The sequence below is a fragment of the Rhizobium bangladeshense genome (assembly GCF_017357245.1).
GTDB lineage: Bacteria > Pseudomonadota > Alphaproteobacteria > Rhizobiales > Rhizobiaceae > Rhizobium > Rhizobium bangladeshense.
This window is the reverse complement of record NZ_CP071615.1, coordinates 288,077-345,747: the sequence shown is the minus strand read 5'-3', so window position 1 is coordinate 345,747 and position 57,671 is coordinate 288,077. Positions and strand designations below refer to the sequence as shown.

The 57,671-nt window shown below is 57.1% G+C and carries 43 protein-coding genes, 17 pseudogenes and 1 riboswitch; of the genes and pseudogenes, 27 read left to right on the top strand and 33 right to left on the bottom strand.

Going from position 1 to position 57,671, the window contains the following annotated elements; all coding sequences use genetic code 11:
- Positions 1-572 precede the first annotated feature (572 nt).
- Positions 573-776, top strand: coding sequence for a transposase (locus tag J2J98_RS30795; protein ID WP_336246184.1), 204 nt, complete (start codon positions 573-575; stop codon positions 774-776).
- 53 nt (positions 777-829) lie between these two features.
- On the opposite strand, the gene J2J98_RS27600 is transcribed toward J2J98_RS30795, so the two are convergent.
- Genes J2J98_RS27600 through J2J98_RS27585 form a run of 4 tightly spaced genes read right to left on the bottom strand, consistent with a single transcriptional unit; the run spans position 830 to position 5,124 of the window.
- Positions 830-1,126, bottom strand: coding sequence for a hypothetical protein (locus tag J2J98_RS27600; RefSeq protein WP_138396828.1), 297 nt, complete (start codon positions 1,124-1,126; stop codon positions 830-832).
- Complete coding sequence (gene tnpC / locus J2J98_RS27595; protein ID WP_207603990.1) at positions 1,126-2,748, bottom strand: IS66 family transposase; 1,623 nt, start codon at positions 2,746-2,748, stop codon at positions 1,126-1,128. Before tnpC ends, J2J98_RS27600 begins: the two co-directional genes overlap by 1 nt.
- Positions 2,749-2,807: 59 nt before the next feature.
- The gene (tnpB, locus tag J2J98_RS27590; RefSeq protein WP_246569482.1) at positions 2,808-3,026 is read right to left on the bottom strand and encodes an IS66 family insertion sequence element accessory protein TnpB; all 219 of its coding nucleotides are present in this window, start codon (positions 3,024-3,026) and stop codon (positions 2,808-2,810) included.
- 7 nt (positions 3,027-3,033) lie between these two features.
- The gene (locus J2J98_RS27585; protein WP_207603883.1) at positions 3,034-5,124 is read right to left on the bottom strand and encodes a recombinase family protein; all 2,091 of its coding nucleotides are present in this window, start codon (positions 5,122-5,124) and stop codon (positions 3,034-3,036) included.
- Between J2J98_RS27585 and J2J98_RS27580 the strand changes: the two genes are divergently transcribed.
- Entirely contained in the window at positions 5,108-5,380 is a 273-nt protein-coding gene (locus tag J2J98_RS27580; RefSeq protein WP_207603882.1) for a hypothetical protein, read from the top strand. The genes J2J98_RS27585 and J2J98_RS27580 overlap by 17 nt on opposite strands.
- A 224-nt stretch (positions 5,381-5,604) precedes the next feature.
- Here J2J98_RS27580 and tnpB (J2J98_RS30580) read toward each other — a convergent pair.
- The 6 genes and pseudogenes from tnpB (J2J98_RS30580) to J2J98_RS27550 all read right to left on the bottom strand — a co-directional run.
- Positions 5,605-5,763, bottom strand: a pseudogene (tnpB, locus tag J2J98_RS30580) (IS66 family insertion sequence element accessory protein TnpB); the annotation flags it as partial.
- Positions 5,760-6,128, bottom strand: coding sequence for a transposase (locus J2J98_RS27570; protein ID WP_207603880.1), 369 nt, complete (start codon positions 6,126-6,128; stop codon positions 5,760-5,762). The pseudogene tnpB (J2J98_RS30580) and the gene J2J98_RS27570, both read right to left, overlap by 4 nt.
- Positions 6,129-6,376: 248 nt before the next feature.
- Positions 6,377-7,126, bottom strand: a complete 750-nt coding sequence (locus J2J98_RS27565) for an aspartate/glutamate racemase family protein (protein ID WP_207603879.1) — start codon at positions 7,124-7,126, stop codon at positions 6,377-6,379.
- Between the two features lie 348 nt (positions 7,127-7,474).
- Positions 7,475-7,596, bottom strand: a pseudogene (locus J2J98_RS27560) (IS481 family transposase); the annotation flags it as partial.
- Positions 7,583-7,991 (bottom strand): annotated as a pseudogene (locus J2J98_RS27555) (transposase); the annotation flags it as partial. The pseudogenes J2J98_RS27560 and J2J98_RS27555, both read right to left, overlap by 14 nt.
- A gap of 147 nt (positions 7,992-8,138) precedes the next feature.
- Positions 8,139-8,328 (bottom strand): annotated as a pseudogene (locus J2J98_RS27550) (IS5/IS1182 family transposase); the annotation flags it as partial.
- Between the two features lie 943 nt (positions 8,329-9,271).
- Between J2J98_RS27550 and J2J98_RS27540 the strand changes: the two are divergent.
- The 8 genes and pseudogenes from J2J98_RS27540 to J2J98_RS27505 all read left to right on the top strand — a co-directional run bounded on the left by J2J98_RS27540 (position 9,272) and on the right by J2J98_RS27505 (position 16,436).
- Positions 9,272-9,982, top strand: a complete 711-nt coding sequence (locus J2J98_RS27540; RefSeq protein WP_207603988.1) for a hypothetical protein — start codon at positions 9,272-9,274, stop codon at positions 9,980-9,982.
- Between the two features lie 213 nt (positions 9,983-10,195).
- Positions 10,196-10,327: riboswitch (TPP riboswitch) on the top strand.
- A 92-nt stretch (positions 10,328-10,419) separates the two neighbouring features.
- Complete coding sequence (thiC, locus tag J2J98_RS27535) at positions 10,420-12,246, top strand: phosphomethylpyrimidine synthase ThiC (protein ID WP_207603878.1); 1,827 nt, start codon at positions 10,420-10,422, stop codon at positions 12,244-12,246.
- A 1-nt stretch (position 12,247) separates the two neighbouring features.
- Positions 12,248-13,219 carry a glycine oxidase ThiO gene (gene thiO / locus J2J98_RS27530; protein ID WP_207603877.1) on the top strand — a complete coding sequence of 324 codons (972 nt, stop codon included), beginning with the start codon at positions 12,248-12,250 and terminating at the stop codon, positions 13,217-13,219.
- Positions 13,216-13,413 (top strand): sulfur carrier protein ThiS, encoded by a 198-nt coding sequence (thiS, locus tag J2J98_RS27525; protein ID WP_207603876.1) that lies wholly within the window; start codon positions 13,216-13,218, stop codon positions 13,411-13,413. The genes thiO and thiS overlap by 4 nt, the downstream gene beginning before the upstream one ends.
- Positions 13,414-13,416: 3 nt before the next feature.
- Positions 13,417-14,190 carry a thiazole synthase gene (locus J2J98_RS27520; RefSeq protein WP_207603875.1) on the top strand — a complete coding sequence of 258 codons (774 nt, stop codon included), beginning with the start codon at positions 13,417-13,419 and terminating at the stop codon, positions 14,188-14,190.
- Positions 14,187-14,600, top strand: a pseudogene (locus J2J98_RS27515) (thiamine phosphate synthase); the annotation flags it as partial. The gene J2J98_RS27520 and the pseudogene J2J98_RS27515, both read left to right, overlap by 4 nt.
- A 203-nt stretch (positions 14,601-14,803) precedes the next feature.
- Positions 14,804-15,083: pseudogene (locus tag J2J98_RS27510) on the top strand (IS3 family transposase); the annotation flags it as partial.
- Between the two features lie 388 nt (positions 15,084-15,471).
- Positions 15,472-16,436: pseudogene (locus tag J2J98_RS27505) on the top strand (IS481 family transposase).
- Between the two features lie 171 nt (positions 16,437-16,607).
- On the opposite strand, the gene J2J98_RS30575 reads toward J2J98_RS27505, so the two are convergent.
- From J2J98_RS30575 to J2J98_RS27495, 3 genes and pseudogenes are all read right to left on the bottom strand, one after another.
- On the bottom strand, positions 16,608-16,862 hold the full coding sequence (locus tag J2J98_RS30575; protein ID WP_222041772.1) for a CrpP-related protein: 255 nt from the start codon (positions 16,860-16,862) through the stop codon (positions 16,608-16,610).
- Positions 16,859-17,599 (bottom strand): Rossmann-fold NAD(P)-binding domain-containing protein, encoded by a 741-nt coding sequence (locus tag J2J98_RS27500; protein ID WP_246569465.1) that lies wholly within the window; start codon positions 17,597-17,599, stop codon positions 16,859-16,861. Before J2J98_RS27500 ends, J2J98_RS30575 begins: the two co-directional genes overlap by 4 nt.
- 434 nt (positions 17,600-18,033) lie before the next feature.
- Positions 18,034-18,606 (bottom strand): annotated as a pseudogene (locus J2J98_RS27495) (cytochrome P450); the annotation flags it as partial.
- 218 nt (positions 18,607-18,824) lie between these two features.
- On the opposite strand from J2J98_RS27495, the gene J2J98_RS30915 reads away from it, so the two are divergent.
- On the top strand, positions 18,825-19,112 hold the full coding sequence (locus J2J98_RS30915) for an aspartate/glutamate racemase family protein (protein ID WP_207603987.1): 288 nt from the start codon (positions 18,825-18,827) through the stop codon (positions 19,110-19,112).
- A gap of 168 nt (positions 19,113-19,280) precedes the next feature.
- Positions 19,281-20,297: pseudogene (locus J2J98_RS27480) on the top strand (IS3 family transposase); the annotation flags it as partial.
- 23 nt (positions 20,298-20,320) lie between these two features.
- Here the strand turns inward: J2J98_RS27480 and J2J98_RS27475 are convergent.
- Complete coding sequence (locus J2J98_RS27475; protein ID WP_207603873.1) at positions 20,321-22,384, bottom strand: recombinase family protein; 2,064 nt, start codon at positions 22,382-22,384, stop codon at positions 20,321-20,323.
- On the bottom strand, positions 22,374-22,571 hold the full coding sequence (locus J2J98_RS27470; RefSeq protein WP_041936667.1) for a hypothetical protein: 198 nt from the start codon (positions 22,569-22,571) through the stop codon (positions 22,374-22,376). The genes J2J98_RS27475 and J2J98_RS27470 overlap by 11 nt, the downstream gene beginning before the upstream one ends.
- Positions 22,572-22,913: 342 nt before the next feature.
- Between J2J98_RS27470 and J2J98_RS27465 the strand changes: the two are divergent.
- Positions 22,914-23,093: pseudogene (locus J2J98_RS27465) on the top strand (IS3 family transposase); the annotation flags it as partial.
- 263 nt (positions 23,094-23,356) lie between these two features.
- Here the strand turns inward: J2J98_RS27465 and J2J98_RS27460 are convergent.
- Complete coding sequence (locus tag J2J98_RS27460; protein ID WP_207603971.1) at positions 23,357-24,382, bottom strand: IS110 family RNA-guided transposase; 1,026 nt, start codon at positions 24,380-24,382, stop codon at positions 23,357-23,359.
- A gap of 295 nt (positions 24,383-24,677) precedes the next feature.
- Here J2J98_RS27460 and J2J98_RS27455 point away from each other — a divergent pair.
- Positions 24,678-24,791: pseudogene (locus tag J2J98_RS27455) on the top strand (transposase); the annotation flags it as partial.
- A gap of 522 nt (positions 24,792-25,313) precedes the next feature.
- On the opposite strand, the gene J2J98_RS27450 reads toward J2J98_RS27455, so the two are convergent.
- Positions 25,314-26,009, bottom strand: a complete 696-nt coding sequence (locus J2J98_RS27450; RefSeq protein ID WP_207603872.1) for a response regulator transcription factor — start codon at positions 26,007-26,009, stop codon at positions 25,314-25,316.
- Between the two features lie 278 nt (positions 26,010-26,287).
- Positions 26,288-26,758, bottom strand: coding sequence for a TlpA family protein disulfide reductase (locus J2J98_RS27445; RefSeq protein WP_207603871.1), 471 nt, complete (start codon positions 26,756-26,758; stop codon positions 26,288-26,290).
- Between the two features lie 1,105 nt (positions 26,759-27,863).
- Between J2J98_RS27445 and vapB the strand changes: the two genes are divergently transcribed.
- Together vapB and J2J98_RS27435 are read left to right on the top strand one after the other, a co-directional pair.
- On the top strand, positions 27,864-28,100 hold the full coding sequence (gene vapB, locus J2J98_RS27440; protein WP_127431704.1) for a type II toxin-antitoxin system VapB family antitoxin: 237 nt from the start codon (positions 27,864-27,866) through the stop codon (positions 28,098-28,100).
- On the top strand, positions 28,100-28,519 hold the full coding sequence (locus tag J2J98_RS27435) for a type II toxin-antitoxin system VapC family toxin (protein ID WP_207603870.1): 420 nt from the start codon (positions 28,100-28,102) through the stop codon (positions 28,517-28,519). Before vapB ends, J2J98_RS27435 begins: the two co-directional genes overlap by 1 nt.
- 147 nt (positions 28,520-28,666) lie before the next feature.
- On the opposite strand, the pseudogene J2J98_RS27430 reads toward J2J98_RS27435, so the two are convergent.
- Positions 28,667-28,984 (bottom strand): annotated as a pseudogene (locus tag J2J98_RS27430) (DDE-type integrase/transposase/recombinase); the annotation flags it as partial.
- On the opposite strand from J2J98_RS27430, the pseudogene J2J98_RS27425 reads away from it, so the two are divergent.
- Positions 28,979-29,481 (top strand): annotated as a pseudogene (locus tag J2J98_RS27425) (ABC transporter permease); the annotation flags it as partial. The pseudogenes J2J98_RS27430 and J2J98_RS27425 overlap by 6 nt on opposite strands.
- 305 nt (positions 29,482-29,786) lie before the next feature.
- Positions 29,787-30,221 carry an ACT domain-containing protein gene (locus J2J98_RS27420; protein ID WP_207603986.1) on the top strand — a complete coding sequence of 145 codons (435 nt, stop codon included), beginning with the start codon at positions 29,787-29,789 and terminating at the stop codon, positions 30,219-30,221.
- Positions 30,222-30,811: 590 nt separating this feature from the next.
- Here the strand turns inward: J2J98_RS27420 and J2J98_RS27415 are convergent.
- The 3 genes and pseudogenes from J2J98_RS27415 to J2J98_RS27405 all read right to left on the bottom strand — a co-directional run.
- A complete protein-coding gene (locus J2J98_RS27415; protein WP_207603869.1) occupies positions 30,812-31,762 on the bottom strand; it encodes a PLP-dependent cysteine synthase family protein in 951 nt (316 codons plus the stop codon).
- A gap of 372 nt (positions 31,763-32,134) precedes the next feature.
- Entirely contained in the window at positions 32,135-32,377 is a 243-nt protein-coding gene (locus tag J2J98_RS27410; RefSeq protein ID WP_207603868.1) for a helix-turn-helix domain-containing protein, read from the bottom strand.
- A 564-nt stretch (positions 32,378-32,941) separates the two neighbouring features.
- A pseudogene (locus J2J98_RS27405) lies at positions 32,942-33,688 on the bottom strand (substrate-binding domain-containing protein); the annotation flags it as partial.
- A 267-nt stretch (positions 33,689-33,955) separates the two neighbouring features.
- Between J2J98_RS27405 and repA the strand changes: the two are divergent.
- The 3 genes and pseudogenes from repA to J2J98_RS30570 form a co-directional block, all read left to right on the top strand.
- On the top strand, positions 33,956-35,221 hold the full coding sequence (gene repA, locus J2J98_RS27400) for a plasmid partitioning protein RepA (protein WP_207603867.1): 1,266 nt from the start codon (positions 33,956-33,958) through the stop codon (positions 35,219-35,221).
- 224 nt (positions 35,222-35,445) lie between these two features.
- Positions 35,446-35,853 (top strand): iron-containing alcohol dehydrogenase, encoded by a 408-nt coding sequence (locus J2J98_RS27395; RefSeq protein ID WP_375337115.1) that lies wholly within the window; start codon positions 35,446-35,448, stop codon positions 35,851-35,853.
- Between the two features lie 71 nt (positions 35,854-35,924).
- A pseudogene (locus J2J98_RS30570) lies at positions 35,925-36,188 on the top strand (IS6 family transposase); the annotation flags it as partial.
- A 191-nt stretch (positions 36,189-36,379) separates the two neighbouring features.
- Here J2J98_RS30570 and J2J98_RS30910 read toward each other — a convergent pair.
- From J2J98_RS30910 to J2J98_RS27345, 10 genes are all read right to left on the bottom strand, one after another.
- Positions 36,380-36,439, bottom strand: a complete 60-nt coding sequence (locus J2J98_RS30910) for a hypothetical protein (protein ID WP_168257840.1) — start codon at positions 36,437-36,439, stop codon at positions 36,380-36,382.
- Positions 36,440-36,596: 157 nt separating this feature from the next.
- Positions 36,597-36,707 (bottom strand): autoinducer binding domain-containing protein, encoded by a 111-nt coding sequence (locus J2J98_RS30905; protein WP_207603985.1) that lies wholly within the window; start codon positions 36,705-36,707, stop codon positions 36,597-36,599.
- 15 nt (positions 36,708-36,722) lie between these two features.
- A complete protein-coding gene (locus J2J98_RS27380) occupies positions 36,723-37,652 on the bottom strand; it encodes a DMT family transporter (RefSeq protein ID WP_207603866.1) in 930 nt (309 codons plus the stop codon).
- Positions 37,649-38,425, bottom strand: coding sequence for a gamma-glutamyl-gamma-aminobutyrate hydrolase family protein (locus tag J2J98_RS27375; RefSeq protein WP_207603865.1), 777 nt, complete (start codon positions 38,423-38,425; stop codon positions 37,649-37,651). Before J2J98_RS27375 ends, J2J98_RS27380 begins: the two co-directional genes overlap by 4 nt.
- Positions 38,426-38,438: 13 nt before the next feature.
- Positions 38,439-39,785, bottom strand: coding sequence for an O-acetylhomoserine aminocarboxypropyltransferase/cysteine synthase family protein (locus J2J98_RS27370; protein WP_131702515.1), 1,347 nt, complete (start codon positions 39,783-39,785; stop codon positions 38,439-38,441).
- A 40-nt stretch (positions 39,786-39,825) separates the two neighbouring features.
- Positions 39,826-40,944, bottom strand: coding sequence for a fatty acid desaturase family protein (locus tag J2J98_RS27365; protein WP_207603864.1), 1,119 nt, complete (start codon positions 40,942-40,944; stop codon positions 39,826-39,828).
- Between the two features lie 604 nt (positions 40,945-41,548).
- Entirely contained in the window at positions 41,549-43,078 is a 1,530-nt protein-coding gene (locus J2J98_RS27360) for a class I adenylate-forming enzyme family protein (protein ID WP_207603984.1), read from the bottom strand.
- Positions 43,079-43,134: 56 nt separating this feature from the next.
- Positions 43,135-44,742 carry an acyl-CoA carboxylase subunit beta gene (locus J2J98_RS27355; protein ID WP_207603863.1) on the bottom strand — a complete coding sequence of 536 codons (1,608 nt, stop codon included), beginning with the start codon at positions 44,740-44,742 and terminating at the stop codon, positions 43,135-43,137.
- Between the two features lies 1 nt (position 44,743).
- Complete coding sequence (locus J2J98_RS30565; RefSeq protein WP_221109365.1) at positions 44,744-45,247, bottom strand: acyl-CoA carboxylase biotin carboxyl carrier protein subunit; 504 nt, start codon at positions 45,245-45,247, stop codon at positions 44,744-44,746.
- Positions 45,244-46,722: an acetyl-CoA carboxylase biotin carboxylase subunit gene (locus J2J98_RS27345; protein WP_207603862.1), complete on the bottom strand. Its 1,479-nt coding sequence runs from the start codon at positions 46,720-46,722 to the stop codon at positions 45,244-45,246. Before J2J98_RS27345 ends, J2J98_RS30565 begins: the two co-directional genes overlap by 4 nt.
- A 705-nt stretch (positions 46,723-47,427) precedes the next feature.
- Between J2J98_RS27345 and J2J98_RS27340 the strand changes: the two are divergent.
- A pseudogene (locus J2J98_RS27340) lies at positions 47,428-47,612 on the top strand (IS6 family transposase); the annotation flags it as partial.
- 5 nt (positions 47,613-47,617) lie between these two features.
- On the opposite strand, the gene J2J98_RS27335 reads toward J2J98_RS27340, so the two are convergent.
- Positions 47,618-48,643, bottom strand: a complete 1,026-nt coding sequence (locus tag J2J98_RS27335) for an LLM class flavin-dependent oxidoreductase (RefSeq protein WP_207603861.1) — start codon at positions 48,641-48,643, stop codon at positions 47,618-47,620.
- 633 nt (positions 48,644-49,276) lie between these two features.
- Between J2J98_RS27335 and J2J98_RS30560 the strand changes: the two are divergent.
- The 5 genes and pseudogenes from J2J98_RS30560 to J2J98_RS27315 all read left to right on the top strand — a co-directional run.
- A pseudogene (locus J2J98_RS30560) lies at positions 49,277-49,413 on the top strand (IS6 family transposase); the annotation flags it as partial.
- A gap of 466 nt (positions 49,414-49,879) precedes the next feature.
- A complete protein-coding gene (locus tag J2J98_RS27330; RefSeq protein ID WP_207603860.1) occupies positions 49,880-50,473 on the top strand; it encodes a DUF6088 family protein in 594 nt (197 codons plus the stop codon).
- Positions 50,466-51,479 carry a nucleotidyl transferase AbiEii/AbiGii toxin family protein gene (locus J2J98_RS27325; protein ID WP_207603859.1) on the top strand — a complete coding sequence of 338 codons (1,014 nt, stop codon included), beginning with the start codon at positions 50,466-50,468 and terminating at the stop codon, positions 51,477-51,479. The genes J2J98_RS27330 and J2J98_RS27325 overlap by 8 nt, the downstream gene beginning before the upstream one ends.
- Before the next feature lie 60 nt (positions 51,480-51,539).
- Positions 51,540-54,284 (top strand): UvrD-helicase domain-containing protein, encoded by a 2,745-nt coding sequence (locus tag J2J98_RS27320; protein ID WP_207603858.1) that lies wholly within the window; start codon positions 51,540-51,542, stop codon positions 54,282-54,284.
- Between the two features lie 394 nt (positions 54,285-54,678).
- Positions 54,679-57,654, top strand: coding sequence for a Tn3 family transposase (locus J2J98_RS27315; RefSeq protein ID WP_207603857.1), 2,976 nt, complete (start codon positions 54,679-54,681; stop codon positions 57,652-57,654).
- Positions 57,655-57,671: the final 17 nt, after the last annotated feature.

The following is a 57,671-nucleotide window of genomic DNA, read 5'->3' as shown; positions in this document are numbered from 1 at the left end:
ATCCGCATCAGTGTCTCCTCAACAAGGTCTATCTCTCGCGTACGGGTGGAGATTCCGTGGAGGCTGCATGGAGTTTTCATGCATGCAGAGCAAATTACGGTCACTTGAAACGGATCGTCGCAGATCTGACGCCGGACCGCGAGATGATGCAGGACGGCATTTGCGGAAGCTCTAAGACCTGCTTGGAAGCGGGAGGTATCCGTCAGCCGCTTTGTGGCCGGTACCGACCGACGCCGGTAGTAAGATAGGAACAGCCCCGGACGCATTATCGGGAATGCGTATCCAACCCGCGCATCAGAGCTTGCTCACCGACGTCCTTGAGTTCCGCCTCCATCCATACGCGATCATCCTGGCTGGACGTTCTTTGGAGCGTGGGATTCCTCGTGGCCGAAACCTTGACATAGGACATCAGAGACGCTGTCCTGATCCACCTTCCGGATCATCGCTTGATCATTGATGTTCAACCTCGAAAGACGGCTTGGACATATGTCGATTTCAGAGCTTACACTTAAATCGAAGGATGAGCCGGTACGCCGGTTTGAGGTGTTCACTGGCAATGGCCGCCGTAGCGAATGGAGCGACGATCAGAAGGCGCGGATCATTGCGGAGAGTTGCGAACCTCGGTGTGCTCTGTGGCGCGGCGGCATGGGTTGACGCCGCAGCAATTGTTCACGTGGCGACGGCTCGCCCGAAAGCGAGCTGAGGTTCTTTCTGTACTCGGGGAAGATCCGATGTTTGCACCAGCAGTCGTCGTGTCGCCCTTTAAAGGCGTCTGACCGAGCAATTTTGAGAAGTCGCTAGTTGCCGCAAAATCGTAACCGCCCGATTGCTACCGCCGAGATTTTGCTTTGATGCGAGCGACGAGCAGCTCGTCGTCAACAAAGCTGTCGAGGAAGTCGTTCCATTCTTGGGGTGAGCGGCGGGCATCTTTGAGCGTCTGCTCCAATTCGTCCATGCCGTCGTCTGTCAGTGCGGTCACCGATTCGTCGTCTCCGGTGTACACGGAGATGATGCTGCCGTAGCTCAGATTATCATCGTTGGAGACAATTGCCTGAAGAAGCTCCGGGTCCTCTTCGAGGATTTCGGCAACAAATTTGATCGTACGGACGTAGGTGACTGTCGCCATCAGGCTGCCTTCGCGTCGATTGTGGTGATCGCCGACCAGTTCCACGGAAGCAATTCGTCTAACCGATTGATCTTGTGATCGTGGATGCGATCGAGCACGTCTGCCAGATAGGCCTGCGGATCAAGACCATTCATCTTTGCCGTCTCGATGATCGTCATGGCGCGTGCCAAGGTCTCCGCTCCCGTATCGGCTCCCGCGAAGAGCCAGTTCCGTCTTCCCACGCCTATCGGACGCAGTGCCCGCTCGGCGGAATTGTTGTCGATCGCGACGCGGCCGTCGTCGAGGAACAGACAGAGTGAAGACCATCGGCTCAATCCGTAGCGGAAAGCTGTCGCCAGATCGCTTTTGCCCGGAATGCGCGTTAGTTGAGCTTCAGCCCAGTGGCGGAATGCATCGACCTTAGGCTTGCTCTGGGTCTGACGCGCGGCAAGCCGGATCTCAGGAGGCTGGCCGTTGATGCCTCGCTCGATGTCGTAAAGCGCTCCGATGCGATCGAGAGCCTCTCGCGCGATCTCGGACTTGTTTGATGTCCAGATATCGTGGAAGTCTCGTCGCCAATGAGCCCAGCAGGCGGCTTCCTTGAAGCGAGATTCTCCCTTTTCTCCAGGCGCGTATAGCTTGCCATATCCTTTGTAGCCGTCAGCCTGAAGGATGCCGCTTGATTGCTTGAGGTGGCGGTGGACGTGCTCTTCTTTCCAGTCAGGAGCAAAATAGTAGACTGCACCGGGCGGGGAACTGCCTGCCCATGGACGCTGATCGCGGACATACGTCCAGATCCTGCCCTTCTTCACACCCTTGCCCAACCCCTTGTCTCGCAGCGAGCGATCCAGCACCCTGATCGGGGTGTCGTCCGCATGAAGCAGGTCACTTGCCATGACCGCCGTTTCGATCCGCTCGATGAGAGGCTGAAGCACCTGCATGGCGCGACCACACCAATCAACCATCGTGCTGTCGGGAATGTCGGCGCCCATGCGGGCGAAGATCTCGTTCAGACGGTACAGTGGCAAATGGTCGTCGAACTTCGAGACCAGAATGTACGCCAAGAGGCCAGCGCCGGCCATGCTGCCCGGTATCGGGCGGCTGGGTGCTGCCACCTGCACCATTTTCTCGCAGCAGCGGCAGGACTTCTTCAGTCGAGCAACTTCGATGACTTTCATCTGCGCGGCGATCATGTCGAGGATTTCGCTGACGTCCTCACCGACAAGACGCAATTCACCTCCGCATTCCGGGCAGCAGGAACCAGGATCGAGCTCTCGGCGCTCGCGAACCGCCTTGTCCGAGACGCGTGGGCGCCGGCGCATGATCTTTTCAGAGGTATCCGCCAAGGGAACAACAGACGCCGCCTCATCAGGTTCATCGATTGGCGCCGTACTGCCTTCAGCGGCGGCGATCAACAGATCCTCAAGCGCCAGTTCCAACTGCTCGATTTCACGCTCAATCTTTTCAGACGACTTGCCGAAGACCTGTTTCTTCAGCTTGGCAATGCGCAGCCGCAGCGTTTGGATTAACTGATCATGCGCCTGCAATGTGGCCGACATCTTCGCATTTTCCGCCTGCAAAGCGGCAATCATTGCCTTGAGAAAGGCTGGATCGTCCGGAAGATTTGTCGTCGCTCTAGACATGATCCTGACTACCACGAGCCAGGATAAATTTCCATAAAAACCAGTGGTGTGGGATAAAATCACCCGACACGGGCCGGTGGCGCACCCCAATCAGGACGACGCCAATCGATCCCTTCCCACAACATCGCCAGTTGGGCCGACGTCAGCCGGGCAGTCCCGTCGGATGCCGAAGGCCAAGGAAACCGCCCCTTCGGCAAGATCTTGTAATACAGGCAGAAGCCCTGGCCATCAAAATACAGCAGCTTCAAACGATCGGCACAGTGCGCTTCATAATGCATCCCTCCATCAGATTCCGGGCAGCCGGACGACTTTATCATATTGATAATCCTCATAAAACTTGGGGCGTCGATCGACGACACCCTGCACCCCTATCCGGGCGGCTTCTGAGGATAATGCTTCGACGGGAACCATCCATGGCGAGCCGGGAAGGATTTGCGTTGCAGGTAAAATTCCTCTCTGCACCAAGCTTTTGGCCGATCCGACGCAAATACCGAGTTTCTCCGCCGCTTTCATCAAGCTGATCATCGGTACGTCCACTTTGGTGGCATCATATTCGGGAATTCCCAGGCGCTCGCGCAAGTCACGAACCCGCACGGTAGTCCAGCTCTCTCCATCACCTGTCTTGCAAAGCATCCTATTGAGGGACACCGCGAGTTCCCGATCTGGCCAATGTCCGCCCAGTTTGCGCAGGGCCTCGACGGCCGATGGTGCGAGTTCGGCAGGATATCGTCCGGTCTTGACGCGCGCCACACGCACCTCTGTGTGCCGACCGCCGGTCCAATGGATCAAGAGCACCGCCTCGTTGGTCGCATCATCGAGATCGCAAATAATCTCCTGAATCAGGATGTGGATGAGCCGTTGCTTCGTTCGCGTCTCCGTAGAGGGCGCATTCCATACGGTCGGTAAATCCTGGGCAAGTTGCAGGAGTCGGCCACGATCGATGACGGGGCGTGCTGCTGACAACGCGGATAGATCTTTGATCTTGCGCTCAAGCACGCCTACTCGCTCCAGGGCATCATTCCATCGGGCCTCCAGTTCGCGTGCAACATGCCGCTTGGCCGGGTCCACAAGCTCATACCTGCGACTGGCTAACAGCGCTTCGTAGCGTGCGCCTTCGAGGTCCCGCTCGATTGCGGCAATGACATCTCTCCGGGACCGCTCGACTTGATCCAAGGCGAAGATTGCCGCTTCGACAGCTCGGTCCGATACCGCTTCTAAAATCTGCATCGCAACGGCGCGGTCGACCCTGACGCCGCCAATGCCGATACAAAGGCCGACACCCACGTGAGCATCGTCGCCGCGGCACTGATAGCGATGGGCATTGCCTTTTGCGCTGCCGTAGAAGACGCGCATCATTCGGCCACAGCGACCGCATCGCATCAGTCCCGTCAAAAGGGCACGGCCGCCACGCGCTGACTTGCGATCGCAATTCTTCTTCATGTGCGCGTTCTCGGTCAGAAGCTTGTGGTTTTCCTCATACTCCCCCCAACTGATGTAACCTTGATGATTGTCGCGCAACAGCACGCTCCATTCGTCCCTCGGCTTGCGCACCCCGGTAGCCTTGCGAGCGCGGCCATCGACGATCCGCGTTCGCTGCGCACGTCTTCCGAAGGCATAGGCGCCCGCGTAGAGTGGATTGTGGAGAATCTGCATGACGCTGTGGTAGGCCGGCGCCTTCCAGGCAAGCTTACAGACGTCGACATTGCGCAGGACGACCGGCATCTTGATATCGGCCGACCGCAGCCACAAAAAGACCTGTCGTCCACTTCCCAGTTCCCGGAATTTGGCGAAGACGAGCCTGATCGTTTCGGCCACGTGTTCGTCCGGATCAATCTCGATCTTGCCCGCCTCGCTCCAGCAAAAGCCTGGTGGCAGCATGAACCGCAGTTCCCCGCGTCCTGCCTTGGAATCACGTGCGGCGATGCCACGTTGACGCATCAAGCTAAGCTCATACTCCGACATCGTGCCTTTCAACCCAAGCAGCAGACGATCGTTGACGAGCCGCGGATCATAGGCGCCATCCGGATCGATGACCAGCGTACCCGCAAGCGCGCAAAGGTCGATCAGATGATGCCAGTCCCTGCCGTTGCGCGCCAGCCGAGACGCCTCGATACAATAGACCGCTCCTACATTGCCGGAGCAAACCTGTGCCACAAGCCGTTCGAATCCAGGCCGTTCCGTGCTGCCTGAACCTGAGCGGCCGAGATCGTCATCGATTACGCTCACCGATGCAAAGCCAGTCGACGCGGCAGCTCCAGCCAGGTCATATTGCCAGCGCTGACTTTCCAGATTGCCGGTGACCTGAGTCATTGTGGACTGGCGGACATAGACCACAGCGGCGCGGCAAAGATGGTCAGGCGTGATCTTCGTGTTCATCAACGCCTCCCGTCTTCGTCATTCTGTTTGCTTCCAAAGCTTCCAGCAGAAGATCCGCCAGCGCTTCCACCAACTCTTTGACGTTCTTGACCGCTGGAACCTGAAGATTTTGGCGCTCCAACTCCAGAACGAGTTGATCGCGATTTTGATGTCGCCTGCTTCGCATCATCCTTCTCCTTCTTCCTCGAAGGACGGGATTTTGCGCCTCGTAAGCGAGTCGCGTCGAACGATGCCAGCGCCGCTGCCAATTCGTTGAGGCCGGCGATGCTGATCTCAGGCAGCCCTAGCGCCATGGTGGTGCAATAACTTTGATCGAACATCCAATTCGGCAATTCGCGGCAGAGATCTGGACGCTCATCCGTGTAGATGCAGGTTAAACCCTTGCCACGCCTGAACGGCGAGACCTGCACCTTCTTCCCGAACAGCGGGTGCCAAGGATAGGCAATCGTCGAAAAGCGAGAAACGTATGCAGAATGTCGGTAGTTGGCCACGCTTGCCGCGAAAGGCGAAGACCGCGCCGCCAGTCGGCTTCTGACGCAAAACATCCTGCGCAAGCGCGGCAAGGCCTTCTACTCCCTTGCGCATGTCCGTGATCCCGCACGCAAGATACACCCGAACGCCGGTCCCAGGCCCAATCATGCTGCTTCCACTGCCCGGATAATCTGCGTCAGGACATCGGGAGCCATAGAACTCTCGAAACGAAGCGTGCGGCCGCAGATCAATCGTAGCTCAATCATCCCGGAGCAGCTCTCCCTCAATTCAGGGGCATCGTTCTGCACGGCATTCAGATCGACGGGAATGAACAATGCATTCGAAGACACCGGGAGCAGCCCCTTCTTCTTGAGCTCGCTACGCCAGGCGTATATCTGCTGCCGCGTTACATCATGACGATGAGCAATCTCTGTGATCGTGGCTCCAGAAACCCCAACCGACATGACAATCGCAAGCTTGTCTTCTTCGCGCCACCGCAGTCGACGTTCCTGCCCAAGAATTTCAACGCGCATCGCAATCCTCGCCTAAGACACGTCGCTAACGACGTCGTTAAACACGTGTCTTAGGCCATCAGGGCGCTAGGCGGCAGGCGGTGCCAATCGGGCGGTTACGCAAAATCCTGCTCTGAGATTGGGGAGGGCCGATTGTGACACGCTGGTCCGAAAGCATGTGAACTGACGGCGCCATTGAGTGATCCGATATACCAGGTAGAAGTTTCGACCTTTGCTACCCTTTCTATCGCTCCTAAGCTTGTTGATGCCTATGTTTCGCGAAACCATGAAATGCACGCATCCACAAGAATATCTACCGGATCTATAACATCTGAACCTTTGAAAATATCTCTGGATGCGAGAGAAAGCTCACTGCACCCAAGTATAATAGCGTCCGGTTTGAAGCTCCGTGTTCGTGCTACCAGTAACGCCATTTTAAATCTCGCACGACCTATATTCCCCCTCTTGACTTCATCAATGACACTTACTGCATCTTGTTGAATTACCTCGAAACCAGGGTCGACGCCACCCCAGCCTGCCGTTGAATTTCCATACAATTTTTCTTGAATACTTGCCTTCATTCCCAGGACAATTGTTCGTAGGTTATCTAGATCCGTTCCGTTATTCTGACGTATGAAGTCGCGGGTAACCTCAACTATACTAATGAATTTTATTGTTAGTGCGTTTGCAATTTCAGAAGACCAAAAATGCGCGGTATTGCAGGGGATGGCTATAGCTCCACATCCAACGTTTTCGAGCCATTTTGCGCGTTCCAGAAGTTGTCCCAAAGGCGCATTGCTACCGATCGATATTGCGTGTGATTGATCAGAAATGTTTGGAAGTGACAGAGTAATAAATGGGACGTGGTCTTGATCTCTGTCCGCGCCACTTTTTTGAGCCAAAGCCTGCAGAAATTTCGCAGTTGCTAGACTTCCCATTCCCCCTACCACTCCAAGCGGCTTTTTTAACCCAATTATGTGGGGAGGACGGGCATCTGCTTGCGGCTTTATGTCAGACATCAGAACATCTCATCTTGCTGCAGAGCAGATTTGGTACGACATGAGGGCACCCCGGGCGACTGCAATCGAAGTTTTTCTTTACCACTCCAGTCACCACGGAACTTCTCTTAGTTGATCTCGGCAGCTCAAGGCCATGTGAGTCATCATCGTTGTCTCCTTGTTCCGTCTGTATGTACTTAGTGAGTTCAAGCCCCGTGGAAGTTTGATGGAGCGATCATGGACGAGCGGTCCGAGGGCGGGCGCGTCCCGAGGCGAGCGCCTGCACGTTTTATAGCCCTGCGGCAGGTGACAGGCTTCGGGGGCGGCCATCAATCGAGCGTGCCGGCGTTCTGACGATCAGCCGCGGTGGCCGGTGGGAAGATCCGCAACCGAGGACCGCTTCCGCCACTTGGCGACGGTCTCTGATTGATCCCGTAACGCTTCGAAAGCGCTCTCAGAGCCTGACTCGACGAGGTTTCAACGATATCCATATCTTGCCAAACGTCGTGTCAGGACGCGGATGTGGGCGATAGTGATCCATGCTTCGGCTGAAGCGAGGGACTTTTCCCAATCCTTCGACGGCATCTGCCAAGCCACGCGAAGGTGCGCTCCACGACCCAGCGACGCGGCAGAACCTCGACGCCTTTTGCCTTGTCGGTCCGCTTGTCGATCTGGAGAGTGAACTTTGCGATCTTTTGCAGTGCGCCCTTCAGCTTCGGTCCGGCATAACCACGGTCGGCGAAGATATGTCTCAGCCACGGCCAGCGCTTGAGAGTGGTTTGAGGGCGGCAGGTGCACCATCGCGATCCTGAATCTCGGCGCTGTGAACCACGAGGCCGACCATCAGTCCAAGCGTGTCGACGACGATATGACGTTGCGTCCCTTGCTAGCGCATCGGATCAAGCGCAGCCTGAGCTCAAGGGCGCTTCCTCGTCTTGGCACCTTAAGCGTTTTGTGGAGCTTCGAGCGTCGCCGACGACGACGAGCTGTCCTTGCGAATCTTTGAAACGGCTGATCGTGCCGTGTGTGCCGTGCGGCGAATGGATTTCGGGCGCGCAGCCAAGGATGCTTGAGAAAGGCGCAGTCGATCGCGACTTCGGTCTGCTGACTAGGGGCGACCTGGCCCGCAGACGCCGCCCGATGATAGCCTTGCATCGTCCGATTGCCATTTCGACCAGCGGGCGTTTGCCGCGGCCTTTAAAGACCTGCCATTCCATCCAGCCACCCAAAGCTGTGAAATCAATATATGTAGGTATATATGAAATAATATTTCCTATCACTCACGAACTTTTCACACGGATATTTGCGATGTCTCGAACGAAAAAAGATATAATATAAGATATATCCGTCTCATCTGTTGCGTTGCTGACGTATTTCATGAATTGTCCTGGATAGGAGCTACGATAGCACACCGCAGGAATATTGCTTCCTATGAATGCTGAAATCTTGCCGGCAACATCATGGTCGGGAGGCTTGCACAAGGAGCACGATGACATGCATCAGAAAAAGCAATCAGACAAGCGCCTTGGCTACTCGCATCTGCAGTTGGCAACCATCGACGGCGTGTCGCTGCCTGGTCTGCAATTGTCACTCGAGAGGCAGGAGAGCTCCGGGTCGACGAAGAAGACCTTTTTCCAACAATGGCTCCTAGATTTTGCTTTCGGTTGCGAGCTATTTTATCCGATCCAGCTTTATGAACATCTCGCAACAAGCGAGGGCGAAGACAAAGGCGCTGAACCTTTAAGTGAGAGGCACGAGTATAGAATTGGGAGAATTCGGACCGGCCGCCACGTTCCTCATTTGAAATCCACGTCTCTCGGGTTTCCAAATCCCCAAATGGAAGCGCCGGCTCAGTCGCCAACGCTTTCAAACTCCAACAAAAGGTCGGCGAGCGGATGGAGGTTATTATGGACGACATGGATGCGACACAAGCAAAGGACGGCTCGGGCACACAAGTTTCAACAGGTGCGAACCAGCACGGTTGGAACATCGAAAGATGGTAAGAAAGTCTTTTGGAAACTGACCATTGTGCGGTACACGCGAGCCGCAGTTCAAATCCTGCTGCCGCTATCATATACACTGACAACGCTCGCTCATCGGCAAAAATCAAGGATATTTGGCCCGCAAGGCTTGCCCAATTATACTGCAGAAAGGATTTCATTCTCCATGTCATTATGTCCTGCGAAATGCATTCGTATCGCCGCATTTGCAGCGGCCGCCATCGTGCTGGGCACCCAGGTCGCAATCGCGCAAGAACCGTCTATAGGGTCTCAGTGGCTGAACACGCCGGCATCTCGAGTGGAAGCGCTTGCGGTCCTTCAGACCTTGAATACCAATCTCCTGAGTAATGCCAGTGCTACGTTGACCCTTGACCGCTGGTGCGCCGCGCACAAGCTCGCACCGGAAGGTTCTAAGATTGTAGCTCAGCGTGTGGGCGGGCAAGACAAGCCGGCCGATGAGCACATCCGTGACCTTCTGACCGTCGGACCCGGTGAGCTGATCGCTTATCGCCGCGTCCGCCTGGTCTGCGGCGACCGCGTCTTGTCGGAAGCCGAAAATTGGTATGTACCCGCAAAATTAACTGCAGAGATGAATCAGGCTTTGAAGACCAGCGATATCGCGTTTGGCAGAGCCGTTCAGGCTCTTAATTTCACTCGCACAAACCTGTCTGCCAAGTTGCTCTGGTCCCCTCTATCCGAAGGCTGGGACATGGACGGCTTAACAGCGCATGAAACAAGTTCCCTCAGCCTGCCGCCGTTCCTGCTCGAACATCGTGCCGTACTGAAACTTCGAGACGGCACGCCGTTTAGCGCCTTGGTCGAAAGCTACACGGACAAAGTACTAGACTTTCCAGTTCCGCGCCTGCTTTCTCAATAGCGCTTCTGTATCTCGGTAGATTTGGCGAACTACTCAGAATAAATCGACTGCCTATGCGACAAGGGCGCTTGTCTTGCGGAAGCGTGCCGACCGGACGATTGCCCTTGTCCATCGCTTAATCGCGGCGACACGCACGATAGCCTGTGTGTAACCTGACCCCGAGCCATCGCAGATTGTCGCTTGACAGTCCCCTCGGCAAGCCTCTACCCTTTTCGCATTCACCAGGGGGGTCCCGGCAAGGGGCTGAGATACTGCTGGACAATACGGCTTTGCCGATTGTGGCGCAGTGACCCGTTGAACCTGATCCAGTTCATACTGGCGTAGGGACGGTGCAAGCGCTCGAAGGCAGTGGATTCACGCGTCGAATCCGTGCCGGCGTCTTTTCATCATTCCGGCTGAGGACTGGGTCTCCAATCGAAAACTTGGAGCCTCAAACCATGAATATCGCCGCAAAGAATATCACCCCATCCGTCACCATCGGCCCCTTGCCGGCATCCAGGAAGATCTACATTCGGGGGGACGTCCATCCCGAAATTTGCGTGCCGATGCGCGAAATCAGCCTGCATCCGACATCGGGCGAGCCGCCCGTTGTCGTCTACGACTCGTCCGGCCCCTATACGATCGAGGGCACCGAGATCCGCATCGAACAAGGGCTGCCCTCACTGCGACGTGACTGGGTTCTCGCCCGCGGCGACGTCGAGGCCTATCAGGGCCGTCATGTCCGTCCCGAAGACAACGGCTTTGCCAGCGGCGAAAGGCTGACGCCCGAATTCCCCGCGCTACGCCAGCCGCTGCGCGCAAAGGACGGCAAGGCCGTCACCCAGTTCGCCTATGCGCGCGCCGGTATCATCACGCCGGAAATGGAGTTCATCGCCATCCGCGAAAATCTCGGCCGCAAAGCGAGGGCCGAAGCCATGGTCCGCAGCGGCGAAAGTTTCGGCGCCCAAATTCCGAACCATGTGACGGCGGAATTCGTCCGGCAGGAAGTGGCGGCGGGTCGGGCGATCATCCCCGCCAACATCAACCATCCGGAAGCCGAACCGATGATCATCGGCCGCAATTTTCTGGTGAAGATCAACGCCAATATCGGCAACTCGGCCGTCACCTCATCGATGGCGGAGGAGGTCGAGAAAATGGTCTGGGCGGCCCGCTGGGGCGCCGATACCGTCATGGATCTCTCCACCGGCCGTAACATCCACAACATCCGCGAATGGATCATCCGCAATTCGCCGGTGCCGATCGGTACCGTGCCGCTCTATCAGGCGCTGGAGAAGGTCGAGGGCATTGCCGAGAACCTGACCTGGGAGGTGTATCGCGACACGCTGATCGAACAGGCCGAACAGGGCGTCGACTATTTCACCATCCATGCCGGCGTGCGGCTTCACTACATCCCGCTCACCGCCAACCGCGTGACCGGCATTGTCTCGCGCGGCGGTTCGATCATGGCGAAGTGGTGTCTCCATCATCACCGCGAAAGCTTCCTCTACGAGCATTTCGAGGAGATCTGCGACATCTGCCGCGCCTATGACGTCTCCTTCTCGCTCGGCGATGGCCTGCGCCCCGGCTCGATCGCTGACGCGAATGATGCGGCGCAGTTCGCCGAACTGGAAACACTGGGAGAGCTGACCAAGATCGCCTGGACGAAAGACTGCCAGGTGATGATCGAGGGCCCCGGCCATGTGCCGATGCACAAGATCAAGGAGAACATGGACAAGCAGCTCGAAGTCTGCGGCGAGGCGCCTTTCTACACGCTCGGGCCGCTGACGACCGATATCGCGCCGGGCTACGATCACATCACCTCTGGGATAGGCGCAGCCATGATCGGCTGGTTCGGCACGGCGATGCTCTGCTACGTCACGCCCAAGGAGCATCTGGGGCTTCCCGACCGCAACGACGTGAAGGTAGGCGTCATCACCTACAAGGTCGCCGCCCACGCCGCCGATCTCGCCAAGGGGCATCCGGCCGCGCAACTGCGCGACGACGCGCTCTCCCGCGCCCGTTTCGAATTCCGCTGGGAGGATCAGTTCAACCTCTCGCTGGACCCCGAAACCGCCCGCAGCTTCCACGACGAGACGCTGCCGAAGGAAGCCCATAAGGTGGCGCATTTCTGCTCCATGTGCGGTCCGAAATTCTGCTCCATGCGCATCTCGCACGATATCCGCGCCGAAGCACAGAAGGAAGGTCTGGATGCGATGGCAGCGCGTTATCGCGAGGGCGGAGACCTCTACATGCCGGTAGAAATCCTGCAGCAATCGAGCGAATGAGATGCGTGTTCTTGTCAAAGGGGCCGGCGTTGCCGGCCTGACGATGGCGCATGAGCTGCGCGCTAGAGATGCCGAGGTCACCGTGCTCGATCCATATGACGGCTTCCTGCGTGCTGCTTCGTGGCTCGCGGGCGGAATGCTGGCGCCGTGGTGCGAGCGGGAGAGTGCTGATGACGCCGTGCTGATGCGTGGTCTCACCGCGGCCGACAAATGGGAGGCAATGGTGCCGGGAGAGGTGCGACGAAACGGAACGCTCGTGGTCGCCTCGGCTCGCGATCTTGGTGAACTGCGACGCTTTGCCTGCCGCACGACGGGCTATGAATGGCTGGAAGAGCCGGCGATCGCGACGCTGGAACCCTCTCTTGCCGGGCGGTTCCGGCAAGGGCTGTTCTTTCGCCGCGAAGCCCATCTCGATCCCCGGCGAGTTTTGTGTCTGCTGCGCACCAAGCTGACGGATCAGGGGGTCACCTTCGTGAGCGAGAGCCCGCACGAGAGCTTCGACAGTGTCGTCGATTGCACGGGCGCTACGCGCATCGGCGAGGTCAAGGAATTGCGCGGCGTCCGCGGCGAAATGCTTTACCTTAGAAGCTTTGACGTGGATCTCTCCCGGCCGGTCCGCCTGCTCCATCCGCGGTTCCCCGTCTACATCGTCCCGCGTGGAGACGGTCTGTTCATGGTCGGCGCGACGATGATCGAGACGGAATTCGACGGGCCTATTGTCGCCCGTTCACTGATGGAACTGCTCAACGCTGCATACACGCTATTTCCGGCCTTTGCCGATGCAACCATAATCGAAACGGGTGTCGGAATCCGCCCAGCCTTTCCGGACAATCTTCCACGTGCAAGCCATCAGGGAACGGTGATCTCGCTCAACGGCCTCTACCGCCACGGCTTTCTGCTCGCGCCAGCCATGGCGGCCGAGGCGGCTGAACTTGTCTTCAACCAACATGCCACGGGAAGGAATGTCCCATGAAATTGATCGTTAACGGCGAGGCTCTGAATGTCGCGGCTGAGACGCTGTCGGAACTTTTAGTCCTGATGGAATACGAGGGTGACTGGCTGGCGACAGCCGTCAACGGTGAGCTGGTCCATCGCGAAGACCGGTTCGATCGTTCGCTCAACGACAATGACAGGATCGAAATCCTATCGCCGATGCAGGGAGGCTGACGGATGCTGACGCTTTATGGGGCCGAAATTACCTCCCGTCTGTTGCTTGGCACAGCGCGATACCCCTCTCCTGCCGTCCTCGCCGAGGCTGTAAGGCAATCGGCGACGGAAGTCGTCACCGTCTCGCTTCGTCGTGAAATGTCTGGCGGCCGCAGTGGGGGCACCTTCTTCGAAATGGTCCGCGCGCTCGGCGTTCGTATCCTACCCAACACCGCAGGTTGCCACAGCGTCGCGGAAGCGGTGCTGACGGCAAGGATGGCACGCGAGCTGTTCTCCACCGACTGGATCAAGCTCGAGGTTATCGGCAACCATGATACGTTACAGCCGGATGTCTTCGGTCTCGTCGAGGCGGCTCGCATTCTCGTCGGTGAAGGTTTTGAAGTCTTCCCGTACACGACGGACGATCTGGTTGTGGCCGAACGACTGCTGGACGCCGGCTGCAAGGTGCTCATGCCTTGGTGCGCACCGATCGGCAGTGCCGCCGGGCCGCTCAATCCCACGGCGCTCAGAGCAATGCGGGCCCATTTCCCTGACGTGTCGCTGATCGTCGATGCCGGCATCGGTCGGCCGTCGCACGCAACTGCGGTCATGGAGCTCGGATTCGATGCGGTTCTGCTCAACACCGCCGTTGCCGGCGCGGCAGATCCCGCCGCGATGGCAGCCGCCTTTGCCGCGGCAATCGCCGCCGGCAATCAAGCCTTTAACGCCGGACTGATGGAGCCGCGCGACATGGCCGTACCCTCCACGCCGGTGATCGGAAAGGCGGTGTTCACTTGAAGCGCGACCCGTTCTACCTGATCGTCGACAGCGCCGAGTGGATTGCCCGACTGGTACCCTCTCGGCATCAAGCTGGTACAGTTGCGCATCGAGGATCGTCCGGAGGCTGAACTATGTACCGAGATTAGTCGCGCAGTAGCAGTCTGCGCTAAATCGATGTGAGCTGATCGTCAACGACCACTGGCGGCTTGCGATCGAGGAAGGTTGCGGCTTCGTCCATCTCGGCCAGGAGGAACCTTGCGAGAGCGGACCTCGGCGCGATCCGAGCCCTGAAACTTGGCCTCTCATCGCACGACGAACGCGAGCTGGAAACCGCACTGGCGGCAAGCCAGGTCCTTTCTTCCGAGCCGGTGAGCCTTTCGCCGCAGGTGTCGCCGCCAGCTCCCACCACCCGTCGCAAGCCGAAGTGGGAGCAAGAGCGGAGATAGTTAAGGTTACCTGGTCGTCGTATTCCTCATTATAGTGGCCTTCCTTATAGTGGCCTTCCTTTCTTCCGGAGAAAATCAAGGAAACGCAGCGTTGAGCCGGTTCGATCCAAGGCAGCGATTGCATAGGCAGATAGCCGTATTGGAGCGGAGCCGCTAAGCGAGCAGGAATTGGGTGGAGGCCGATGATGTCGATAACGCACGCCCTTGGCCGTCATTGGACGCTCAACTTCGATCGTTCAAGCTAACACTACATCTCTCGCCGTGCCGATCAGGCCGGCTTGGAACGGCGTATTCGCGAGATCTGAGAGAGTGCGCTACGGCTACCGTCGGGTGCATGTGCTCTTAGAGCGTGAGGGCTGGGGCATGGCCATGGACTTCGTTCACGACCAGCTGGCGACCGGAAAGAAGTTGCGGGTTCTGACGGTGATCGACACCTTCTCGCGCTATGTGCCGGTGCTTGATCCGTGTCACATAAGCATTCCGACTCCGGCAATGCCCTGTCGCGTCGCGATACCGAACTCCGCCAAGTGCCCCGGAAGGCATTCACCAGCATTGTGCGCCGCCACGTGGGGTTGCATCCTGTTTGACGTTCGAGTTCCACCATCCTTAAGGCGTCAAGACTATGAGCTCAGGCCGCGCCGTTCTTCGGCCGATTCCTTCAAGACGACGGCCGCACAACGGCCTCCGCAGGTTTCTCGAACGCCCTGGCCCAACCATGAGCGTATCACGTCGAGGCAATTCTCGAATGTTTGTCCGTCGCTCTCCGCTTCGGAATGATCAGTGCATCACTCCCTAGGTGTTTGATCCCGGATTTTGATGGTGCAATCTTCTCGCAAGCCTGGAGAGATTCGCTATGGGACAAATTCTACATGGGAGCGCCCGCACGACAGAGGCGGTCCGTCGAGCGATACAGCATAGTCAAGAGAGCTTGAGAGCACTTTCGAAGCGCTACGGGATCAATCAGAAGACGGTCGCCAAGTGGTAGAAACGGACTTCGATCGCCGATCTTCCGACTGGGCCGAAAGAGCCGAAGTCCACTGTTCTGTCGACCGAAGATGAAGCGATCATCATCGCCTTCCGCCGGCATACGCTGTTGCCGCTAGACGACTGCCTCTACAGTCTGCAGGCAACGATTCCTCACCTTACAGGATCGTCGCTGCATCATGCCTTCAGCGACATGGCATCAGTCGCCTGATCGATATCGACGGTGACAAGCCGGCGAAGAAGAAATTCAAAGCCTACCCTATCGGCTACTTTCACATCGATATTGCCCAGGTTCAGACTGCCGAAGGCAAGCTCCAGCTCTTCGTTGCCATTGATCGGACATCCAAATTCGCTTTCGCCCACCTCGAGGAAAGCGCCAACATCCATACCGCTGCGGCTTTCCTGAAGGCCCTGGTCGAGGCCGTCCCCTACAAAATTCATACCGTCCTGACGGACAACGGCGTCCAGTTTTGCGATCTGCCTTCTCGCCGTAATGGACCCACGGCAAGGCTGCGCATGCATATGTTCGATCGTACATGCCGAACACATGGCATCGAACACCGACTGACCAAACCCAATCACCCCTGGACCAACGGTCAAGTCGAAAGAATGAACCGGACAATCAAGGAAGCCACCGTCAAACGCTATCATTTCGACAGTCACGACCAACTCACCCGGCATCTCACCGACTTCCTCGCCGCCTACAATTTCGGCCGCCGCTTGAAGACCCTCAAAGGCCTCACGCCATACGAATTCATCTGTAGACAATGGACTTCAGAGCCGAAAAACTTCAGCCTCAATCCAATCCATCAATTCCCGGGACTAAACACCTAGGAGCTTTCCTACCGGCTGAACGCTCCTGCCACATTCGGAAGCTAATTGTGCGCCGTCGCGAGTTTGCACCGCAGTTGGGCAGCCGGCGGCGACCTGATGGTGAAAAGATGCCGATCCTTTGCCGCGACGGGCCTGAAAACTTCTCGTCGCTAGCGAACCACCACAATAACGTTACGCATCAAGCGAACGCCGTTTGGCAGAGGCCAATTCCTGCAAGTGCGAAACAACCCTTCCTTCCCGGCTAGCGTCCTCCGCTTCCCAACCGAACTTCCACGCGTCGTGTCGTGCAAGCCGATCTCCGAGAGCGCTGCCATCACCAGTAGGCGTCCTGTGGGCGGCGAGGTATGGGTTCTCGTGAGCCTTCAGGCCGAGCACCCGCGCTCTTGAACCTGCTTCCTGTATATCGATCAGCTCTTCAATTGTCATACGCGATCCCCCCAGGTTGTCGGCGAACGGTACCATCGCAGTCTGCGCATGCAAGCGAATGCTAAATAGTGCGGTAATTCGGGACAGTTGTTCGTGGAGAGTGCCTCCGGTCGGATGCTGGCTTGCGGCGTGACCGATGAGGTCCGTCTGGCGCTGGTTCGTGGCCGTAGATCGCGCACGCACCTCACAGAAATGAGCGGCACCCGCATCGTTACATCGGCTCGGCTCTTCGGACTTTCCCGCATATTTCGTGAAGCGGGCTCGCGGCTTTCCGAATTCACCAGTGGGGTCGGTATCTTGTTGCCGATCGCACTATGTGGCCAAAAATCCTCATACGCTCGAACCACCATCCCGCCTTGCATCTCTGCGCCGATGGCGAAGCCGACGCTGTCGAACACCGTGATCTGGTCGGCGCTTCCACGGCCGTCCACTCGACCAGTCATCAAAGTTCGATAGAGATGCTGGACCGGCAACTGCTGGATCTGGCCTTCGATGCGGGTCTGTGGCGGATACTCCAAAAAGATGTCCGAACGCAGGAGGATATCCTTGCTAAGTTCCGTCTCGCTAGGCATCCCCACCACCGCGTTCATGTGGATGCCAGGCTGACATGGTTGTCCGACAGGATGGCCGCGCACTGTTGCCGTTACCGTGGTGACGATATCAGCTTCCTCAACGGCTCCGTCGACCGAGGAGCACTGCTCGATCGTGAAGCCGAGACCAGCGAGATGCGGATGCATTTCCGCGTCGCCGAGGCGTCGATATCTTAAAGCCGGAGCTTATCTGTCATAAAAATGGAACAACACGCTGCTAAAGGCTGCGGGAGAGGGCGTGAAGGAAAACAAGGTCCGAAGCTGCGACTTGCGCTGTCGACCGGCTGCCACTCTCTTTGAACGTTGCGGACAAAATATCCGGAACCCTCACTCCCTGGCGTAACGTGGCTGCGGCATGTGTCTTCAACAGTGTCTTGTTTGGAACCTGGGCTTCTCGCGTTACCTCGTGATGATGCAACTCGATTTTGGTGCGGCTAAGCCTTCGAGACTGCAGGTGTTTCGTTGTCGCTGTTCGGAGGGATTTGTAGGATTGCCGACACCGATCACCACCGCTAATGGAGGGCGGTCTCGATAGCTCCCGCGCATTTCAAGAAGGTTGCGATCCCGCTGGTGTCCATGAATCACCAGAGCACCGGAAACTCCTCGAACCCACCAGTGATAATCTCTTTGCGCAACTTCAGTTCTTCGGGCGCCACGGCCAGGCGTAGAGCAGGAAAGCGCTGGAAGATCGAACCTAACACCACTTTGAGTTCCACTCTGGCCAGCCCCACGCCGATGCAGTAGTGCGGCCCGTATGAGAAAGCCAAGTGCGGCTTTCTGTCGCGTCCGATGTCGAAGATTTCTGGGTCGTCGAAATGACGTGGGTCGAATGACGTCGCCGGCAAGCCGACCAGCACCTTGCTCTCCGCGGGAATATGCACGCCCGCGATCGTCACGTCGGTCCTCGGATAACGCATGATGCCGTCCCAGCCCGAGCCTGGCGGGTACATTCGCAGGATTTCCTCCACCGCCTTGTCAACCAGGGATGGATCGCTGCCGAGACGTTCGCGCTGTTGCGGATGGCGGAACATGGCCAGCAGGCCGAATTCGATCTGCGCGACGGTTGTCTCGTGCCCGGCCACCAGCATGCCGGCCGCCAGGCCGACCGCCTCTTCCTCGCTCGCCTTGCCCTGGTCAACCGCTGTGAGCAGATCCTGGAACGCGCGCAATTGCTCGAGAAAGTTGGATGTGGAGCTATAGCCATTCCCTGCAATACGGCACATTTTTGGTCGTCCGATATTGCAAATGCTCTAACAATAAATTTCATTAGTATGGTTGCGGTTACCCGCGACTTTATACATCAGCATAACGGCACGGATATGGATAACCTGCGAACAATTGTCTTAGGAATGGAAGCAAATATTCAACGCAAATTATATGGGTATTCAGCTGCGGGCTGGGGGGCGCCGTCCCTGACGTCGACTCAATCCAACAAGACGCAACAAGGGTCATTGATGACGTCAAGAGCGGAAATATAAGTCGCGCCAGATTTAAAATGGCATTACTGGTAGCGCGAACACGAAGCCTCAAGCCTGACGCTATTATACTTGGATGCAGTGAGCTGTCTAGCGCATCGCGAGACATATTCAAAGGTACTGATGTTATAGATCCGGTAGATGTTCTTGTAGACGCGTGTATTTCGTGGTTTCGCAATTCGTAAACGTCATGATCCTAAGATCAAAATGGTAGAAATGTCGAAACTTGTACGTTAAAATGTTGAGGCTGACCAATTTGCATACTCCAGTGGTGTGGTGCATACCGATGCTGACCTGCCACTGCGAATTTCCTCCAGGATGGATTAGAGTCCGGCCCATTAAAGGACGGACGAATGAAGAAGCAGAGATTTACGGAAGAGCAGATTATTGCAGTGCTGAAGGAGCAGGAGGCAGGCGCGAAGGTGGCCGACCTCTGCCGCAAGCACGGGATTTCAGAAGCGACGTTTTATAACTGGAAAGCCAAATATGGCGGCATGGAAGTCTCCGAGGCGAAGCGGCTGAAGGCGCTCGAGGATGAGAATGCGAGGCTGAAGAAGCTGCTGGCCGAACAGATGCTTGATGCAGCCGCGCTCCGCGAGCTTCTTGCAAAAAAATGGTAGGGCCTGCCGCCCAGCGTGACGCCGTCACGCATCTGAAGGCCGTCATGGGTCTTTCGGAGCGGCGGGCCCTGCCAGATTATATCTGCCGACCGCAAGACGATCCGTTACCGGTCAAGCCGATCGCCGGAGGTTGAACTGCGGACGAAGCTGCGCGACCTCGCCAATGAGCGGCGTCGTTTCGGCTACCGTCGGCTGTTCGTCCTGCTTCGGCGGGACGGAGAGCCGTCCGGGGTCAATCGCATCTACCGGCTCTATCGCGAGGAAGGTCTTTCCGTTCGCAAGCGGAAAGCCAGGCGGCGTGCGGTCGGCACGCGTGCGCCGATCCTGGTTGAAGCGAAGGCCAATGCCCGCTGGTCGCTGGACTTCGTGCATGATCAGTTTGCCTGCGGCAGACGCTTCCGTGTGCTCAACATTGTCGATGACGTGACGCGCGAATGCTTGGCAGCAATCCCGGACACGTCTATCTCCGGTCGGCGCGTCGCCCGAGAACTGACGACGCTGATCGAACGACGCGGCAAGCCCGGAATGATTGTCTCCGACAACGGCACCGAACTAACTTCGAATGCCATCCTCGCCTGGTCGAAAGATCACAAGGTCGAATGGCACTATATTGCGCCGGGGAAGCCAATGCAGAACGGCTATGTTGAGTCTTTCAACGGCCGGATGCGCGACGAGTTGCTCAACGAAAGCCTGTTCTTCGGCCTCGATCATGCCCGCAGCGCCATTGCTGAATGGGCGGACGATTACAATCCTGTTTCATGACACCCATCTTTCTATGTCATTGAAGGGAATAGGTTTTCCTGATCTGGAGGCGATCCCGCGGGGTGGCGAGGGTTCTTCCGGGCACGATTGAGGATCTGACGTGCTTGTGGGGTCGCGAGTTTGGAACGGCTGAAGATCCATGGGCCATCGGGTAGCGGATGAACCCCCTCAATATCGCCCGCCTCGGCCGCCAGACGCAGCGTCTTTGGCGTTATCCCGAGCAACTTCGCCGCACCGCCCAGATTAAGCCACGGCTCGACCCCGTCGATCTGGGGACGGAAGACCGGAATCTTGCGATATGACCTCAGCGCGGTGACCCGCTCCCGTGTCCAGCGATTGCCATTGCCGGTCGTCAGTCCGTTGCGATTGAGGACACCGGCAATCACATCATCATTGGCGATCAAGACGAGCTGTCTGACAGCGTCGACAATGTCGTCAGGGGTCGCGTTTCTTTGGCCACGGCGTCGCTTCGGCAGGCGCAGCTCGGTGTGGACGCCTCCAACCCAATGAATGACGAGGACGATCTCAGAGGTTCCATCATCGAGATCGGCGACCACTTCATTGATGAGCGTGCGCACGATGCGCTTCTTCAGCCTTGCATCGGTTGTCGGCGCCGTCCAGACGGTGCGAAGGTTTCCCGCAAGTGCGGTTATCTGTGATGCGGACATGGGGAACTGCTGCGGCGTAACTGTCCGATGTTTGGCAATCCTGGCCTCGATCTCGCCGACGCGTGCGAGTGTCTTATTCCAGCGCGCTTCGAGCTCAGACGTTACAAGTCTGTTCTCCGGATCGGCCGCGTCATATTGCCGGAATGCCCGGTCGGCTCCATAGCGTGCTGCCTCGAGGTCGCGAAGCAGGACATCCTGAACCTGATCGCGTTGGCTGGCCATATTGCGTTCCGCCTCGATGGCGGCGGCAATGGCTCCTGGTTCGACCACGCCGAGCAGCGCCTCCTCGATCGCATCATCGACCCGCAGACCGCCGAAGGCGATGCAACGTGGTTCGCCATTATCGAGTAGACCGCGCCAACAGGAATAGCGCGGGATGTTATGGTTGGCGCCTGTGTAACGAACCGTCAGCTTCCGGCCGCACCTTTTGCAGCGGAACAGACCGGCAAGCAGAGCGTCGCCATGCTTCGGCGCTCCATGATGGCGACTGGCCGGTACATTGTCGCTGACCATCTTGCGGATCTCCTCCGCCCGTTCCCAACTGATGTAACCTTCGTGCGCGTCCGGGATCAGGGCAAGCCATTCATCACGCGCCTTGCGGCGAATTCCAGATCGGCCATCGTATCCCGGTACGGAACGACTCTTACCATAAGCATAAGCGCCGCCGTAGATCGGGTTCGCAATCATCCGGTGGATGGTGGCATAATTTGGCCTGCGCCAGATGACGTCACCGTTGGCGCACCTGACGGGCAGGTCCAACCCCTGCTCAAGGAACCATAGCAAGGCCTGCCGGGCACTCCCGAGTTCGGTGACCTTGTTGAAGACGAGTGCGATGGCTTCCTGGATGCGTCGGTCGGGATCCTTCTCGATCCTATCACCGGCCTTTACGAAGCCGGCCGGAACAGTGACGACGAGCTCACCGCGGCGAGCCTTCTCATAGCGGGCGGAAAGGGAACGCTGACGCAAGAGATCGAGTTCATATTCGTTGAGGCTGCCCTTCAAACCCAAGAGCAGGCGGTCGTTGCCCTGGCGGGGCGCATAAACTGCTTCCTGATCGATCAGGACGGTATCGACAACGCGGCACATCTCGATGAGTTGCTGCCAATCGCGGCTGTTCCGGGCGAAACGCGATACCTCACGCGCGGCCACGGCGCCGACCTTGCCAAGGCAGACTTCCGCCACCATCCGATCAAATCCAGCGCGGGTCACGCCGCCGGCGGCCGAACGACCAAGGTCGTCGTCCACCGTTTCTATATGTGACCATCCAAGCGCTGCCAGACGGTCGCGCATGGCGTATTGGAGGGCGCTGCTCTCTCGATTGTGCAGAACCTGGTGAGCCGAGGACTGCCGAACATAGAGGATGGCCTTCCGCTCCAGATGATGCGGCGCGATCTTCTCATGCATCATGACCGGCCTCCTTCTGTTGGGAGGCATGTCCGCACTTTGCGTGATCGACGAACAGCCGCACGATGAGCACCGTCAACGCTTGGCGGGTCTCCTCCGGCAACTCCGGCCATTGCGGCGTCCCTGCCGTCTTCCCCCGCTGCGGGGCCGAGAACAGATCGAACTGGCATGTCATGGGCTGGCGAGGCATGAACATCTCTCCGACTCGTTTCGTGAGAGACCAATGCTGCGCCCATTACCGAAGATTGCGATGAGGCATCAGCGTCCTTCAGCAATCTTGCCAAAATATGCAGGCTTGCGAGATCGACGTGCGGAACCGGCAGGCTGCGCCAACAACCACTCACTGATCGATCGAACATCCACGACGGGACCTCAAGAAGTCGACCAGAAGAAGAACCAGAAAGGCTGCAGCGGAAAATATGCGTCCCTTTGGACACCGACTCATGCACGTGAACGAGCCGCCCGGACCAGGGATGCCACGGATACAAAAGCTCGCGAACCTCGGTCCCGTGGGTGTTCTGTCGTCGTGTTGTACAACCATTTCCGGCCGCACTCATCGCTCGGATACAAAACCCCGGCAGACTTTGCCGGGACCATCGCCGCAACCGGCTCCAACGCTGCGCAAGATGAAAGCTTCGCGTTTCCGCCGGTTGCTCCCACCGCGCCACTTGGCGTATTCAAAACCGCCGGGGCTCTAGTCGCCGCTGGATGAAAGTTCAGTGGCATGTATGGACGGCCTCCGCGTGGCAAGGGGCAGTGTGGTGTTTCCGGCAGATTGGTCGGGTGCAGGCATGTATACGGCCTTTGATTGCGGCGCGTTCATGCCGCTGGCCCTGATGTAGTCCGCTGATCGGATCCCAGACAGGTCAACGCGCTTTCAAGCGGCACCCACTGATCGGGTTTGTCCGATCCCGGCTCGACCGTTCGCCATCACGCCATCAGCACCTCACCAATTTCTGCATTCTCTGTGAGCATTCAAAGGGCGGCGGTCGCCTCAAAGCGCCTGCCCGTCGTCATCAACGCCCAGACGATCCGCGCCATCTTGTTGGCCAAAGCAACAGCGACGACGTTGTACGGCTTCTTCACCAGAAGTTCGGCGGCCCAACGCGTCGGTGCAACTTTAGCTTTGCCGCTGAAACGAAGCACCGCGTGCGCGCCCACAACGAGAAGCCGGCGGAGATAGGGATCGCCTTGTTTGCTGATCCTTCCGAGGCGGTCCTTGCCACCCGATGAGTTCTGCCGCGGCACCAGGCCTATCCATGCCGCCAATTGTCGGCCGGATTTGAAGAGCGACGCGTCGGTCACCGTCGCGGCAATTGCGCTGGCAGTGATCGGGCCAATTCCAGGGATCGTCTCAAGGCGGCGGCTCAGTTCGTTCGAGCGATGCCAAGCATGAATTTGGCGATCCAGCTCGCTGACCTTCTCGTGCACCTCCCGCAACTGCCCGATCAGCGGAAGAAGCGCGGACCGCGCAAGCGGCGGGATTAGATCGTGATCATCGTCGTCGACCAACGCGATCAGCATTCCGACGCCGGCAATGCCCTGTCGCGTTACGATGCCGAACTCCGCCAAGTGGCCACGCAAGGCGTTCACCAGCATTGTCCGCTGCCGGATCAAAAGCTCGCGGACCCGATGCAGCATCAGCACGCCCTGTTGCTCCTCGCTCTTCACTGGAACGAAGCGCATCGTCGGCCGCGTCACCGCCTCGCAAATCGCCTCGGCATCTGTCGCGTCGTTCTTCTGCCGCTTCACGTATGGCTTGACGTAAGACGCCGGCATCAGCCGAACCTCGTGACCCAGCGCCATAAGAACCCGAGCCCAGTGGTGTCCAGTCGCGCATGCCTCGATTCCGATCAGGCATGGCGGCAATGCCTTGAAGAATCCAACGACATCGTCGCGGCGCAGCTTGCGGCGGCTCACCGTCGCGCCGGCACCATTGATCCCGTGAACCTGAAATACATGCTTGGCGATATCCAGACCAATTGTGGTAATCTTCTCCATGGACGGCTCTCCCTTATGTGACTTTCGACAGCCACACTTTGGCACATTGCGATGCCGGGAGCGGAGGCCGTCCACCACATCAGGTCAATGCCTATGGGGGTTACAAGAAGCTCTACGGCAATAAGATTTTGAGGCCGCCTACAACATAGCGCATGTGCGCCACTGTTCCACAATGTGATCAAGCTCAAGTTATCACCGACCGCTGACGAAGTTCTGATCTGAACCCTTCAAACTAGACCAGTTTTGGTTAGAGTTTTCCGGTGCATTTTCCTCGCAGGGAAAGGAAGGGTAGACGATGAAGGCATCGCAATTTTCGGACGCGCAGAAGGCGTTCATTCTGAAGCAAGGTGATGAAGGTGTCTTGGTTGCTGAGATCTGCCGCAAGGAGGGCATCAGCCAGGCCACCTATTCAATTAGAAGAAGATTCTCTAAATCGTTGATGATAGAATCAAGATAGTCGAGATAGGGAATCATGCGAGCGAATAGCTCCGGGCTTGGTTCGATTGCACCGGTCGAAAGTCCACGCAGATTGCCTAATAGCACGGTCGAGGACGTTCGGACTTCATGCGCAATCGCTGAGTTCCAGTATCTGAGGTCTGCTTGAAACTCCTCCAGGCGCTCGGCCATCGCGTTAATATTGGCGGTAAAAGCATAGGCATCCTCGAACGAGTTCGGGGCGGTGTGACACGCACGGAATAATCACCGGCGGCTATCGAATGGGTGGCAGAGCACTCACGATGTCTTGGGCTAGGCCGACGGCCGACAACGGCGGCGGGAATAAGACCGATTATTGCTATTAAACTGAGTGCGGCGACAACCGTCCAGGGCGACTCGGAGGCGTCCGGAGACAGTTCATCCAGTATCGTGAAGAAGATTGTAGCTTTTGCACACGAGCGCGAACGATCATGTTTGCAAATTTCTAGCTTTAAATTTAACCATCTGTATTGTCCATTCGGTATCCAATGCCCCTGACGGAGACCAGCATGCCGCGCACGCCTGCGGCACCGAGTTTGTATCTCAGATTGCACATATGAGTATCTATGGTCCGGTCGAGCGGTACATTGTCTGGAAAACATTCGTCAATCAGTTCACCACGCTCGAACACGCGGCCGGGGGAACGAGCCAGACGAGCGATAAGCTTGAACTCCGTTTGAGTCAGCTGCAGGTCTTTTCGTCCGGTCGGTTGATCTACCCATGCGGCGCGTGCTGACTGGTCGACAGTCAGTTTTCCAAGGCGGATTGGCAGATTGGCGATGCGACCACCGGCCCTCCGTAGCACCGCTATGGTACGGGCTACCACTACGTCCGGTTCGAACGGTTTGACAATGTAATCATCTGCTCCGCATCGATAGCCCTGCAGTTCGTCAATAGGCTTGTCCCGGCACGTCACCACAATCACCAACGTGTCGCCGCGACGCCTGATTTCAGCCAATACCTCAAAGCCGTTCCGGCGGGGTAACGAGACTTCGAGCATGACGAGATCGGGTTTCAGCCTCATATGGTGCGCAAGGCCTATTTCTCCATCGGAAGCCTCCACTGTTCGATAACCTTCTCTCTCAAGGTAAAATTTTAGGAGAGCACGCGTTTCCCGATCGTCATCGATGATGAGGATCAATTCATTACACATGGCGTGCCTCCTAAAAGCAGTGGATTCCAGAGAGGCATCGCCACCCGTCGCGTCAGCATCGCTGCACCTTTGTTGAGCATGTAGCTTTTGTGCCCGCCCACAAAGTGGACACCAACCCAGGGAAGAAGGTCAGCGGCGACAACATCGCCTTCCGGCAGATATACTTTGCGAGAAGCGATCGCTAATATTTGGGAATGTCTGTTACATTGATCATTATACTCGGCTGGGTCATTGGCATCAACTACCAGCCGGTCGCTTCATGGCGAGTTAACCTGACATCACCCCGGCTCACCCTTATACTCCGCCAGGGTCTGCAGCACGGGCATGTCCGGATCACCGATGAAGGCGATGCTGCCGTCTCGGCCGACAATGAACGCCTGTGGAAGATGGAAGGACAGGCTGGCTAACAGCCAATGCTTAGCCATTTCGCCTGAGTGGTCGAACCCGATCCGAATTTTCGTATTCGGGAGCCATTTGGTTACCCATTTGTCCACCTGAGCTAGGGCCTCGTTAGCCGTTTCAGCTTCCTCATTTGCTGCGACCTCGATGAGTTCAACTCCCATGTCGCTGATTTCCTCCTGCATCTGCGCCAAGTGGGACAGCACCGGCCCGCAATATCCGCAGGTAGTCGAAAAGAAATCGAGGATGTAGATCTTGCCGAGCTGGAAGTTGGAAAGCGGATCGCCGCGGAGCCAGTGCTGCACGTTGATCGACGGGGCTGGCGAGCCAATACTTATATTAGAGGTCATGTTTTATTTTCCAAGGTTCAGGAATGAGTGTGTTCAGGAATGAGTTGTGTTGAGGATCAGCTCGAGTTGCTTCGAGTTGAAAACGTGGCGCGCGTTCCATCTGTGGGACAATATACGCCGGTGATCTCGTCTTCTGAAATGGCTTCTGCGGGTACGGACCATCGTGACAGTATCCTTCTTTTGAGAGAGTGCCGGTGTCCTCATCGTGACAGGAAGGCGCCGACTTGATGCAGATGGAGCAGGAGCGACGACGTCGAGGGCTTCCTCGCCGGGGACGCGAAAGATGTACTCGACCCCCTCATTCAATCGCCGAGACAAGGAAGTTGGACCCCTTGACCATGCGCGGATTCTCAAAATGAGCAACATTTGCCTCCTGACGGCTTTATATATGCATTGTGCTTTTAATCCGTCGGAACGGGTATAGAATCGCTATACGCTCGTCAACAGCAAAAAAGCTGCCGCGCCAACAAACTTCCGGCTCCATCGAAAGCCCTTTCGTGCCTAATTGAATTTTCTCTTAGTGAGGGCATAGCGAGACAATTTCCGCAGCGAGCTCCGCGGTCCGGCGTGGGCTCGCCTTCGGCCGGGAGGAACGATCGCCAGGATGTCGGTTGCGGAGATCCGCCGCAAAGCGGAGATCAGCCATACATCTACAATACACCGCCCTTTGTCACGGTCGACGACATAGGTGCCCGTCATGCCAATCGCAATCTCGATACAACACAGATCGGCGGCGAACATTTCACCGCCTTTCGCACTACGCCGCCGAAGTCGCGGCTGCCGGCGACATTGGCGCAAGCACCGGCCTATCGTAAGAGCGGCATGTCACGGGTGAGACGCGCATACGCCTTCTACGGATGCTCCTTGCAAATCTGAGCGCGGCATCGCGCTCTCAATCGTCTGTCTAGATTTGGACGGGGCAGGAACGAACTGTTGCCCGGATGGGCCAATACCCGCTGCGGGTGGACCAGCACACGATTCGGCACGAGCGACCTCAACCTGTTGCGAGATGCGCGCCCGTCCAAGCGCTAAACGTACACACTAAGGATGTACAAGTTGGAAAGCCTAGGATATAGTACATCCACGTACACACAAAGTTGATGACATGCACACCACTAAAGCTTTCAAGAATGGAAATTCCCAGGCGGTTCGCATACCGGCGGAACTGGCGTTTGAGCGAACCGATGTTGAGTTGGAAATCGAGCGCATCGGCGACGAGCTTCGCATCCGTCCTGTGCATCGCTCCCTGGCCGGCGTTCTGGATGTATTCGCCCGCTTCTCTCCGGATTTCATGCGCGACGGAAGAGAGTCCCATGAGCAAGAGGAGCGGGATAAGATCTGATGGCGCGTTACATGCTCGATACGAACATGTGTATCTACCTGATGAAAAACCAGCCGGAGCAGGTCGCTCGCCGCTTTGCCAGTTGCTATGTGGGGGACGTGGTGATGTCCGCCATCACCTTCGCGGAACTCGGGTACGGTGTTTCCGCATCCGATGATCCGGCACGAGAACTTGATAATCTCACCGCCCTGGCCGAGCTGATCACGGTAGAGCCGTTTGGGATCGCAGCAGCGCGTGCCTACGGTCCGGTTCGAATGGCGACGAGAGACCGGAAGATAGATCATCTCGACAAACTGATCGCATCGCATGCGATCGCTCTGGACACGGTATTGGTGACCAACAACACGCGGGACTTCCTGGCGCATCCCGGACTGAAGCTCGAAAACTGGCTGGACGCGGAACGCAGAGAAACCAATTAACCCGTCCCAGCGGCTATGCCGTGAGAGGCGGGCAGGGAGTGGACCTTGACGGGGGTCGTGCTAAGAGTGCCAACGACCAAGGTGCGATCGGCGAAAAGGGCGATGTCAAATTAACTTCTTTAGGTGCGTTTGCGGTATGATGCGGGCTCAGGCCGTCACTGCAGTAGCGATTTTCCGTTGGGCGAACGCATCGAGACGATGCAGGTGAACCGCGATGGCGGAACGCGTTGAGTGTGAAGGGACGACGCACGGCCGAGAAGATGTTGGTGAAGCGTTGCAACGCACCCGGTGAGCGAAATCGTTGCATCATCCGCTGACGTTTTCGCAGCGGCAAATGCGAATTCTCGGCACGATTGTTCGGGCCCCTTGTGCGATCGATGGTCGAGTAGCCATGACCTGCCGCCGTGCCGCTCCATAGGAGCGGAGCTTGTCGGTGACGATGCGCTTCGGCAGGTATCCTTGCTTCCAGCAGGCGTTTGGCCGCCTTGGTCTTGCGTAATTCTGACCTACCCTGTTCCGTCCTATTCCCTTCGTTGGTTTGAGGAACTGCTTCCGGCGGACACGTGGCGGCGATTGATCGTCAACAGCCTGATGATTGGTGGCGGGACTACGTTGTTAGCCACCTTACTTGAAGTGGCGGCTTCTTTGGGCCTTCGAGCTCGAACCCTTTTGTTGCGCGGAACATTCCGCACACTTTTCCGTCTGCCAATGGTGGTGTCTGCGGTGGTGCTTGGTGTTCGGATGCAGGTGCTTCTCGCTCGACTCGGTCTGACGAATACCTACTTAGGGTCATCATCGCTCATACAGTTGTTGCCGTTCCATTCGTTGTCATCAGTATTGGCGGAGCACTTTCCGGAATCGACGGCGAACGGAGCTTGCGTCGCAAAGCCTCGGCGCCTCGCCGTGGATTGTTTTTCGCCGCGTAACGTTTGCCACTTGCAATGCCGGGAATTCTATCCGGTGCTGCGCAGCCGAAATGGCTCCGCACCGCAACCCGCCGCTACCGAACCAACAACAGCAACCAAAAACCGCTGGAGGGAACTCAGAACTGGATAAAACTTGGGGGCAAGGTCAAAACCTGTAATCACAGCTTCAGGCACTTGTCGAAGTCCTTCGCAACGCAAGCTTTGAGCGACGGAATCGATCCAACATCGACAATCTGCCTTATGTCAGTTAAGGAAATCTCATTTGTTCGCTCCCGGTTCCCGTCCTACACAATGACTGACCACCTTAAGACACGATGATTATCGACAGCGGGACCGCTAAAATGACTACTGTGTTGCGAGACAAGTTCGAGATGCTGTCGAATATGAAGCCCTCGCTCGACGACGGCGAGTATGTGTTCTGCTCGTTACCCAATGAAGGGAGCAAAGTTCACAATCTACACCCGATCGCGACATTTCATGAAAGAGAAGGCTTGGCAGTCGTCCTCGAGAAAGGAGAGGCGCACGGAGCGGGGTTCGAAACTTCACTTGCGATGCGCCAGATCACTCTCAATGTGAATTCTGCGCTCGATGGCGTCGGCCTCACGGCGGGCGTCGCTGCCTGTCTCGCAGAAGCTGGCATACCGTGCAACATGGTGGCTGCATATCACCACGACCATATTTTTGTGCCGGCGGGCCTAGCTGATCGAGCATTGCAGCTCCTGATATCGCTGCAGGGCGACTCCGCGCGGGCGATGCGCAATGTTGACGGACAATAAATCGCAGAAGGCCCACGAAGCTTCACTAACTTTGCGAGCAAGCAGCAGCACAGGGTAATATAGAGCCGTCAAATCTACGGCGGATTTTGTCACACACTGGGGCGAGCGCGTATGAACCTAAAAGGCGGGCATCGACGTGGCACGCTCGTCGCCCGGCGGCAAGGACTGCATTTCCGCATTGGCACTAATCTATCGTAGATGGGTTTCGGCCAGGAGACCGGTTTGCTATCGCTATGTATCGACTGGCACCCATCTACGCCCATTTGGGTCTTTGCAGCCGATAAATCGGGCCGAAGCTGTGCCGCCCGACAGTTCAATGCAGTTGACTACCAAGTCTACCGAAGCAACCGATCAGCGTTCTGACGGACATATAGGCAATGCAGGCGAGAATGTGGGCAAGCCAGGCTTGGGCTTCGATCCCGTTCACAATTGGCGATCGTCGTGACAGAGTCTGGGCGGAGAAATCTGCTCGTACGCACGATTATGCGCCCCTACACCAAGGGCGAGCTGGCCCACGACCGAGGCCATCGCGCGGCGCAGGACCATTCAACCCGATATCCAGCGTCGTCCCGGCCGTCGCTCGACCGTTGTCAGGCATCTGCAAAAAGCTTCCCGCTCATGTACTTTAGGCCGGTGTCGCTCGCGACCGTGACGACCGTCTTACCCTGCCCCAATTCCTTGGCCAGACAAATCGCCGCAGTGACGTTGAGGCCTGTGGACGTGCCGACCAACAATCCTTCCTCCCGTGCCAGCTGGTGGCACATAGTACGTGCTTCTTCTTCCGGAATGCTGCGCGCTTCGTCATACAGATGGTGATCGAGCAAAGGCGGAACGAAGCCTACCCCTATCCCCTCGACATGGTGAGTTCCGGCCCACCCCTCCGATATGACAGGTGAAGAGGCCGGCTCCAGAACCACGATGCGAACCGACGCTGAGCGCGACTTAAGAATCCTTGCCACTCCCATTGTCATTCCGGCCACACCAACTGCGCCACAGAAGGCGTCGATACCGTCTGGAAATTGTGTGACCAACTCGCGGCCGATTTCCTCGTAGCCTATCAAGGCGTCGCGATTGTTAAACTGGTCCGAATAATAGCAGTCCGATCGGGCGGAGACCTCCTGGGCGTGACGGATCATAGACGGAATTAGATCGGCCGAAATTTCGCTGGACGAGCTGTGGATCAGATCAACGGTTGCGCCAAAGCCGCGCATGGTACGCAACTTCTCCATTGCAAAGGCGTTAGAAGAAGCCACAATGAGCTGATAGCCTTTCACTGCGCAAACGAAGGCGAGCGAGGACCCAGTGCTTCCCCCACTCGCCTCGACGACTGTCATTCCTGGCTTCAAGTCTCCGCGGCGCTCAGCCTCTTCTATGATGGATTTTGCCATGCGGTCTTTATACGAGCCTGTCGGGTTGAAATACTCGAGCTTCAGAAAGACTTGAGCGCGCCCTTCCGGTACGACGCGACGCAGACGTATGACCGGTGTATTGCCAATAGCGTTCAGCGCTGACTCGACGGGGGGCGGGGGACTCAGTTGCATGTTTTATTTGTCCTTCCGGTTGATCGTCTAGCGTAACTTGGACAAGCCACCCGGTGAACCGCGTGTTGCGTTTTCGATGGGCCAAACCGATGCAAAACCCAACGAGATCATACAGCGGATACGCACGAAGTTTTCAAAGAGACTGCTGAATCTTGGAATCGAGCTGCACCCGATCACGCCGAATTTACGAGCGAAAGAACTGCGCCAGCCGCGCCATTCGCCTTGACGAAACTGGTTGTCGAACATCACAGCCGAGGTTCCCTGCCCTGCCCTTGAAAACTGTGCCCGAGTTGAACAGCATCCCTTAGAATCGCGACCGTGAGTTGCTGCACCCACCTTCCTTCAAAAAGGTGCAGCCGTGGAAGAAGCTGTTCAATGATGTCTGCGCGGCACATCTTGTATCTTTTCCAAGATCCCCAGAGCGGATGCGGTCCTTCGAATCCTCGACGCGTCGAAATCCGCGTCATTCTCCAGAGCTGTCACCTCTGCCACAGTCAGACCAGTGGTTTCTGCGACGTCGTCCAGCGAATAGCCGCGAGTCAGACGAGCTTCTTCAAGCAGAGCGCCAACGGACGGGGCAACTGGGGATTTCTCAATCTTCGAGACCCTGTTCATGTCGTTTAAGGCTCCTTTGGCGACCGGAAACAGTGCATCCGTTTTCTAGTTCCACCGCTGCCGACCGCCTCCGGCAAGGGATAGTTTCTTCGAATTCAGCGGGCGCTCTTTCTATCAGTTTGTGCGACGAAGTATAGGTCTAACGAGATGAAGGACGGACAACCCTTGCACGGCAGTCGACGAGAGGTAAACCCGCTCTCAACTGCGGCGCAAACTCGCGGCGGCCCACAAGCAGCTTCCGATCTGGCAGGAGCGCTAGGCCCCGGTAGGGAAGCTCATGGGGGGGTATTGCACTGAACATTCCTAAGCGGAGAACGATGGACAAACAATTCGAGAGTTGCCTCGGGGTGATAAGCTCATGGGCCGCAGATTCAGCCAGAGCCTGTGAGAAACCTGCCGGGCGCTGTTGATCGGCCGTCGTCATGAAGAGATCGCCTAAGAAAGGCGCATAGGGATCAAGCGCAGCAGCCTGAGCTCAAGGGCCCTTCATCTTTAAGGATTTGAGGAACTTCGATCGCCCGAAAAGAGGACGCGGGCAAACCCGCATCCAGTGTGGCGTTCGCCTCAGTTCTTGGTGACGAAGTCCTTGACGTTGGCAGGCGTGACGAGCTGGAAGGGATGTAGACCTTCTTCTCGATCTTTTCGCCCTTGGCGAGCTTGAGCGCTGCATCGAGCGAGCCCTTGCCCTGTCCGGCGGCATCCTGGAACACGGTAACGTCGAGATCACCCGCCTGCATGGCGGCAAGCGCGTCCTGCGTGGCGTCAACGCCGCCGACGACGACCTTGCTCATATCCTTGCCGGCTGCCTTCAGCGCCTGGATGGCACCGATCGCCATTTCGTCGTTATTGGAGATCACGGCGTCGAACTCGATGCCTTTGCACTCATCGGTCTTGATGACGTCATGGACGTCCTGGGTCCGCATGCGCGCAGCCTGGTTGGAGAGCTCGCCCATGATGACGACAGCCTTGCCCTTGCCGCCGAGAATACGGCAGATTTCCTTGGTTTCCAGCGTGCCGGATTTCCTGCTCGTTGGATGCAACGAAAGCCTGCTTCTCCGGCAGCGTGTCGACGTTGACCGGCTGGCGGTTGACGTAAACCAGCGGAATGCCGGCATCGGCCGCGAGCTTCGACATTGCCGTGGTCGCATCGGTATCGACAGGGTTGACGATGATTGCATCGACCTTGGAGGCGATGAAATTCTGGATCTGGCTCCGCTGCTTGGAAACGTCGTTCTGTGCGCCTTCGACCTGCAGCGTCACGCCGCTCAGTGTCTTTGCATAATCGGTCATGCCGTTGCGCAGAACCGTCAGCGCGCTGGATCGATTGCTTCACCTGCGAAGGCCCGCCGCGATTGAGGAACATACGTCCGGTCGAAGTCTGACCCACGCCCGAGCCCGGAGCGGGTCGCCGAGGAAATGCTTCGCTGCGCTCTCACGAAGAGGACCAATACAACTACATCAGATGAGGCTGACGCAAGGCCGCCTCGATAGGGCGATGAGGCGAAGCATATTGACTGCTGCCTACCTAAGGTCGTAATAGAACCGTCATTCATCACAAAACCCGTCACGAGGTTATTTATGCCACAATCCGAGAAACCAGACGATGAAGAGCGTATAGTGAAGCGCGTTCGGCGCCATAGCGATAGTATTTGGGCTTCCATAAAGGCGCAGGGCGTGGCTGCCAGAGCACCACTTCCAGACCTCAGGATCTTGCGCTCGTTCTCGTTGGGCGAGGTCGCTGAGATTCTCGGCGTGTCGGGTAGCTATCTGCGCCAGTTGTCAATTGATGGACAAGGCCCGACACCCGAGCTTGGGACCGCAGGACGACGCTCCTATACACTTGTACAGATCAATGAACTCCGCAATTATCTCGCTTCAGCCCGTCCGAAAGAGGCTTTGAGGTTTTGCCCGCGGCGACGCGAGGGTGATAAGCTGCAGATCATCTCGGTAGTCGCCGGTCCCGCAAGCACCACCACATCGTTTTATTTGGCTCAAGGCCTTGCACTTCAAGGTTTCCGCGTTCTCGCTATAGATCTCGATTCGCACGGCTCATTATCTAGGATGTTCGGTTTTTACTACTTTGGTTATCCAGTCCACAATGCGAGCATCTATGCGGCGATACGCTTTGATGAGGATCAGGAAAGTATGCGGTCCGCAATCCAACCCACCCTTTTTGATGGTCTTGATCTCGTTCCGGGCTCTGCCGAACTCTCTTTTTTTGAAGAGGAGTGCGGCCGGCGCTTCCGTAGCGAGAAATTGAGGTACCCGGACGCTAGCATCAGGATGGTGTCTGCGCTTAAAGAAGTTGAGGCGGATTATGACGTGGTCGTTCTCGCCTGCGGAGATGGAGGCTTTCTGACCGCGGGTGCATATGAAGCAGCAACCGGCGTTCTTGTGACGGTCCGCCCTGAGATGCCTGAGATCGTGTCAATGACCTCGGCCCTCTACTCTTTCACGCATTTCGTCTCCTTGATCGAAAAGTCTGGAAGGCCCGTAAAACATGATTTCTTCAAATATCTGGTGACAAGGCACGATCCGCGTGACGTCTCACAGCAGAAGTCAATCGCAATGTTACGGGAAGCTTTGGGGGATGATCTGTTGACAGCAACCGTCTGGGAGTCGGACGCGATCCGGCAAGCGCGGGACAAAGGCCAATCATTGTATGACCTCTCAAGCGGAGCGGTAGGCCGATCGTCGTACGAGCAAGCGATGAAATCGCTGAATTCCGCCAATGCAGAGATAATGGACATCATTTTCGAGGTTTGGGGCCGCGCGCCGTTCTATGTCTCGATGGCTTCGCGCTCGACGACTGCAGGAAAGGCGAGTTCCGAATCCCGGGGCTAAGCAGGTGAGCTCACGTATTTTGCGCATCCACGTGCGCTCGACGGCAGCAAGAAGATCACATCAGCAGAGGAAAACTAGTAAATGAGGTATCGCAACAATATCCCGCATTTTCGTGAGGTTGAACCGCGCCGGATTTACTCGGGACCATTTCGTTCAAGTGATGCGGCCATGGCTGCTTCGTCCAGCATTGCTTAATACCGCTCTTCGGCATTGGTTGATGGTATATTCCCGCTGGATATCGCGCTCACCGTGTTCGACGGCGTGGTCGCCCACCGCCATCGCATATCATCGAAGCGGCGGCAGGATTTTGCCGCGAGCGCGGCATCGACGCCGTCCTATCGATCGGCGGCGGCAGCGCGCTGCATACGGCAAAGCTCCTCGTCTATCTCGCGAAAACCCCGGGTAGGCTCGATGATATCTATGGTGTCTATCTTGCCGCCGGCAAGCGGCTGCCGCTTTTGCGGGTGCCAACCACGGCAAGCACCGGATATGAAGTGACGCCGATCGTAATCGTGGCGACACCGAACGCCGAAAAGAAAGTCGTGTTCTCGCGCCCTCATCCAGCAGTAGGCGATCATCTATCCCGAACTGACGCTCAGCATGCCGCCGTACCCCACTGCCGACGGCATTGACGCTATGGTGCATATGCAATCGAGGCCTACTCCGCTCGGCCGCCATCTTCGGCGCGTCGCTGTCTGGTGTGAAGGCGAAAGTAGCACCCGGCCTTGACCATTGGTCGGACAGGGCCTCAATAATCGGGGCCGAGACAGCCATCTGCCGTTTCGAAAACGGGAACGAACCACGCAAGGCCACCGATCACCAGGCACGTTGCAACGGTTCGTCTCCATGCACTCAGCGACCCGCAATTGCTTTTTCAGTTCCGTCCCGTCGCCGCGCCGGGCAAACAATACGCTACCGTCGGCTCGAAGCTTTCGATGCATGGAGAATTGCGTCCTGTGTCGCCTGAATAACCACGAGCCGCTGACCTTTCCAGCCAGAGAAACTTAACGTGACAACACCATCGAGACGCGTCGCGTCAAATCGTGAACGCGAATCGCTGCAGCCGCCGTTTGTTTGCGGTTACGGCGGAACCTCAATCAAATCCAAATCTTGCCGCTCTCAACACCTCAACTATTCTGTCCCGGGTCTTCATTTTCCTTATGCCGTTTTTGATTGATAATTGATTGTATTTAAGGAAATTCCGAGTATCGCTGAGATGTCCCAAGACGACTTTCCTTTTGCGACTCATGAAAGACACTCCTTTTCACGCCCAGTCAGGCCGGGATAGTCGCCGTTGCAGTCTAAGGTGTTCACGACCTTCAAATGAAATACCCAGGCGGCCGATTGGAGGTGGTTGATTTCAAAGTCCTTCATTTCACTCGCTTCTTTTTGCACAAAACTCATTGTCGAGGACAATGCCCGCCTGCCCGCGGAAGGGAACAGTAACACCCGCGTTCAAACCGAACTTTTTAGCGTCATCGAAGATGCGTCGTTGGTGTTGTCACGTTACTCTCTTTCGCCGATTGCACGTAACTGTGTGGGGACGCCAACGACGATCAGGCGTTGACGTGATTAACGCACCAAGAATGATAGCTAGGGACGCACACATTCCTGAACCTGTCAGCCATTCGCCGAAGAACATGGCGGCAAAGAGCGCGGAAAAGAACGGCTCGCTCGATTCGATGACCTGTGTTTTGTACGCTTCGATATGCCGCAGGGCGAGGATCGTGCAGTAAAAGCCGCAAAAAGACGGAATAACGCCAAGCGACAACAGGCTCGGCAAAGCGTTTGCTGATGGGATTTGTGCACCGCTCCAGAAATAGGGCACGGCGAGCATGACCAGTCCATACGCCAGGAACAACCACAAATTTTCCAAGGAAGAGCGGAGTTTGAAGAATTTCCATGCGAAGATGAAGCTGGCATAACCCAGGCCGGCAATGAGGGCGAGAGTGACGCCCATCGAGCTTCCCGTTTCCAGCCCGTCGCCAGAGATCAGGAAGAAACCGCCGAGAACGACCATAACCATGGCAAACGCCTTCCCCATCGTTACTCTTTCCTTCAGGATGATAATGTCGAGCGCGATTGCGCCAAGCCCACCGGCAAAAACTAGGATGGCGACAAGCGGGATCGGCGCATAAGCGAAGGCGCTGGTTTCAAAATGATAAAGCGTAAAGATGCCAAGTGCGGAGCAAACCGCAATTTTCCACGACCCCGCGAAAGCGGCAGTTAATCGGGCCAGACCCCCAGCTTTCCAGAGAACGATGATCGAAATCAGCGAAAGCGCGATACCGCAACGCCAGAACGCGACGGCCGTGTGATCGAGACCTTCATTGAAGGCGAAGCGGGACAGTACACCGACGGTTCCATTTGAAAGAGCCGCAAAAAGGGCGAAAGCAGCGCCGGCAACTGGCGAAGGACAAGTACTTTTCACGGCTGTAACATCTTTCTTTTCACATGCAAGTGGCACGCCTCACCGAAGGCGCGGAAGATTTCACCGCTGAGCGGATCCTCGACGTGAAACCATTCAGGATGCCATTGCACAGCTGCGGCAAATGTCGTTGCTTCCTTTACCGATACGGCTTCGATGACGCCGTCCACGCACCGCGCATCGACAGCAAGACCATCCGCCAATTGTGCAATGCCCTGCTCGTGCAGTGTGTTGACTGAAACAGAATTTGTCTTCAGGCGGCGAATGCACTCCGCGATATGGCCGCTACCTTCAGCGACAATTGCATGTGAGGGAGCGTATTGAAGATCACGCGCGAGAGACAGATCTTCAACATGCACACCTCGGCCTTCACCTTCCGAGATATTGGTTGAAAGCGTGCCTCCAAGTGCAACATTGAGTTCCTGCAGCCCACGGCAGATTCCGAACAAGGGGACGCCCAGCGACAAAGCAATCTCGATCGCAGCGATGCTCGTCCTGTCGCGATCAAGATCGAGCGTGCTGGCGCAAGCCATCGGACCCCCGTATCGTGAAGGTGATACATTTGACGCCGCGCCGGTCAGGAGCAATCCATTGAGGGCCAACAGGCAGGTCCGCAACTCTTTGTCGGCAAGTCCCCCTGGGATCAGGACTGGCACGACGCCAGCGGTGAGGTGCAACGCTTCAAGATAACGGGCGCGCACCACATCATAATCAACGCCGTCGACCGTCTGGCGATCGCAAACGACACCAACGATTGCCGGGCTGTCTTCTGCCATAGCGGCCACTATGTCAGGCCTCTTCAAGGGCTTGACCGATATCAGCAAGGATATCGTCGACATGTTCAAGCCCGACGGAAATCCGAATCGTCCCGTCGCGCACGCCGGAAGCCAGGCGCGCTGCTTGCGGCACTGACGCATGCGTCGTGGAGGCCGGATGCGTGGCGAGTGTCCTCGCATCGCCGATGTTTGCAACATGGTAGACGAGTTGTAGGCGCTCGATAAACCGGCGGCCGGCATCGATACCGCCGGCGATCTCGAAAACGATCATCGGGCCGCCATGGTCGCCCATGTTTTGCTCGGCACGACGTCGTTCCAGCGTTCCGCCAAGACTCGGATAGGTCACGTCGAGGACGTTCCGATGCTCCTTGAGATATTCAGCGACGCGGCGGGCATTGGAGCAATGTCGCGGCATCCGCAATGGCAGCGTCTCCAGGCCCTGGATGCAGAGAAACGATGCGAATGGTGATGGACAGGGGCCAAAGTCACGCATGAGCGTATTGCGCATCTTGAGCAGGAAAGGGCTGGCTCCATAGGGACCGGGCAGATCACGCGCAGCTTCGAGCCAACGGATATTGCCATGGGAGACATCAGGGCGGGTCATCAACGGAAATCGTTCGGAACAGGCGTCCCAATCAAAGGTGCCGCCATCCACGACGACCCCACCAATCGTGGTGCCGTGGCCGCAGATGTATTTTGACGTGGAGTGCAAGGTCACATGCGCGCCGAGCTCAAGCGGGCGTGTGATGAGAGGGGTCATGGTGTTGTCGATGATGAGCAGAATGCCCATTTCATGTGCAATCGCGCCGACCTCCACGATCGGGAAAGGTGTGAGTTTCGGATTGGGCAATGCTTCGGCAAACCAACAACGCGTACGGTCGTCTGAGGCTTCGCGGAAACGTGTAGGATCGCCCGGATCGACGAAACGCGTTTCGATCCCGAGCCTTTGAAAGGTACTAGAAAGCAGATTGATTGTCCCGCCATATAGATGAGCGGAACTCACAATGTTGTCGCCCGCCACCGCAATATTCAAAATGGCGAGCATAATCGCGGCCTGGCCCGACGACGTCGCCAAAGCCGCGACGCCGCCCTCCAGAGAAGCAATGCGTTGCTCGAGTATATCCGTCGTCGGGTTCATCAACCGCGAATAGGTGCGTCCCTCTCTTCGCAGATCAAATACGTCTGATGCGTGATCAATAGATTCAAAAGCATAGGCATTCGAGAGGTAGATCGGCACAGTCGTCGCGAGTGTTGTCGGATCGTAACGATAGCTACCGTGAAGCACCGCCGTCTCAACGTGCAGCGCCGGCGCCGGAACGGGTTGTGTTGTGGCGATATTTCTCTGGGTTTTGGTCGGCATTGGTTGTCTCCGGAAATCTGTTCTTCTCGAGAATTGGCGTTTAGGCCGGCAACAGCGCGCTTTCGATAAAGCGCTTCCGATTCTGGTCTTTGATCAGCATCAGAATGGAAGGTTCACCATTTGGGCCAGACTGAAATATCCCGCCTGTCTCGGAGCAGTGCGCCGCATATTCGAGATCGCGCATGCGGATGGCGTGCGCCTCAGGTAGACGCCAGAATGGGGTGGTCGGATCGAGGTGATGATCGAGATGATAGTTGTCGTTGTTGATCCCCGTCAGCCACTTCTCGATGTTCCGGCTTTGCCGGTTTCGCGCCATATGAAGGTTGACGTGCTGGTTGTCGATGGAGCTGCAGTGCTCAGACATCTCGATGAACCATCCGATGATATGGAATGAGGTGACGTAGGGAACGACCCAGAGCAGGAGGAATTCCAGGAAATAGCCGGAGACCAGACCGGCCGCGGCAATAGACGCCCAGAATGCATAGAAGCCCCAGCGATCGAATTCACAGCGCCACCCTTCTCCACGCTGAACTCGCGTAGCGCTCTCCTTGCCGGAAAGGGAAGCGACAATTACCTGGTATCTGTTACGTACCAGATACCTGAAATAAGCGTAGGTCTTCGATCCGAGTAACGGAAGAACAATGATCTTCCAGATAAAGGAACGATCCGTCCGCGGCGTGAATACGCCTTCCTTTATAAAGAACTCTAGGTCGGGATCGGCGTCGGCTCTGCCAAGGAAGGGGTGATGACTATGGACATGAGACTCCTTGTAGGCAAAGTGGCGCTGAAAGATCGGCCAGGCGGTTGGCCACGTGCCGAGCAGGAAGTTCAGCAAGCGATTCTTTGTCAGAACGCCATGCGCGGAATCGTGCAAAATGGTGGAAATGCCCCTTTGATGCGCGCCGATCATGATTACCGCGAGAGGATAAAACCACCAGCTTACATCAACCACCAGCCACACAAGGGTAGCGATCACCGCATAGTCCTTAACGATGTAAAATGGGCCATGCCAATTGTCAGTCGCAAGAGCCTTGATGTCACCGGTGATAGATCGATCGAAGTGATGGTGCGTATAGCGATCAGGCGCTTCGATACCTTTATAGAGAGGTTGAGCATGACTGTTCATGAAAATACCTTTTGCTCGATATTGAAGCGCCATTCCGTCGCATAGGCTGATAACGTGACATCGCCCTCTGCAGCATCCCACGGACGGAAAGCGGAAACTCGGCGCGACGTCTCGCATGGGCGAGCGAACCGTAAGCCGACGAAGCTCTGCGGAGCGCGGCCGTGCGCTGGGCACATTTGAAGGCCGGCGTACTCGTAGTGTGGACCGAAGAGTTCTTGCATTGTCACGAGAAGCCAATCTTCAGAGTTTCGTTCAATCTTTCCGATTAAGATCCGGAGGATGTCCCCTTCGTTGGTCTCGTCGGCACAAGTCATCATTGGCGCCTGTATGTATTGAGTAGGTTCAGGTCCCGTGGAGGCTTTATGGAGCGTTCATGGAGGCAGCGTAAACTTAACGCAGTGAAAACAAGAGTAACCCCCCGATTGCTACCGCCGGGACCGCACCAACGCGCGCCGCAATCGACTTGGGCCGAGCCCTAGCTCAAATCTGTATCTCAGAATCTCGCGGACACGCCGCATCTTTAGTCTCTCCGCTGGCATCCCGTTCCTTCCTTTCAAAGGACGAACGTCTCAATCAGCAGGACACCCGGATAAACACCCCAATCCGGGGACGGCATCATCTCGGAACAAGGGGGCGGTTAATTCTCGGAATTGGGGGACCGCGCTTGAAGCTCTTTCAAAATCGAGTACTGAATCTTGCCCAAGGCTGTTCGCGGCAATTCCCTCGTGAAAATGAACTCCCGCGGGACCTTGAAGCGAGCGACCTGCGACTGCACATGCGCGGCCAATGCTTCCGCTTCGATCCGTGCCCCCACCCGCCTGACCACGTAGGCGACCGGCACCTCGCCCCAGTGCGAATCATGCCGACCGACAACGGCGCATTCCTTGACATCAGGGTGCTCCCCGAGCACACGCTCGACTTCGGCTGGATAGATGTTTTCTCCGCCGGAAATAATGAGGTTCTTTTTGCGATCGCGAACCCAATAGTGACCGCTGGCATCCCGGTACCCGATGTCACCAGTGCGATACCAGCCGTCACACAGTGCCTCGCGGGTCGCTTGATGATCGCCCCAGTATTCACAGAAGACATTCGGGCCGCGCACTGCGATTTCGCCTGGGGCACCCGCCGGCAACTCCTTGCCGGCGTCATCAATGATCATCGCCTCACAGCATAGACCCGGCAGGCCAATAGACCCGCAGCGTGAGAGATCACCCCCAAGCCTCGTGTAGATGGCGATGGGGCAGGTTTCTGTGGAGCCATACACTTGAAGGACCGGTACCCCTCGCGCGGTAACGCGCTCGATCAGGGCCTGGGACACAATCGTTGAGCCCGTTGAAACGGCCTTCAGTGAGTACAGGTCTGCCGTCCACCACGCGTCGTGGTCAGTCAATGTTTGGATGGCCGTCGGAACCAATGCCGTTAGTGTTGGCCGATCGCGCTCAAATGCAGTAAGTGTCGCACCTGCCGCAAATCGGGAATGGATAGTGACCGTCGCACCATGTTGCAAAGCCGGAGTGGTCTGAATGTTGAGCCCACCCACGTGAAAGAACGGTAGTACCGACAACACATGATCTTCCGACGTCAGAGCATGCATGTGCTGGCTCATCACCCCGTTCCAGAGCAAAGCTTCTTGTCGGAGGACCGCGCCTTTGGGCCGCCCGGTAGTGCCAGAAGTGTAGACGATCAGAAGCGGGCAGCTCAAGTCAGCATGTGAGTTACCGCCATCGCCGCTGCCTTGGGCCAACAGGTTACCCCATGTGCTCCCGCGAGGGGGCGTGAAGTCCAAACCGACGACTGAGGTGTCGGGCAGTGTGTGTGCCAGATGCGGCAGAAGGCTGTTGAACTCCTGCTCGACAACCAATACCCTTGCTCCGGCATTGGACAAGATGAAGAGCTGCTCAGCCGGCGCGAGCCGCCAGTTCAAAGGCAGCATAATTGCGCCAAGACGCGCACAGGCATAGAGAAGAATTAGATACTCGGGCCGGTTCAGGCTGAGGATGGCGACTCGGTCGCCTTTAGTGACTCTCAGCTCTTTGTTCAGGGCACGGGCGGCTTGCTCGATAGATCCGCGTAACGCGGCGTAGCTTAGCGTTGCACCCTCGAAATGAATTGCGGCCTTGTTTGGAGCAACCGCCGCATTGCGGTCAATCAGTGTGCAGAGATCCATTGTAATCGTCAGCGCATATTTTTCGATCAGAAGGAAGGCCGAGAGGGGGAGCCGCACTACATCCTAAAGATGCCATAATGTGGCGTCTCAGTGGGAGCATTGAGCGAGGCGCTCAAGGCGATTGCCAGCGCGTTTCTGGTGTCGACGGGATCAAGAATCCCGTCGTCCCAGATTTCAGACGTTGCATAGTAAGCGCTTGATCGCTCCCTATACTCTTCCAAAATCGACTGTCTCGTGACTTCGTACTCCTCCGCCGATAAGCGCCTACCATCGGCCGCCATTTGCTTTGCCTTCACATCCGTAAGCACTCGCGTCGCTTCATCGGCACCCATGGCTGAAATCTGAGCCTGCGGCCAGGTGAACAGAAAACGCGGATCGAAAGCGCGCCCTGCCATGGCGAATGTTCCCCCACCGTGAGAATGATTACAAATGACCGTGAATTTGGGCACCGCCGCTCCAGACACGGCCATGAGTAGCTTGGCGGCATTTTTGGTGATGCCACGCCGCTCATATTCGCTGCCCACCATGAAGCCGGTGATGTTCTGCAAGAAGAACAGCGGCGTCCGATTCATGTCGCACAACTGGATGAAGTGAGCGCCCTTCAACGCACTGTCATCGAATAGCACGCCGTTATTCGCCAGAACACCGATTTGGTATCCATGAAGGCGCGCGAACCCGCATACCAGAGTTCGCCCGTAGAGCGGTTGGTATTCATGGAACCTGCTGCCATCGACCAAGCGCGCGAGAATCTCCCGCATATCAAAGTGCACTCGAGGATCTCTTGGAATTATACCGTATAGCTCAGATGCATCATAAGCGGGCGGCTCGGGAGCGACTCGATCGATGGAGATTTTTTCAGGACGATTGATACGACCGACTAAGTCGCGGGCAATCGCAATCGCGTGCATCTCTGAATGCGCGATATAGTCGGCCGTTCCCGATACCGTGGTTTGCATGTCAGCACCGCCGAGCTCGTCGACAGACACGTGCTGGCCAGTCGCAACTTTTACAACCGATGGACCGCCGAGAAATATCGCTCCGCTTCCTTGGACGATAATGTTGTACTCGCTAAGCGCAGGAACGAAAGCTCCTCCCGCGATGCAATGTCCCATCACGAGGGCGACCTGCGGCACGCCCATCTTCGAGAGAATGGATTGGTTGCGGAAGATTCTGCCCGCGTGGTGGCGATCCGCGAAGAGTTCCGCCTGCAGAGGAAGAAATCCACCGCCACAGTCGCAAAGATGAACGACGGGCAGACGGTTCTCGATTGCTATATCCAGGGATCGGACGATCTTTTTGACTGACAGCGGATACCATGCTCCACCCTTCACGCTCGGGTCATCTGCGTGAACGATCACCTCGCGTCCCGCAACGATGCCGATGCCGACGACTTGCGCTGCGCTGGCCACACCCCCGTTGTAAGCCTCGTTCGCGGCCAGTGTCGAAAGTTCGAGGAAAGGCGTTTCGGGATCAAGCAAAGCCTCCACCCGGTCGCGAACAAAATGCTTGTTTTGTCGCCGCAGGCGCTCGCGGTCGCGCTCGGGACGGTCGAAGCGGACCGCACGCTGGCGCTCGTTTAATTCGGCCGCAAGTCTTCTGTTGTGGAGCTCGTTGAGGTGAAATTCTTGCGAGTTCACGTCGACAAGAGAAGCGATGCGCTGCATCTCAATGCCCTTCCTCTTTGATCGTAACTAGTACCGCGCCATGCTTGAAGCTCTCGCCTTCGCTAAAATGAATTCGGTCGACCACCCCGTCCTGTGGCGCGCGTATGACGCTTTCCAGCTTCATGCTCTCGATCACCATCAGCGCGGAGCCTGCGGAAATTTGGTCGCCGGGCAAAACCGACGTTTTAACCACCACGCCTGGCATCGGCGCGCGCGCCACAAGAAGACCTGCATCCTTTTTCACGAGCGAATGGGCTAACAATGGGTCTCGGTAGCGCAGAACGCGCGTCCTGCCGCGAATATGCAGATGAATAGTGTCGCCATCGATCGCAAACCTTACCGGCTCGTTTGAGTCGGCAATGGTAAGAATGCCGCTACCGTCGCCTTGATGGGTGAAGTCGAGCGGTACGAGTATTTCGCCCCCCAAATGCAGGCGATACCCCTGCTGACAACGTGAAAGCCACAACTGATAATCTACACCTTCAAGCTCAAAAACGTGGTTCACGCGTTTCTCCAGCCGCCGAGCGAGGCGTGAAGCTCAGGTACGGCATCTGCCGAATCGCACACTGGCCTCGTCAGTAGAGCGGCGGCGGCTAGGAAGGTCGACAAGTCGGACGGGGAGTCGCCAGCGGCCAACTGCGGATTTTCGTCAAGATATCCAGTATGGACCTGTCCGCTTAAAAATTGCTCGTCGGCAAGGACGCGCGTTAGAAAGCTCGCGTTTGTTTCGCAGCCGAGGAGCACCAGCTCCCGCATCACGCGTTCGACCTTCAGCGCAGCTTCATTACGCGTGTCCGCATGTACGATCACCTTCGCCAACAAGGAATCAAAGGCTGTCGTTATCTGCTGACCCTGCGAGATGCCAGTGTCGATCCGTAGGCCTGGACCGCCGGGATACTCGAGCACCAGTACCTTCCCCGTCGTAGGAGAAAAGCCGCGTTCAGGAGCTTCAGCACACATCCTCGCTTCGATCGCGTGTCCTTTCGACACGATATCTGACTGTGAAAATCTAAGCTCATGGCCCCCGGCGAGATAGAGCTGTTCGGCAACAATATCGATGCCAGTGATCATTTCGGTGACGGGATGTTCCACCTGCAGGCGCGTATTCATCTCGAGGAAATAGAAATCTCCTCCATCCACGATGAATTCCACAGTTCCTGCATTTCGATAGTTGGCGGCTCGAGCGATGCGAACGGCAGCTTCGCAGATTCTCTGGCGCAACCGCGGGGAAATCGTTGACGCGGGCGCCTCCTCAATGACCTTCTGAAATCTGCGCTGAACCGAGCATTCCCGCTCGAACAAATGAACGACGCTTCCGAAGGAGTCGCCGAGCACCTGCACTTCGATATGCCGTAACTTTTCGATATATCGTTCGATGTAGAGCCGGCCATCCCCGAAGTAGCGCTGCGCCTCACTGCGTGCCTCCGCAATGGCGTCTTCCAAGGTGTCGAGGTCGCGGGCGATCCGCATGCCCTTGCCGCCGCCGCCGGCTGATGCTTTTACCAGCAAAGGCGCTCCAATGGATCGCGCCCTCATAATGAACGAGGCAGGGTCATCTTCTTCGATCGCTGAATGCACGACCGGAATCCCGTTCCGCTGAGCGAAGTTGCGGGCCCGAATCTTGTCACCCATCAATTGGATGCTCTCAGGAGTAGGCCCGACGAAAGTGAACCCAGACTCGACCACTGCCCTTGCGAAGTCCGCATTCTCTGCAAGGAACCCATAGCCTGGGTGAATCGCCCCGGCGTTCGCCTCGCGGGCGGCAGCGATGATTTGTGCGGTATCAAGATAGGCTGCGACTGGCGTGCGACCGCTCACAGCAATCGCCGTGTCGGCCATTGAGACGGCCGGCGCTCCCGCATCGAGAGCGTGGTAGACAATTGCGGAGCGCAATTCAAGCTCGCGCAGGGTCTTGATGACGCGTACGGCAATCTCGCCTCTATTGGCGATCAGAACGGTATCAAAGGGTAATTTTCGCATTCGCCTATTTGCCTACCTTAGGGCTGAGATCAGATTTGCAGGCCCTTTGTAGTGCTCTCCATCTCCGTATAAGGGCCTGCATCGCCCATGGGTTCGCAAATGATCCCGCGTTGTCACAATCTCTTTGTGGTCGATGTTTTGATGGCAGGGTAGCCTCATCCGCAAACCGAAGCCGGGCCAGCGCATCGCTGAGTAGCAGCAATTCCTCAATAGCGTAAGCAACGAGCCCACTTGGGCGCGACAATTGCGGTTCGTGCAACGCCCTCCCTGTGGTGGACGGCAGAGACGGAGCGCGCCTGTTCCATGGGGTCATTTCGAATGCGTATTTCACTTGGCCTGTTGGCATGAGCCTTCTATTGCTCGGCTGGCACCCGAGACACCGAGCCGAGATCCTGTTCCCTAAGATGCTGCCCCGGTACACGGCCGTAACTGTCGAGACGCAGGATAGCATCGTAGGCAACGTCGACCTTCGCAGGTTGTGGTTCAGTAGTACAATTTGGGACAACCGCACGCCCTTAGGCCGCTTTCTTGCAACACCGCAGTTGCTAGTTTTTCCTCTGTGGATGTCCTTGACCACTGTATCCGGCAAACGCCGTAGTTAGCTGCTAGCGCGCTCCCCCGCTGCGGGGCTTAGTCAAGCCTGTTTGTCCGTGCCGGCGTCATGGTCCTTTTCTGGGTCATAGCCTCATGAGGGGCTGAGATGAAATCGCTGACTCTCAGTTATCAAGAACCACCGCTTTCCACCGCAGATCATCGCCCGTGCGATCTGGCTGTACTTCCGGTTCCCCTTGAGCCTGCGGCTGGTCGAGAAAATGCTGTTGGAGCGCGACATTGTCGTGCCTTACGAAACGATACGGCAATGGAGCCGCAATTCCGGACGGCTTTACGCGTTCAATCAGCTTAGATCCATAAGGACGGACTGAATGGCCAGGGCGGTGTACTGGGAGGCCTCCAGTGGCAGATCTCCAAACGCAAGTTGACAAAGAAGGTAGTTGGCGCCCGCCTCTTCCAACTGCTCGAGGAGAGCCCGGCGCACAAGAGCTGCCGTCCCTACTACGCACAACTCGCTCTCGATTGCGGCATCTAAGGTCAGCGGCAAGTTTGGCGGAACGGCGATCGAGTTGAGATCGTACAGGAATTTGAAGTTCTTGACCCATCGGCCGTAGGCAGGTGCCGCGAGTGAATGGGCATGCGCGGCAGAACGTCCGACCACTACCATTCGGAGCAATCCGAGAAAAGGCACTGGGTCGTCCGCGCCAGTGTTGTGCACTCGCTCGGAACGGAAGGCATCAGTAATTTTGCGAACAACAGACGCGGGTCCTTGGCACGCGATGTTTGCGCCGTTCGCAGCGGCCCAAGCAGCAGACTCGGGCCGGTTGGTGGCGATCCATGTAGGCGGATGTGGACGCTGATGAGGCCGCAGCGTCAAAGGGACATTGTTCAGCTCAAAATGGTAGCCTCGGTAGGATAGTGTGCCCCCCTTCATTGCCTTCATGAGGATTTCGCAGGCTTCGAAGTAGCGCTCCGGCACCGCGTCTGCACCAATCCCGAAGTAACTCAATTCGATCGGGAGAGAGCCGCGCCCTATGCCAAGCTCGAGCCTACCAGCGCTCAACTGGTCCAGCGTACAGATCTCTTCAAACGCGCGTAGCGGATGACAAAGGCTGAGCAACATGACCAAGGGGCCGACACGAAGCTGCCGAGTGCGCTGTGCGACGCTCGACAAGAACAAATTCGACGATGCGCCTCTCCCGTGCGGGGTACAATGGTGCTCCGCGAGGTGATATGCATAAAAACCGAGCCGATCGCACGTCTCGGCTAACGTCAGGCGGTCTGAGTACTGTTGTGCGATGTCGCGACCGTCGTCGTCTAAGTGATCAAAGATGCCGATGGTTAGCTTTGAAGGGAAGGTATGTCTCATTCGGTCATCTCCAACTTTCATTAACGAGCTCAATGGCGTTGATCCAACTGATCTGAGACCTGGCTTTTTTACTGGGCGGACATGATCTTAATTTGCCTGGGCTTTGCGCTGGCCACGCCAGATCAGGCGTTTGGAAGTTGCGCACACGTGTCCTTGCGCTTCCGGCTGTTGCTGAGAAGTTTATCCGTCCCCTACGAAGGCCCCCTAGAACGTCGGCGTTGGCCACCCTAGCAGATCGCGTGGAAGGCTCCTTGCGCCAACAGGCAAACACGGCCAAAAGCTGAACCGGGCTATGGGACTGTACTTTCGGTGGGTGGCCCGCCCGAGCTGTGTGGATGTCCCCTTCGTTGGTCTCGTCGGCACAAGCCATCATTGGCGTCTCCTCGTTGGCGTCTGTATGTACTGAGTAGGTTCAGGTCCCGTGGAGGCTGGATGGAGCGTTCATGGATGCACGGTCTGGAGGGCCGCCCGCATCTCGGAATAGACGATGGTTGCCCGTCGGCCTACGAGATGGCTCCGAGCAAAGGTTTACATGCGCATCAGCTCTGCTTTGATGGGACAGCGCTGCCGGTATATTGTCACGTTAACTGGGCTTCGGTTGTCTGCCTGACGGGTTGGGCGTAAATTTCGGTGATGCAGACACGAGATATCAGCTTCAAACATCACCGTTTTCCGCCACGGATCGTTCTCACTCGGTCTGGCTTTATTTGCGGTTCAACCTTGGTCTGCGTGAAGTTGAGGAAGTGCTGCTCGAGCGTGGAATCGACGTGTGATGCGATCAACCCGGGAGTATTACTCGGTAAGGCAGGCCCACCGCCGGGCAGGGGCCGATTGATCTCGGCCACACCGAAAGGAAGGACCACGGCCTTGCGGCTTGCCGATCCTTCGAGGTGAGTAATTCTCTTTCAGGTCCTCGAGAACGCGAGGATTGTGGGCGCGCGACATCGTTCACGGACCTCCTCAGGCTCTTGTTTTCAGGTTTTTATGTTCGAAAGGACGGCGATGTTCCTTTTTCTCTCGGAAATTAAAAAGGTCACGCGGGCGGATACCGGTGCTCCCGGTCAGGAATTGGACGTCTGGACACGATTCACGAAGAAAAACATGGATATATCCTGACAATTAGGAAAGGAGAAAAATGAAAATTTTCCTATCCAGACCTCCGTCGAAGAGGAAAGGCAGGACACATCACATTGCAAACTGTCAGAAAACTGCATATATTTCTGACAGGAGATTGCCATGCAACGACTGACAAGACAGATCATGGCCTATGCCGAACAGCTGCCCGAGGGAACGGCGCTGTCCGCAAAGGCCTTCCTGCATTTGGGAAACCGTGCTGCGGTAGACCAGGCTCTGTCGCGCCTATATGAACGCGGCGAGCTCGTCCGGGCCGGTCGTGGGATCTATCTCAAGGCGATCAAGAGCCGCTTCGGAAGCCGGCCGCCGACGGTCGAGCAAGCCGTCGAAGCCGTTGCGCACCAGCGTGGCGAGGTGATCGTTTCGAATGGCGCTGCGGCTGCAAACTCACTCGGGCTTTCCAGTCAGGTGCCGATCCGGTCCATATACTTCACATCCGGTCGCAGCCGAACCATGACTGTCGGCAGCCAGACGGTCGAGTTGAAGCACGTGCCACGTTGGCAGCTTGCCTTGGCGAACAAGCCTGCCGGCCTGGCTGTCCGCGCGCTGGCCTGGCTCGGTCCGGAAAAGGCCGACGAGGCTCTTCCGAGCATCAAGCGGAAGCTCTCCGCAGAGGCGTTCGGCGAACTCGTTGCCGCCGCCCCTCAGTTTCCCAGCTGGCTTGCCCGCAGTGTAGGAAAGGCCGCTCATGGCTGAACAGTTTTTACGACTGTCCCGAGAAGATCGACGCGAAGTCCTTGCGATCGCAGCGGAGAAAGCCAGGCGGCCTATCCACCTCCTGGAAAAGGACGCGTGGGTCGTGTGGGCACTGCAGACCCTTTACGGAACGGCGCTTGGCGACCACCTTGTCTTCAAGGGCGGCACGTCCCTCTCGAAAGCCTACAACGCCATCCGTAGGTTTTCGGAAGATGTAGACCTGACCTACGATATCCGCACGCTCGCTCATGATCTTGTGGGCGAGAACGAGCAGGCATTGCCGAAAACCAGAAGCGAAGAAAAGCGCTGGTCGAGCGAAGTCCGCAAGCGTTTGCCGGTCTGGGTATCCGAGACCGTGCGCCCGCTCGTTGCCGATGCGCTCAGCGCCCAGTCGCTTCCAGCCACCGTCCGGGTCGAAGCCGACAGGCTCTTCATCGACTACGAGGCAATTAGTGGAGGATCCGGCTATGTCGCTCCAAGCGTGATGCTGGAGTTTGGGGCTCGATCGACCGGCGAACCGGCAAGCGTTCGCGACATTTCATGCGACGCTGCCGGCCTTGTCGATGGCATCGAATTTCCCAACGCGCGACCGCGGGTCATGCATGCCGAATGCACGTTCTGGGAAAAGGCGACAGCAATTCACGTCTTCTGCCTGCAGGAACGCCTCCGCGGGGAGCGCTTTTCACGCCACTGGCACGACATCGTTCGTCTTGACGATATAGGCGTCGCCGACAGCGCAATCGCTGATCGCGAGCTGGCAAAGTCGGTGGCGCAGCATAAATCGATGTTTTTCGCTGAGAAGGCGGCTGACAAAACGCCGATTGACTATGAAGCGGCTGTGGGCAGGGGCCTGCAGCTGACGCCCTCCGGCGCAGGGAGGACAGCTCTCGAACAGGACTACTCGCGGATGCTTGAAGACGGCCTTCTTCTCGATGAGGCCGAGACCTTCGACGAACTCCTCTCTCGATGCGTAAAAATCCAAGAAAAGGCCAATGCCAGCGGCTGAGAAAAGCGTCCATGATCGCGGGAAGCCAACTGAAATGACAACTCGCGCGATGGCCGACCCGTGATTTTCAACCGCTACACCACCTATCGGCCCGGCCTTTTCGCCCGTCTGTTTCCCTCCGGCAGATGGAAGCTCCGGCTACCGACGGCGACCTCGGCTTCCGTCGAACTCCACACCGGAACGCGGGCCGAACTGCTATGCCTGGACATTACCGCCATCGGTATCAAAAAGGCGCTGCTTTGGCACACGGTCGAAATCCGCACATGCAGTCATGTCGAAACTCTGTCGTGCCTCGGCGAGGACGCCGCTACTCGGCTCGCGACGGACCTTCACAGGTTCATCAATCGCTACCTGCTCGAACTGATCCGGTCGGATCAAGAGGTTTTGAAAGAGGTCGATGCGAAACTCGAGCCATTGATCGAGGGGAAGCGGCAATACCTCGCACAGGCAGATCTGGCGCAAGCCATCGCGAGTGTTTCTGGCCCGGCCGCCGCAGCACTCTCCCATCCCTTGTTCGACGCCGACGGCTTAACCGCGGCCATGGAAGCCGATCTTCCACGGTCCCTGTTTTTCCTGACCGACCCCGACCGGCGCCATCAGTACAATAATGAATTTGTTGCGACCGAGCTCACCAGATACGCCCCCTTCTTTGACGATCTCGATGGCCGATCATTGTCCGACCAACAGAGGGAGTCCTGTATTCGCCTTGAGGACAGCAATCTCCTCATCGCGTCCGCAGGGTCAGGCAAGTCGGCGACGATGGTCGGCAAGGTCGCTTATGTGCTGGACAAGGGACTGTATCAACCGGAGGAAATCCTTGTCCTCGCCTACAATCGGGCCGCAGCTGAAGAGCTGAGGGAACGAATTGCGCAGCAGCTTGGCGTCCAGCCAGCGGATCTGCAGTGCAAGGTCACGACGTTCCACGCTCTCGGTCGGGGTATCATCGAACTGGTGGAGGCCAGGCCACCGCAATTGGCGAATTGGGTGGACCACCCTACTGGCGAAGCACGGGTCATCGCAAAGATCATCGAAGACTTGATGCAATCGGACGCGGGCTTTGCCAAGGTCTGGATTGACCTTCTCGTGCTATATCCGCAAGCCGATATTCCAGCGTCCGTTTTTGACAGCAATGCGGACTATCACCGCTACATCTCAGCGCGCCGTCGTGGTCGTGATGCGTCGATTGGCGCACTCGGCGGGGTCTACGTCAAATCACTGCAGGAGCAGACCATAGCGAACTGGCTGTGGCTCAATACGGTCGAGTTCCAATACGAGCGCCAGATCGCCACGGAAGGCGAAGACGGGACGATCAGGCATGTGCATCCCGATTTCTATTACCCGGCAAGCAATACCATCCATGAGCATCTCGCAATCGATAGCGACGGTTCCTCGCCATTTGCCGACTACGTAGAACATGCCGATAGCAAATTAGCTGCCTATAGCCGCGCAGAGTTGGACGTCTTCACGACAAAATCAGCTCAGGCAAACGATGGAACGCTTCTCCTTCAGCTTGAGGCCGAGCTTTCCAAACGAGAAATTCAATTCCGTCAGCGCAGCCTTGAGGAAATCTTGAAGGCGGTCGAACCGATCGTCATCAAACACTTCCAGAAGCTGATCGCCATCTGCATCAAGCATATCCGTGCTGGCGATCTGACTTTGGAAATGCTCCTTGAGCGCGCAAATTCCCTTCACGACAAGAAGCGTGCCAAGACGTTCGCACAGGCAATCTCGAAAATTACCGAGGCCTACGCGAAGAAGCTCGAAGACGACCAGCGTATCGACTTCGATGCCATGATCGCCAACGCGACCCGTTTGGTGGAGGAGGCCCGGTATAAGAGCCCCTACTCCCTCATCCTCGTCGACGAATTCCAAGATATCTCAGATTCCCGCGCCAATCTGATTAAAGCACTGAAGCACCAGAAGCCATTCTCGAAGATCTTTGCGGTCGGAGACGACTGGCAATCGATTTATCGCTTTGCCGGCTCTGATATCAGCATATTCACGCAGTTCGAGGAAAATTTCGGCGCAAGCTGGCAAGGCAGGCTCGAGACGACCTACCGATGCAATCAGGTGATCGCCGATGCTGCCGCAAACTTCATACAGCGAAACCCCGCTCAGCTGAGAAAGGCAGTTCGCTCGGCCAGACCGGCGATTGCGCGATCCATCAGAGCAATTCCGATAACGGGCGAGCAAGGCAAGCCCGACTTCGGTAAGGCCAGCCTGCGGCTCCTGGACCGGCTTGACCGGTTTCTCGGCGGGATCGCAAGCCAATGGCGCACGAGCAGCGCTGCCCGGCTGAAGGTCATGGTGCTTTGGCGGTATAACCTGCTTGATCCGTTTGCCGGCGGGCTCCCCCGGTTTGAAAACATCGAGGTATCGGGTTTGTCATTTCATCGCGCGAAGGGGCTGGAGGCGGATTACACAATCCTGCTAGATGTCAGCGAGGGTGAATATGGTGTTCCCAGCCGAATTGAAGATGACGAGCTTCTAAACCTCGTCATGCCGCAGCCAGAGACCTTCGAATACGCTGAGGAACGGCGTTTGTTTTACGTCGCGCTAACGCGGGCAAGCCGAGGTGTCTTCCTGCTGATGAACGATCGGCAGCCATCACGTTACATTCACGAGTTGGCAAACATCGCCGGTGGCAACTTCCGACTGGAGACAATTGACGGCGAGGCGCTGCCTCAATGTCCAACATGCCATGTCGGGCATGTCATCGAAAGAAAGAGCAAGACCGGAGACCGCTTTATGGGGTGCACGCAGTACCCAGATTGCAGTTACACAGCGCAACTTGGTGTGCGCTGAAGAACATCCGATCATCGTGGACAACCAAAAATGCTAGAACCGGCTCAAGAACTCCCACGGGTACCCTTGGAAACCGTGGACCCGATAGCGCGTAAGTGAATAGTCGTTGCGATTACGATGCCCCCGGGTAACGAGCGTTCGCCGTTTCGTCGCGGCGGTCGGCTGGGACTGGGATGACGGTCGAACGGAGTCGTTCCGGGCTCCGATGACGGGGCCAGAACAAGAGCAGTCCGAAATCGTACGCTAGGGCCGAACGGAACGGGAACGATGTCGTAGTTCGGATGTGCAACATCCGATCTCTGTGGATTGCCATCGACATGCGCCAGTTTTGATTTCTCTGTCCGGCCCGACTCGACAACGCTTCACGCAGATTGGTCATGAATGGAGTCGGGCGATGGCAAAGCGCAAGCTTCTCAAAGATCAAGATCGCCGGAAGCTTGTCGATATCCCAGTCGACGAGGACAGCTTAATTCGCCACTATTCGTTGTCATTAGCGGATCGCCTGGAGATCGAACTGCGGAGACGTAATCACAATCGGCTCGGCTTTGCCATCCAGCTATGTCTGATGCGATACCCGGGTCGAGTGCTTGGAGCAGAAGAAACTCCGCCTCGCGCCATGCTGAAGTATGTTGCTGATCAGGTCGGCGCCACCCCAGACGAATTTGCCCTCTATGCACGCCGCGAAGAAACCCGTCGGGATCACACGGCGCGACTAATGGTCTATCTGGATACGAGAAGCGCGACGGTGCAAGATCGCCGCGCCGCGCTGTTGGCGGCAATTCAAGCGGCGACCATGTCCGACGACGGTGCTGCGATAGCCAGTTCGCTTGTCGCAACGTTTCGCGAACGCGGAGCTCTTTTGCCGGCGATCGACACGATCGAACGCATCGGCCTTGCCGGCCGTGCCATAGCCCGCCGACAGGCAGAAAGAACTTTGATTGAAGACATCCCACTCGATAGGCTTCAATCACTGGATAGGTTCTTAGAGGTTGACCCGTCGATCGGCCAGACGCGCTTTCATTGGCTGCGTTCCGCGCCAGAAGCGCCGGCTGCGTCGAACCTCGTCGGGCTGACCGAGCGGATAGCTTTTCTGCGGCGGCTGGAGATCGATCCGGCACTGCAGGCGCGCGTATCATCTGGGCGGTGGGACCAGATGATACGGGAGGGCAACGCAACGCCGGCCTGGCTTGCCAGCGACTTCAACGCCAGCCGTCGCCACGCTCTGATCGTGGCTCAAGTCATCAAGCTTTGCCAGAAGCTCACGGACGATGCGGTGACGATGTTCATCAAGCTGATGGGCAAGTTGTTCTCGCAAGCCAACAATCGAAAGAAGCAGCGACAGATGGACTGCAGAGCGAATACCGCCAAAGCGCTGCGCATGTTTCTAGATACGATCACCGCACTGCAATCCGCCAACGACTATGGTCGGAACGCATTGGATGTTCTCGACCAAAGAGTTGGCTGGGACCGGCTGCTTCGGATGAAGCCTGAGCTTGAGTCGATGGTCGACGACAACGAGGCACCGCCATTGACCGTGGCAGCCGAGCAATATGCGACCGTCCACAAATACATTGGTGCGTTCCTTCAGGCCTTCACGTTCCGCTCGGCGCATCGCCACGACCCGCTTCTCGCAGCAATTGCGCTGCTGAAACGGCTTTATGCGGAGAAGCGGCGAACACTCCCGGATCGCGTGCCGCTCACCCACCTCAGCCAAACTGATCGACGGCTTATCTTCGAACAAGGGAAACCTGATCGCCGTCTCTACGAGATCGCCACGCTAGCGGTTTTGCGAGACCGGCTCAGATCTGCGGACATTTGGGTCGACGGCAGCCGATCTTTCCGTCCGATTGACGAGCATCTGATGCCGCGGTCGGCATTCATCACGATGAAGGAGGAGGATCGTCTCGGATTGGGGGTCCAAGCTGATGGCGCGCAGTGGCTTGCCGAAGCGCGTCAGATGCTCGAGTTCAACCTGCAGCGTCTGGCGCACAGAGCACGATCCGGAAAGCTCGAAGGAGTTCGTCTTGAGGCCGGAACGTTGATCGTCACACCAACCGTCGGTGAAGTCCCCGTGGCAGCCGAGGAACTGAATGCCGAGATCAGCGACATGTATCCGTTGGTCGAGGTTCCCGACTTGTTAAGGGAAGTGCATGAATGGACCGGTTTTGCGGATCACTTCACGCATGTTCGCACCGGCGACGTCCCGAAAAATGTTTCTGCCATGCTCGCTGGTGTACTGGCCGATGCGACCAATCTTGGGCCGAAGCGAATGGCTGGCGCATCCAAGGGCATCAGCGCTCACCAGATTGGGTGGATGCGCACATTCCATGCTCGATCGGAGACCTACCGCGCGGCACAAGCGTGCATCACCGATGCCCACACCCAGCATCCGCATTCCCGCCTGTGGGGCAATGGCACAACGTCATCGTCCGATGGCCAATTCTTCCGTGCGAGCGACCGAGCTGCAAAGCGCGGCGAAATCAACTTGCATTACGGCAATGAACCCGGATCGAAATTCTATAGCCATCTGTCTGATCAGTACGGCTACTTCAGCATTTTGCCCATCAGTCCGACCGAGAGCGAGGCGGCCTATGTGCTCGATGGGCTCTTCGATCAGGACACGGTCCTCGACATCCATGAACACTTTACCGACACAGGCGGGGCCAGTGATCATATCTTCGGGCTGTTCGCATTGATCGGAAAGCGGTTCTCACCGCGACTGCGCAATCTCAAAGACCGGAAGTTCCACACGTTCGAGAAGAGCGACGCATATCCGACCCTGTCGAACCATATCGGGGCGCAGATCAACACCACTCTTATCCTCGATCATTGGGACGATCTACTCCATCTCGCCGCGTCGATCACGACGCGGTCCGTGGTGCCGTCTACAATACTCAAGAAACTGTCCGCATCTCCGAAGCAAAGCCATCTCGCGAGGGCGCTCCGCGAACTCGGGCGTATCGAAAGGTCGCTCTTCATGATCGAATGGTACTCAAGCCCGGCACTACGGCGGAGATGCCAAGCCGGTCTCAACAAGGGCGAGGCCGCCCATAAGCTGAAACGCGCTGTCTTTTTCCACGAGCGAGGCGAGATCCGCGACCGGTCGTTCGAAAGCCAGGCGTTCCGCGCCTCGGGTCTCAACCTCGTCGTCAGTGCGATCGTCCATTGGAATACCGTCTATCTCGACCGTGCAATCACACAGCTGAAGCGAGCGGGTCGAGATATTCCTGATACTCTGTTGAAGCACATCTCGCCGCTCAGTTGGGAGCATATCAACCTTACCGGCATCTACACCTGGGATGCCGAACATCAGATGCCGAACGGATTTCGATCGCTCCGTCTGCCAGCCGGGCTGCGGTGGGTCGCATAAGTTCTCATTCCGTTCGC

Bases quoted from the DNA above. Each gene is read 5' to 3' on its own strand.
- J2J98_RS30795 (WP_336246184.1), top strand. From the start codon at position 573: ATGGAGCGACGATCAGAAGGCGCGGATCATTGCGGAGAGTTGCGAACC.
- J2J98_RS27600 (WP_138396828.1), bottom strand. From the start codon at position 1,126: ATGGCGACAGTCACCTACGTCCGTACGATCAAATTTGTTGCCGAAATC.
- tnpC (WP_207603990.1), bottom strand. From the start codon at position 2,748: ATGTCTAGAGCGACGACAAATCTTCCGGACGATCCAGCCTTTCTCAAG.
- tnpB (WP_246569482.1), bottom strand. From the start codon at position 3,026: ATGCATTATGAAGCGCACTGTGCCGATCGTTTGAAGCTGCTGTATTTT.
- J2J98_RS27585 (WP_207603883.1), bottom strand. From the start codon at position 5,124: ATGAACACGAAGATCACGCCTGACCATCTTTGCCGCGCCGCTGTGGTC.
- J2J98_RS27570 (WP_207603880.1), bottom strand. From the start codon at position 6,128: ATGCGCGTTGAAATTCTTGGGCAGGAACGTCGACTGCGGTGGCGCGAA.
- J2J98_RS27565 (WP_207603879.1), bottom strand. From the start codon at position 7,126: ATGTCTGACATAAAGCCGCAAGCAGATGCCCGTCCTCCCCACATAATT.
- J2J98_RS27540 (WP_207603988.1), top strand. From the start codon at position 9,272: ATGTCATTATGTCCTGCGAAATGCATTCGTATCGCCGCATTTGCAGCG.
- thiC (WP_207603878.1), top strand. From the start codon at position 10,420: ATGAATATCGCCGCAAAGAATATCACCCCATCCGTCACCATCGGCCCC.
- thiO (WP_207603877.1), top strand. From the start codon at position 12,248: ATGCGTGTTCTTGTCAAAGGGGCCGGCGTTGCCGGCCTGACGATGGCG.
- thiS (WP_207603876.1), top strand. From the start codon at position 13,216: ATGAAATTGATCGTTAACGGCGAGGCTCTGAATGTCGCGGCTGAGACG.
- J2J98_RS27520 (WP_207603875.1), top strand. From the start codon at position 13,417: ATGCTGACGCTTTATGGGGCCGAAATTACCTCCCGTCTGTTGCTTGGC.
- J2J98_RS30575 (WP_222041772.1), bottom strand. From the start codon at position 16,862: ATGACAATTGAAGAGCTGATCGATATACAGGAAGCAGGTTCAAGAGCG.
- J2J98_RS27500 (WP_246569465.1), bottom strand. From the start codon at position 17,599: ATGCATCCGCATCTCGCTGGTCTCGGCTTCACGATCGAGCAGTGCTCC.
- J2J98_RS27475 (WP_207603873.1), bottom strand. From the start codon at position 22,384: ATGATGCATGAGAAGATCGCGCCGCATCATCTGGAGCGGAAGGCCATC.
- J2J98_RS27470 (WP_041936667.1), bottom strand. From the start codon at position 22,571: ATGCCTCGCCAGCCCATGACATGCCAGTTCGATCTGTTCTCGGCCCCG.
- J2J98_RS27460 (WP_207603971.1), bottom strand. From the start codon at position 24,382: ATGGAGAAGATTACCACAATTGGTCTGGATATCGCCAAGCATGTATTT.
- J2J98_RS27450 (WP_207603872.1), bottom strand. From the start codon at position 26,009: ATGTGTAATGAATTGATCCTCATCATCGATGACGATCGGGAAACGCGT.
- J2J98_RS27445 (WP_207603871.1), bottom strand. From the start codon at position 26,758: ATGACCTCTAATATAAGTATTGGCTCGCCAGCCCCGTCGATCAACGTG.
- vapB (WP_127431704.1), top strand. From the start codon at position 27,864: ATGCACACCACTAAAGCTTTCAAGAATGGAAATTCCCAGGCGGTTCGC.
- J2J98_RS27435 (WP_207603870.1), top strand. From the start codon at position 28,100: ATGGCGCGTTACATGCTCGATACGAACATGTGTATCTACCTGATGAAA.
- J2J98_RS27420 (WP_207603986.1), top strand. From the start codon at position 29,787: ATGACTACTGTGTTGCGAGACAAGTTCGAGATGCTGTCGAATATGAAG.
- J2J98_RS27415 (WP_207603869.1), bottom strand. From the start codon at position 31,762: ATGCAACTGAGTCCCCCGCCCCCCGTCGAGTCAGCGCTGAACGCTATT.
- J2J98_RS27410 (WP_207603868.1), bottom strand. From the start codon at position 32,377: ATGAACAGGGTCTCGAAGATTGAGAAATCCCCAGTTGCCCCGTCCGTT.
- repA (WP_207603867.1), top strand. From the start codon at position 33,956: ATGCCACAATCCGAGAAACCAGACGATGAAGAGCGTATAGTGAAGCGC.
- J2J98_RS27375 (WP_207603865.1), bottom strand. From the start codon at position 38,425: ATGGCAGAAGACAGCCCGGCAATCGTTGGTGTCGTTTGCGATCGCCAG.
- J2J98_RS27370 (WP_131702515.1), bottom strand. From the start codon at position 39,785: ATGCCGACCAAAACCCAGAGAAATATCGCCACAACACAACCCGTTCCG.
- J2J98_RS27365 (WP_207603864.1), bottom strand. From the start codon at position 40,944: ATGGCGCTTCAATATCGAGCAAAAGGTATTTTCATGAACAGTCATGCT.
- J2J98_RS27360 (WP_207603984.1), bottom strand. From the start codon at position 43,078: ATGGATCTCTGCACACTGATTGACCGCAATGCGGCGGTTGCTCCAAAC.
- J2J98_RS27355 (WP_207603863.1), bottom strand. From the start codon at position 44,742: ATGCAGCGCATCGCTTCTCTTGTCGACGTGAACTCGCAAGAATTTCAC.
- J2J98_RS27345 (WP_207603862.1), bottom strand. From the start codon at position 46,722: ATGCGAAAATTACCCTTTGATACCGTTCTGATCGCCAATAGAGGCGAG.
- J2J98_RS27335 (WP_207603861.1), bottom strand. From the start codon at position 48,643: ATGAGACATACCTTCCCTTCAAAGCTAACCATCGGCATCTTTGATCAC.
- J2J98_RS27330 (WP_207603860.1), top strand. From the start codon at position 49,880: ATGCAACGACTGACAAGACAGATCATGGCCTATGCCGAACAGCTGCCC.
- J2J98_RS27325 (WP_207603859.1), top strand. From the start codon at position 50,466: ATGGCTGAACAGTTTTTACGACTGTCCCGAGAAGATCGACGCGAAGTC.
- J2J98_RS27315 (WP_207603857.1), top strand. From the start codon at position 54,679: ATGGCAAAGCGCAAGCTTCTCAAAGATCAAGATCGCCGGAAGCTTGTC.